This is a genomic window from Streptomyces sp. NPDC006339 (assembly GCF_040612775.1).
Lineage (GTDB): Bacteria > Actinomycetota > Actinomycetes > Streptomycetales > Streptomycetaceae > Streptomyces.
Genome location: NZ_JBEXQW010000013.1, coordinates 1 through 56396 on the forward strand (window position 1 = coordinate 1; position 56396 = coordinate 56396).

The window sequence follows — 56396 nt, forward strand, 5'->3', positions numbered from 1 at the left end:
GCCGACAGCAGGGTCATGTCGACGACCCAGTCCACACCGAACGGGAGCCGGTCCAGCTCAGCGAAGAACTCGGCCCCGGCCGCGGTGAAGTGCCGGGGCATCTCGGCGAGCGCAAGGTGGGCCTGGTAGGAGGTGCCGGCCTCTGACTCGACCTCGAGCCACCGGCGGCCCTGCTGCTGTGGCACCTGGTCCAGTGAGCGTGCGGGTCGACCTCCGCCATTGACGTCGACCCAGCAGTCGGCCTGTCGTGAGCGTCCAGTCGGCGCCGAGCCGGGTGGACACGTCGACGGCCTTCGCCCGCGGACGGGCGAGGGACGCGGTAAGGCGGTGCTGCGCGGTGTCCCCCGCGGCCTCGACGCGCGTGACGCACGCGGGGCAGCAGAGCCGGTCCTAGGACTTGTCCGGCCGATCATGGTCCCGGTTGCTGAATCATGGAGGGTCTGCAGCTCGGCAGCCCGCCGAGGGCATAGTCGACACACGAGGTCGTTTGCCAGGGTGGCGGTATGGATTGGCAGTCTGAGAGCCCGGAACTCTGGGCGTTACTGGAGTCCCTACACCGCGGCGACATCCTGTCCGGCACTGTCGCGGCGATCGAGCGGTTCGGGGTCTTCGTGGCCCTGGACGACGGACCTGCCCATCCCACCCTGCCCGGTGTCGGGTTCATCGCATCCCCGAACTGTCCTGGCGGCACGCCTGAAGCAGCACCGGTCCGTCGCCACGCGTTACGACAAGCGCGGCTATGTCTTCCTCGGCACCGCCACCGCAGCAGCCCTGACCATCTGGCTACGAACTTGATCGGCCGGACAAGTCCTAGCCGATCATGCCGTGGGGACCATTGTTGATCCGCCGGTCGCCTGCCGATACCGACCACCCCCGCAGCGGTCAGGCGCTGCCGCAGCTCGTCTCCCAGGAACCGCTCCGCGACAAGCAGCTCCCGGCCGTCGTCATCGAGAACGGCCGCCCGGCACGAGCCGCACTGCGGAACGACGACGGGGGCGCGCGACTACCTGTACATGAGGGTCAGTCGACCTCGACGTAGACGACCAGGATGATCGTGCTAATCACCGTGGGGATGTACACCACCCGCACCCGGTCGTCGTGGTACTCCCACTCCAGGTTGCCCTCGACGCGTGTCCCGATCCGGTGGTCGAGGGATAGCCGGACGATCGCCGCGTCCAGGACTTCCCGCTCGGCGTCGCTCATCGTGTCGATCTGCCGCTCCGCGACGTCGTGCAGGACGACGTGCGCCCGCCAAGGGCCGTGCTTCGGCGACATCAGGCGGCGCCGGGCGTACGGGCGGCGTCCTGCCCGCCGAGCCCGTGCCGGGCCTGGATGTCCTCGTACGGTGTGACCTTCGACAGGTCGATGCCCTCGGCGGCGAGCTGCTCGAGCGTGTAGGCGAGCAGACCCTCGCCGGCCGCGGCGTGTTCGCGGGCGGACGCGCGCAGCTGCTGCTGCTCGTCCTCGTCGAAGATCAGGTGTGCCATCGGGGCCTCCCCGCTCGGGTACGCGTCGAGGCTAGCGCAGGCGGCCCAGGCCAGTCAGCCGGTCGCCAGGTCACCGCTGGTGGCGCTCGCGTCGGTAGCCAGCGCGTGACGTCAGAACAGCCGCTGGTTTTGCGCCCTCGGCCTTCTCGAAGGGCAGGAACATCACCCCGCCCAGCTCCACCTCGCGTTCGGACCCATGGCACAAAACCAAGTCCAAGGAGCGATCGCGGGGCCGCGGGTGCTTGTGATCGGCGATATGTCTGGTGCCCGGGTTCACGGCGACGGAGCGGCGGCAGACAGGACAGGTGATACGCGGCCATGCGGGCATCCCGAGAACCGGGGTGTGTATGGAGCGTAGGGGTGCTGGCTGATGGCGGTGAGGACACGATCCAGAAACTGCCAGGAGTGGCTTCTCTGCAGGTGAAACGTCGTGAAACGTCGTGAAAGCCCAACCAGCAGCGGACGAGGACAGACTCCTGCTAGGGCCTGTTGTGAAAGTCCTGGTCGCGTGGGGTCTGGCATCGATGGGGGCGTCGTTGTCAGTGGTGCTGTGCATGATCGGCGCGTCAGCTTTTCGCGGAGGTAGGGACACACCACCATGCCGATCACAAACCAGCAGGTAGCGGGGCACGCGTTCCTGCGGCGGATGTTTGATGACTCGTACTTCCCTGATCGTGTGGTCGATCAGGGGAAGGCGATCCTGCTGCGGCTGTGCGAACGTGTTGAGGCCGAGCAGCCGTCGGATCTGGAGAGCCTGTACGCACTCACCCAGGCTGCGACGGAGGAGTTCAACCTGCTGGACAGGGAGTTCGTGGCGGCCGGAAGCGGGATCGAGACGGTTGCGCGTGAGTGGATCTGTGACGAGTTTAGCTTCGTCGCGTCGGCATACGGGTTCGTGGACGCGGATGCGGAGGAGCTGACCTCCGGCCGGGACTGGTGAACGAGGACGGGAAGGCCGCCTCCGATCAAAGCCATTCGTTGAGAGCTGCGATCAGCACGGTCGCCTCGTAGCGGACGGCGAGCTTGTCGTATCGCCTGGCGACGGCGCGATGTCTCGTGAGGCGGTTCATCCCGCACTCGACCGCATGGCGCTCGCGGTAGTCGGTCCCGGTCGAAATGCGGCGGCCGGCCGCCGCGGGAACCGAGCTTTCGGCGGTTGCGCGCCTGGTCGGCCCTGTCCGGGATGGTGCAGCGGATCCCGCGGCGGCGCAGGTAGGCGCGGTTCCTGCGGGAGGCGTACGCAGCGTCAGCACGCACCCGATTGGGACGGACGCGTGGCCGGCCCGGCCCAATGCGAGGCACGCGGACCTTCTCCAGCACCGGTTCGAACTGCGGCGAGTCCCCACGCTGCCCTGCCGTCACCACGAGCGACATGGGTTTCTGCCCCTGCTCGACGGTCAGGTGCAGCTTGGTGGTGAACCCGTTGTGTAACCTTCCCAGCCCATGATCACGGGGTTCGGTGATGACGCCACCTGGTGGTTCCTTCTGCAGGTCGCCCCGCTTGCGGGCCCCGGCCGCATCCTGATGGGCGCGGCACACCGTGGAGTCGACACTCAGATCCCACGTGATCGCACCCTTCGCGTCGGCCAGGGACTGGAGCCGGGTGAGAATCCGCTGCCAGGTGCCGTTCCGCTGCCACCGGCGGAACAAGTCGTAGACCCGGCTCCACGGTCCGTACTCGACGGGGACGTCCCGCCATGGAACACCGGTCCGAACCCGGAACCGTATGCCGTCGATCAACAGCCGCCGAGGCCAGACGGGCGGCCGCCCCGCCCTGGCACCCTTCGGCAACAACGGCCCCAGCACCGCCCACTGCTCGTCCGTGAGATCTCCCCGACCCATAAACCGTGATCATTCACAGCCCAAGATCCACTTTCGACACCCGGCCTAGGTCGTTCGTCGCCAAGTTGGCCGGATCGCCGCAGTCACATGTGGGGTGGCCCTTCAAGCGAAGCAGGAGGACCGGGAGGAGGAGTGCTGACAGAATGAGCGGCCCTGGCAACTCTCCGCCGAGGGGGATACATGGCTGATGATCCACAAGCGACCGAGTCGCCGGCGGGGCCGCCGGAAGACGGCGCCGAGAGGAAGCTGCTGCTGAAGCGTGCGGCCGACGCTTGGAAGCGGCGCAGCCCCGCCTGGAAGGGAGGCGCGATCGGCTTGGCGGCATTGGCAGTCACGGCCGCAGCGCTCGCCTACGCCCGTACGAAGACAGCCGACGACACCGACGAGCGCGAGACCGCGAAGCCCAGCGGCATCCTTGACGAGGTCGCCCAGATCCTTGAGGAGGCGGCTGCTGCCGCGCTGGACGAGGCGGCAGCCACCTCCAACCGTTCGGACGCTTCCCCGGAGCCGCCCTTTACCGAGGAGGCGCCGGAACAACCAGACGGGTCTGACGGCGCCGGCAGCCCACCCCAGCCACGTCGCGGCGGCCCGGTCAGCGGCCACGATCGGGACCAGTGCTGCAACTCTCGCGGCCACGCCACCGGGAACTGCACACACAAGCAGGTGAAGATCGACGACTACGTCAGGAGGGGCCGGAAGGAAGAGAAGGAAGAAGAGGACACCGAGGTGTAGCCCCGCCGCCGGCAGCCTCCACGCGATGCCCGAGCTCCAGTCGCTTCAGTCGCTACACCACCCGGCAGCAGGCAACGTGCTCCCGACACCAGTCCGACCCCGGTAGGCGTGGGCCCAGGCAGATCCGTGCGTCCCCGGGGCCAGTACAGCGGCCAAGCTCGGCAGCGTGCTCCGGCTCGTGGCTCGGGCACGGTGCGCCCGGACATCCTGCGCGAACTCACCATCCCGCTCGCCAAGGCATGGGACTCCGTGGCGAGCGCCTGGACGGCCGCGCGCCAGGAGGCATACGCCAACGACCAGGAAGCTGCCACCTCGGGTGTTGGGCGACCGAGGAGGCCGGACAGCTCAGCCGACCAGCCCGAAGCTGCCGCTCCACCAGCACCACGTCCGAGTCCACGATCAGCACCGCCAACTCCACCTGACCTGCGGTAATCAGCCGGAACCTCTTCCGACGGGCCAGCGTGCAGGTTCGGACCACCCGGTCAGCGGCCTCACCCTGCAGCCGACACCACCCCCGCTGCCGTGTCCGTCGGGTGCAGCAGCGATGATGCCCCCGTGGCAACCGACCTTGAACTCTTCGCGGACTACTTCCAGATCCACGTCCTGGATGGCGAGTCCGAGGGCGACCTCAGTGACGTATGGACCGAACAGACAGTTTCCGACGGGCTTGGTGTCACCGAGGACGCCCTGGCCATCGGCACCGCCGTCAACGTCACCGTGGCAGTCAGCGTCGATGTCCTCGCAGAACAGCCCGTCGATGACAGCGACGATTTCGACCACGTTGTCGAGGCAAGCCTCAATCTGACGTCCGGACGACTCGTCGTGCTGGGCTGCACCGACTACTTCCCCGATGCAGCTCAATTCGAGATGCCCGTCGGGTGGACCCGTATCCGGGCGTCTCGGAGGAACCTGGCCGCTGCCGTGCGCAGTGAATCAGACCGGACACCCGAGGCCATCGAGCAGGTGCGGCTGCAAGCCTGGCCGGCGCCGTACTCCGAGCCGCACATCACCAAACGATGGACCCATTCCACCGTGTAATTCGCCCTCGGGTGCTCGTGTTCACGATGTCGTCGCACACGAAGGATTTCCCCGCTCCCAGAGACCGCACCCCAACGTCTCCGCCGCGGGTGTCGTCAAGCCCGTCGTTCCTGTTCATTCAGAACGTCGCTCAACACCCCCTGTAGGCCGTCCTCTCGCCCACCTCCGGCAACATTGGCATCCCCGCGGCCGGGGAGGACTCCAGCCGAGGAACCGGCCGCGACGGCCATGGCGCCTGGACACCGCCAAGGTCCTCGCGGCGACGCAGCGGTGCATGTGGCGTCTGAGGAGATTTTGACGGTGGCCCTCAGCACCGTGGGCCAGAACGAGCGGGCTGGGTACGCCGAGCGCCTGGTCGTGGTTACGTCTAAGTTCGACCCGCGACCGCGACACCTCCCTCGCCTCGCTCACCACAACGTCAGCGAAGGCGCTGGCAGAGGCGGCCCCGAGCGGGTCTTCCCTGGACTGGCAGAAGAACGTCCGGTCCTGACCGCGCTCGGGCGAATGCGGGGGTGGGAGCCGCGCGGGCGGGGTGGCGCCGGGTTGGTACGGTCGCCGGATCCCGCAACGGAGGCTGATGTGCAGGAGAAGCGTATGGAGCGTCCGACACCCCAGGAGTGGGACGACGTCCTGGCCATGCTGACGGAGGTGGAGCGCACCCTGGTCGCTTCCGTCGACTCAGGTGTCGTGGAGGACCACGACCACCACGTGCTGGGGCTGCCCTCGGGTATCGAAGGGGCGGCGCCGGGTGGCGCCCGGATCGAGGCTGCTCTGCACGCCGTGATGTCCGCACGGCACCTGGTGCAGCAGGCCGTAAGGGGCAAGGAGCTGCCTGGTGTGCCGATCCTGGACCGTGCGCAGAAGGACTTGGCCATCGCCGGCGGGTACGTCGCCACCGTCCGGACCACAGAACTGGACCGGCGGGTCAACCGACGCCCCCGGTAGGCCGGCCGCCTGCTGAACACGTCCTCGGGCTCCGGACCGTGAACAGGTTCGGGCCCCAAGGCGTGCGCGGGGTCGGTCAGAAGACGTTCACGGCCCGCACGATCACCTATCAGCCTCACCTATCAGCAGGTCCATTCACCTGGGAAACGGGGGGTGGACCTATCAGGGTCACCGCCGAACTCACCATGGTGAGCCCGTCCGTCTCGCACAGGGCGACCAGTACGAGACGGGCGGAACGGGAAGGAAGAGCGGCCCGGTGGGACTGTTCCCAGAGCGCGCTGGCCACCGGGCCTCGCCCGCGCACGCCATATCGGCGCAGGTTGTGTCCGACCCTGTCCACTCGGTTCGTGACCTGGTGGCCGTGGCCAGCGGGGCGAGGGCGGGACAGTCTCCTCGAGGTGCCCGCGTGTCGAGGAGTGGCCCACGTGATGGCCTGGAAGGTCAGAGGCCCTAGGTAATCACGGTGGTGAGCCTGGTGGTGAGTGCGGTTCGAGAGCGCAAGGCGGACGACGGCCGGCTTCGTGGAGAGGGAAGAGCGGCCGGGTGCTCGGAGTGGCTTTGTCCACGAGAACGGACAGCAGATGTTCACCACTTCGGGAGGTGCTAGAACCCGCCGAGGATTGGAACGGTGACGCTCAGCGTCGTGGCTGTGCTTCGGCCCCACAGCAAATTGAAAACACGTTGGCCGGTCTGCCACGGAGCTGCGACGATGCCCCTGTTTCCCGAGCGGAGGACGTTTGTTCGTTTTCGTGTGTGTGCGGTGTGGCTCCGAGCTGACCGCCCCGTTGTCCCAGGTCGCCCTGCCGCCCCACGCTCGCCAGCAGTACGGGAACGGGCTTCAGCTCCCGGTGCTCATGGAATCGGGGACGTTCGCCGTGGAACTGGAGCCCTGGGGGCCGCCGTGGCGAAGGTGGGAGGAGATCGATCCGGACGAGGCGGCTGCCCGCGGCATCTACGCGCCGGTCCACGCCCTGTCCGACGGCGTGTCCGGCGCGATTGTCATCGCACCGGGAGACACCCGCGGCGCCGTGTTGATCCCGGAGAAGCGCGGCGGCGCCTGCTGCGGCTTCGACGGGGGTGACGGCCCCAACATGGCCTGCGTGGCGTGCGGTCTTCCCGTGGCGAGCAGGATCGACGACTGCTCGCTCTGGCAGGCCGTGTGGCTCGCCCCGAACGCCGTGCGCCGCCTTCCCGTCGAAGGCGGCGACGCCGGACCGCTGTCCTGGGCGGACCTGCTCGCGGAGGGGGATGGCGTGCCCCCGTCCGAGCCGATCGCCCCGTGGGGAGAGCCGTTCCGGGCGAGCGACCGATGGCACTGGAGCCCGCAGTGGGTGGCGGCAGCCGGGCAGGCGCTCGCCCACCTCCTGGTGGCCTCCGACGGCCGGGCGGTAGCCGTGCCGGACGGCCTGACCGCCAAAATGTTCCGACGCGCCCTCGACACCCTGCTGCCGTCCGGCGGGCCGAGGCGGCGCGCCGTCCTGGCCGGACCGGGACAGCCGGCCCACGACGGCGCCGACATCCTCCTCGTGCCGTCCCACCCGCAGACCGGGAAGGCATGGAACCCTGCCACTCCGGCGCCCTTGGTCCCGTTGCCGTTCGGGGTGTGGCTCCGGCTGGTCTTCCCCGAGCCGCAACTGCCCGCCCCCTCATCGGGTCAAATACCCGACGGCGTCCTTCGCGACGACCCGCCCCCACCAAACGTCCATGACGTGTTCCGGATCGACTGGGGAGTCTTCCAGCGAACCCTGGCCCGGCTGCCGGCCGTCCGCACCCCGTGGCTACGCGAGATCCACGACAACCTCACGCAGCACATACGCACCGGCCTCCTCTAGCGGAGTGACAGGTGCCAGTACCGATCGAACAGCGCCGGACAGCGGTGCCTCCCGAAGTGGTGAACACCTGCTGTCCGTTCTCACGAACTTCCTCACGCAGCGCCGAGATGCGTATGCCCTTCGGCTCCAGCAGCCGCTTCGCCTCGCCGTGTCCGCGGTTGGTCAGCACCACACCTGCCGCTGGCCCCCGGACCGTCTCGATCCGCACCAGGTAGTGGTCCTCCAGGTCCAGAAGGGTGTCCCGTACGAGCTTGTCGTGCTGGTTGTCCGGACGGGTCAACTTCCACAACTGGTCAGGCGTAGCCCTCTGGAAGACCCCCAGCGCCTGCAGCAGCTCCCGGCGCCGAGGCCCGGTTCTTCCGGTTCCTGAGACGCCTTGCTATCTCTGCATGAGGGATGTGGCACCTGCGACGCCCCCCTTTTCGTCGTTCCTGACCTGCGGAAACGCCCGGCTGCTGAGTGCGGGGCGCGGAGGGCGTGATGGAGGGGGCCATGGAGGGCGTGTCCGGGCTGGTCAAGGTGCTGCTCAGGCTCGTCTGCGGTGCTCGCCACAGGGTGCTCCAGAAGGTGGGGCGGGCCTGTCCCACCATTCACCTTCTACAGGTGCGGAATCCGGGCTCCGTGTGACGTCGGCCTCGGAGAACCCCTCCGTCGTGACCGCATCGTGATCCACTCTGTCCTCAGACATCGCACCTCGACCGTCTGCCATCGAAGTTGGACGACTGAACCGTTCGTGAGATCGGAGTGGGATCGTTGATGGCGCTCCCTGAGACCCCGTCTCTCGCTCAAGAGGTTCCCTGCGTTCCGTGGGTTCCCTATCGCCTTGCTGAGTGGCTCAACGGGAGCGAAGATGCCCAGGTTGTCGAAATCAGGGGGAGACGCGGTGAGTCTGGGAACGGTGGCAGTAACGGGAGCGGCGGGCACCGTCGGTTCCGTGGCGCGGAAGGCGCTGCGGGGCGAGACGGAGCGGTTGATCCTGCTCGACCGCGTGCCGCTTCGCCCAGAGGCCGAGAACGAGGACGTGCACACCGTGGACCTGCGGGACGTCGCCGCTGTGGAGTCGGCCCTTGCGGGAGCCGACCGGGTGCTGCACCTGGGCGGCGTGCCCGACGAGGCGCCCCTCCCGGATCTGCTCGAGACCAATGTGCTCGGCACGCATCACGTCCTGGAGGCTGCGCGGCGCACAGGAATCGAGCGGGTGGTGCTGGCCAGCAGCAATCGTGTCACCGGCTTCTACCCCGCCGGGCACCTCACGAGTCCCCTGGAGCCGGTACGGCCCGACGGCCTCTACGGGGTGAGCAAAGCCGCCGTCGAAGCGCTGGGACGGCTGTATGCTGACAAGTTCGGCCTGTCCGTCGTCTGCCTGCGTATCGGCAGTTTCGAGTATCTGCCCACGGAGCCCCGGCATCTGGCGACCTGGCTGAGTCCGCGCGACGCTGTCGGCTACCTGCGGGCCGCTCTGGTCGCACCGCCCTCCCTCCGCTTCACCACGGCATACGCGGTTTCCGACAACACCCGCCGTTTCTGGGCACTCCCCGACCCGGCGGAACTGGCCTACGATCCCGTCGACGACGCCGAACTCCATGTCACAGGCATTCCTGCGGCGGACTCCCCGGCCGACCCGGCCGCACCCCAGGCCGGCCCTTACGCCCTACCGCAGTTCACCCTCAAGCACCTGCGGCCCTGACGCCCATCCACTCGGAATGCGTGCCTGCAGCAGTTCCGCTGTCGGTAGGCAGCGGTCCGACTTCGGTGGCAAGCGGTCCAGTTTCAGTGTCACAGGACAGGAGGGAGAGTTCTCCCCCGTGTGCGGGCGGACTCTGTCCACAGGGCCGTAGATCGAGGGTGGCTTCGAGGTCGCCGCGATCAGCGGCGCGGCCCGACCGTTGAGGAGCTGTGATGCCCGAGAACACCATCACCGTGCCGCTCGCCGCGATAGAGCCGCAGGATGTCGCCGACGCCTTCGCCTACACCCCGGCGATACAGGCCGACGACATCGACACAGGTGGCGCGATCGCCGACAACACGAACCGGGGCTTCACCGGCTGCTCCTGGCCGTCGCCGAACGCGTCTTCATCCTGATCACGCAGTCGACACCCACGACGAGGAGCCCTGCGCATATTCCTTCCTGGCGGCGGCGCTCGACGGCTCCTGCTGGAGCGCCAAGTCACCGCGAACGACCGGGGTCCACCGGGGCCGGTGTGGCGCAGGGTTCATGCGACTCCTGCGGGAAGCGGTCTCGTGGGCTGCTCGAGCGGGGTGAGGAAGTCCAGGTCGTCGAGGGGCTGGTCGGTGAACCAGCGCAGGAGGAGTTCGCCGACCTCGTGGCGTCGTTCGAGTGCCGGCAGATGGTCGGTGTCGCGGATGAGGGTGAAGATGCTGCCGTCGATGGTGGCAGCGGCTTCACGACCGAGGTCGGGGCGAGTGAGGGTGTCGTGCTCGCCGGTGAAACAGAGTGTCGGGACGCCGCTGACGCCGCCGCCGGGCAGCCCCGGCCAGTCGATCACACGACGGGTGGACGCCAGGTGACGCTCGAAGTCGTGCCCCGTGATGGCCGCCATGTCACGGGCCAGGACGCGGGTGACGGCGGCGCGGTTGCGTACCGTGCGGTCAGCCGGGGCCATGAGCGCCTCCACGCTGCGGCGGGCATAACCGTCGGCGTCTGCCGACGTGAGCGCGTCCACCATGGCCCGCAGCCCCGCCAGTCCCTCCGGCGGGTACACGGAGGCGGCTCCCAGGAGGGCGAGGCGGGCCAAGCGGCCGGGGTCGCGCTGGGCGAGGCGGTAGGCGACCGGCACTCCGTAGGAGACGGCGAAGAGGTTGACCCGGTCGAGGCCCAAGCGGTCGAGGAGGTCGGTCAGGGCGTCGGTGAGAAAGTCGAACCCGTACGTCGCCGGCAGCGGGTCGGCGTTCCCGGAACCGGGCAGCTCCACGCTGATGACGGGAGCGGTCTGCGCCCAGGGCCCTTCCAACCGCCGGTAGGAGTACATGTTCTGGAAGGCGCCGCCGATCACGACGATCGGCTCCGTGCTGGGGGCGGGGCACTGCACGAGACGGCACTGGTAGCCGAAGCCGGAGAAGAAGAAACGGTGCACCTGATCGACAGCCACGAGAAGGAACTCCAGACACGGGGACGCGTACCGTGGATCAACGACGTGCCCCTGACATGGTTCTCGCCCCCGGCCCCCGCCCCACACCAACGTGTGGAACCCTCACCCCCGGTCCGGAAACGACACGCGTGATGACCAGGTCGCGACGGAATCCGGCCGCATCGCTCGCGGGGACCGGGTCGTTGTCCTCGTGCATGGCCTGCCGATCCGCGGGCTGTGCACGACGCACACCGACCCGCCGGAGCAGACATGGCACAAGACGAACGGAAAACGACGACCGGCCGCGGCTTCATCGGTCATGCCGAGGATCTCCTGCGGGTTCTGGCACGGCACCCCCACCGGCCGGCCGTCCTCACCGCCGACCGCAGCCCCGTCTCCGCGGGCGAACTGTCCGCCCTCATCTGCCGTCTGGCCCGCGCCCTGCGAGCACGCGGGATCGGGCCGGGCCGGACAGTGTCCCTGCTCACCGGCAACACACCGCTCGCCCTGGCCGCCCGCTACGCGGTACCCCTGGCCGGCGCCCGCCTCGTCTACCTCTACGACGTCATGCCGCCCAAGGCCCTCGCCCACATCGTCGCCGACGTCGACACGCGCCTGCTGCTCGTCGATGCGAGCCGGCACGCCGACCTGGGCCCCCTGCTGTCCCTGGTCGGCGTCCCCGCGGTGGCGTCACTCGGTCCCGTCCCCGGCTGCGACGATCTCCTCGCCACGGCCGCCCTCCACGCCCCCGGCCCCCCGGGCGGACACACCGACCCCCACGCCGACTGGTGCATCCGTCACACCAGCGGCACCACCGGAGTCCCCAAAGCCCTCCAGGTCACCCACGGCCAGTACAAGCGCTGCCTGGACAGCCTGCACGTCGACGCGGGCGATCCTCCGCGCTTCCTCGCCAACACCCCGCTGTCCCACGTCGCCGGCCTGTGCGCCGACCTGACGCTCCTCCAGGGCGGCAGCGTCATCCTGCAGCCCGACTTCGACGCCGGCGCGACCCTGGCCGCGATCGAACGCGACAGCGTCACCCACCTGTGGCTGCTCCCTCCGCTGCTGCACCAGCTTCTCGATCACCCGTCCCTGCCCACCACCGACGTCTCCAGCATCAAGCGCATCACCTACGGCGGCAGCCCTGCTTCAGCCGCCCGGCTCGGCCGCGCCGCACAGGTCTTCGGCCCCGTGCTGCATAGCTGGTACGGACAGAGCGAAACGCTCGGCCTCACCGAAGTACGGCCCGAGGAACACTCCCGCGTCGGCCGCCACGGTCAGATCACCGTGGGCCGCCCCATGCCCGGAGTCGAACTCGTCATCCGTGACACGAACGGCCTGCCTCTTCCCGCCGGCGGCCAGGGCGAAATCTACGCCCGCTCCCCCGGAATGATGCGCGGTTACTGGAAGCAGCCGGAACTCACCGCACAGACCGTGCGAGACGGCTGGATCCGGACCGGGGACGTCGGATACCTCGACGACGACGGCTACCTCTTCCTCGTCGGCCGCTGCAACGACCTCATCAAGATCCCGAGCGGTGGCGTCTACCCGAGCGAAGTCGAAGCCGTGCTGCTGACCCACCCGGCCATCGCACAGTGCGCCGTCTTCGGCGTCTGCGACGAAGACGCGGCGGAACACATCCACGCCGCCGTCGTACCGGCCGCGGACCACCGGATCACCCCCGAAGAACTACGCGCCCACGTCACCACCCACCTCACCCGCCGATACGCACCCAGCACCGTCCACTTCGTCGCAGACATCCCCCGGACCCCCATCGGCAAACCGGACCAGAACCGGCTCCGAAGCCAGCTCACCTGACACCCGCCCACCCGCCCACCCACCAGGAGCACGTCGCCCGCCTCTCCCCGCTCAAGGCCCGGCACATCAACCTCCCCGGGGCCGCTACCTGCGCACCATCGCCGCTAGCGGTCCCGGCCCATCTCACTCACCCCCTTGACCGCAGCCCGATCGGCGGCCGGAAGGCGCTGCGGCAAGGAGAAACGGGGCCGGGCAGCAGAGGCGGACAAGGGGTCACGCGCGCACTGGGCCGCATCTGGAGGAGGAGGTGCCGGTGCGCGCACCAATCCCGGTGCGCCCACCGGGTGCGCACCATCGGGTCCACTCAGTGGCCGGCCTCCCGGCCGGTCGGTGGGCCCGGGTTGCTGTGGGCGGTGCGCCTACTGGTCGTCCGGGCGCTCCGAGCGCACCGCGCCGGCATCGTCCTGGCCGGTGTCGCGGCCCGCGCGGACGCGAGAGTCGTCGCCCACCTTGGTGAACGCGTCCAGGAGACGGCGCAGCCGGTCGGCCGTGAGGTCGAGGGCTTCCACATCTGTGCGGGACCTCGACAACGCCCGCAGCGCCGTCATGTCGATCGCCTCCCCGCGACCGGCCCTGCACCTGGTCGTCGTGCTCGAGATCGGCCGGCTCGGCCGCGAGCATCTGCTCGGGCATCGCTGCCTGCTGCTGCGCGACGACGTCGTACGCCCGGCCCCGCACGTCGGGGGCGGGCGTGGTGGTGCGACGCATCTGCTCGCGCACCACCGCGCCGGCGAGGACGGCGCGCCGCGCGCCGTACGGGAGCGGGATGCGGCGGGATCTCCCACTCCCCCACATCCTGGCCCGGGGCCCGGGGCGCGGCCGGCTCGCCGAGCTCGGCCGGGGGTTGCCGGTCCAGGTCGGGCGCGGGGGCAGGAGGTCGGCGGCGGGCGGGGAGGTCGGCCAGGTCCCCCAGGGCGGTGCAGAGGCGGTGGCCGGCCTCCCGGCCGCGCGCGGTCTTCGGCTCACTGATGTAGTGGGTGGAGGTGGCGGCAGCCACGTCCGGCCGTCACGTGGGTCGCCACGTGAGGCGTCCCACGGACCTGGAGCCAGATCGCTAGCCCAGGGCGCTCGCGCTCAGTTCGGGCGTCGGGCGTCGGAACCCACGGGTGAGCCACAGCAGGTAGCCGAACCCGGCGGCGAGCCAGCAGCCGCCGATCGTCAGGGCGACCGAGCTGAGCTGCGTCATGAGAGAGAGCGTGACGCACACGCCGAGCGAGGGGGCGACGACGTAGCCGAATACCTTCACGCCGTCCACGCCGCGGTTGCGGACGAAGAACACGACGACGCACACATTGACGACGGTGAAGCCGAGGAACGCGCCGAAGTTGATGAACGACGTCGCGGTCTCCAGGGAGATGTCGAGGCCGATCAGACTGACCGCGCCGGTCAGGACGAGGCACAGCACCGGGGTCCCGGTGCGGGCGTTCAGCGCGCCGAAGAATCGCTTCGGCAGCACTCCGTCGCGACCCATGATGTACAGCAGCCGGCTGGAGCTGAGCTGGACCGCGAGCCCGGAGGCGAAGCCGCCGACGATCGTGGCGATGTTGGTCCAGTCCGCGAACGTCTGGCCGCCGACCTCGACGGACATCGTGTACGCGACGATCTCCGGGTCGTCGAAGACGCCGCCGGGGTGGACCAGTTGCATCACGTACGCCACGGCCGCGAACAGCAGGCCGCCGATCGCGATCACGAGGACGACGGCGCGCGGGATGGTCCGCCTCGCGTCCTTCGCCTCCTCGGAGAGCGTGGTCACCGCGTCGAAGCCGAGGTAGGAGTACGCGGCGACGGCGGCTGCGGCCGAGACGCCGACGAGACCGCTCTCCGCGTTCCAGAACGGCGCGGTGTACGACTGCGGCGGCCGGTCGGCGAGGTGGACGAGGCAGTACGCGACGAACAGCAGGACCAGGAACACGGCAAGGCCGGTCAGGACCTTGTTGACGCGGTCGGTCAGGGTGAGGCCGATGATGTTGACCAGCGTCGTCAGTCCGGCATTGATCAGCATCCAGGCCCAGACCGGGACGCCCGGGAACTGCGCGTTGAGGTAGAGCGACTGGACGAGCCAGGCGACCATCGGCAGGAAGAGGTAGTCCAGGAGCACCGCCCAGCCGACGAGGAAGCCCACCCGGGAGCCGATCAGCTTCCGCGCGTACGAGTACGCCGAGCCGGACACGGGGAAGTGGCGGGCCATCTTCGCGTAGCTCAGCGCGGTCAGGAGCATTGCGCCGGTGGCGAGGAGGAAGGCGGTGGGCGCGGTGCCGGCGCTCGCCTCGGCGATCACACCGAAGATCACCATCACGAGGCTGGGCGCCATGTACGCGAGACCGAAGGTCACCACCGAGGCGAGCGAGAGGCGGCCGGCGAGGCGGCCGGGTCCGGCGAGGGCGGCGGCGGGCCGGATGTCCTGCGTCCTGCTCATCGGGCCACGTCCTCTCCGGCGGGAGCGACCACGGCCGGGGCCGCGGGCCGCAGGCTCTCCGGGGTCCACGGGGGCACCACGGGCCGCCAGGTCGCCGGGTCGATGCGGCCGTTGTAGAGGGGCAGCTCCAGCGGCGTGTCGTCGGCCGTGAAGTGGTCCCACGGCCAGGAGTCGCCGCCCGTTCCGTGCTTCCGCGTGGCCGCGACCCGGTCGAGGTCGACGACGGCGAGCAGGGTGGTGTCCTCGGTGCCGACGGCGGCGACCTGGACGTGTCCCTCAGGGTCGACGAGCAGGCTCCGGCCCTGCGCGGTCGGGACCGCGCCGTTCACGCTTGCCACCCAGACCTGGTTGACGATGGCGTTCGCCGTGTTGACCGGGATCTCCTGGGCGCGGCCGGACGTCGCGGTCTGCACCACGTTGACGATCAGCTCCGCGCCCATCCAGGCGAGGTGCCGGGTGACCTCGGGGTACCAGGAGTCGTAGCAGATCGACAGGCCGATCCGGCCGGTGCCGGGCATGTCGAAGACGACGAACTCGCGGCCGACGCACATGGGCTCGTACGGACGCCAGGTGAAGATCTTCCGGTAGCGGGCGACCAACTCCCCGTCCGGGTTGTAGACGACGGCGGTGTTGTACACCTTCCCGTCCGCGCCGCGCTCCAGGACGGTCCCGGGGATCAGCCAGATCCCCAGCTCGCGGACGAGCGCGCCGAGCGCCGAGCCGCGCGGGCCGTCGAGGGGCTCCGCGTACGTCTCGTAGTACGCGTCGAGGGTCATCTTCTCCGCGCCCTCGGAGCACAGGTGCAGCTCGGGGTAGACGACGAGATCGGCCCGGTTGGGCGACTTCATGCGCAGCCGGAGCCCTTCGGCGAACTGCTCGAAGGACTCGGCCGGGGCCTGGACGAGGGCGAGGCGTATATGCCGGCTCATGGGGTTCCTGACGACGTACGGGGTGGGGGTGGGGTGCCAAAGCAAACCGGGTCGCAACACTGTTGTCAACGGTGTTGACACTTTCTTGAGTGATCCGTTGATAGGGTCGCCGGAGCGGCCGAGCGAGGAGAGTCATGGCGAAGAAGACGGCGGCGGAGGCGAAGGCGACGGCCGCGGCCGGCCGGCGGTCGGGCGACGTTACCGACGAGCGGCCGAACCGCCGGGAGCGCAGGGAACTGCGCCAGGAGGCCGCGGTGAACGCGGCCTTCCGGCTCGCCGAGCGGGAGGGCATCGCCGGTCTTTCGATGCGCCGGCTCGGCCAGGAGCTGGATGTCGACGCGACCGTCCTCTACCGGCTCTTCCGGGACAAGGACGAGCTGCTGCTCGCCGTGGCCGAACGGACCATCCGGATGATCCTCGACGAGATCGGGGAGGGCCCGGAGGACGAGTCCTGGCAGGACACGCTGCGCCGGATCGCCGAAGGCACCTGGCTGATCCAGACCCGCTACCCCGCGATCACGGCGCTGACCTTCGCGCGCACCACCGGAGGCCCGGCCGAACAACTGCTGGTCGAGCGCATCCTCGCCGCGTTCGCGCGCTCGGGACTGGCTCCCGGCCCGGCCGTCCTCCACTACCGGACCTACGTGGACACCACGCTCGGCCTGTGCGCGCACGCCGCCGCGCTCGGTTCACTCGACCCCGAGGTGCGCGAGAAGGACGAGACGACCTGGACCCGGGTCTACGCCCGCCTGCCCGAGGCGGCCCACCCGGTCACCCGGACGTTCATCGACGAGCTGAGCAGCGTCACGCCGAAGGCGATCTACGACAACGCGGTGGAGGCGGTGCTCGCCGCAGCCGAGCGGGCGACGGCCGCCGGCTAGGGACGACCCGTTCCCTTCAGATGCCGGCGGCGGGCCAAGGTGGTGAGACCGAAATGCCATGCGCCTCGAATGGCATGCTTGCAGAACCCCAGGTCATCGAGGTCACCCTGCTGGTGCCGCACGCCAATGACGGGGCGCTCGCCACCGCCTTGGTCGACGTCGCCGGCCGCGACGAGGAAACCGCCGCGCTGCTCACCGCCCGGATCCGGACCGACCACCGCCTACGCCTGCATCGGTGACTCCGTGTGGCGGCCGCCGGAAAGGCTCCCCCGGGTACATCGTCGGCGCGTCACCTCACCAACCGCGCTCTCAGGCGGACGTTCCTGGTGACAAGGCCGGGGTGTAGTGGACGACAGTGGTCTCGCATGCCTCGGCGTGCACGGTGAGGGCGTCGACCTCGACCCGGTCCGCGGACAGGCCCCAGCGGAGCTTCATGGCGATCCACTCGCCGACGTACCGGCAATGCGCGTCCGGGAGCGGCGGCACCAGCGCGAGGGACACCTTCAGGTCCCGACGCGGGGCCCGGCATCGGCGCCACAGCCAGAGGTTGGAGTACCGCACGTGGGACAGGGCGCGGCCATCGCGGCGCGCTGCCGCGTTCCTGATCCGGCTCTGCCGGGCGAGGCCGGCGCGACTGCCCGGCGGCGAGAAGGTGAGGCGACGCTCGGCTTCCTTCCTGGAGTCGCGGGTGACACGTAACCCCTCCTGTAGTTCGGCCCGGTGTGGGCTAGGTGCCGGGCTGCTGTGTGTGCGGCGGCGGGGCAGCCGCAGGCTGCGGTCGGGAGCCGCGGGCGAGGAGGGGCGCCGCTCCCGGGCGCCTTCCAGCACTCTGGCGAGGGCGGCTGCAGCGAGCATCCGACGAGTCTGATCCACCGTGTCGACGTCGGTCGCCTGCTCCGGGACGCGGCCGGGGCCGGCCGGTCGGTCCGTGCGGCCCACGGTCTGGACCCGTGCCCTGAGCGCGTCGGCGGCGAGGCGGGCCCGCTCGTACGGTACCGCGGTACGGCTGCGGGTCAGCGGGCGCAGCACGGCTTGGTCCTCGGTGTCCCGCGGGTAGAGCGCGCGTAGGTCGGCGGTCATCCTCCGGCCGCGCCCGACGGGGCGGGTGTAGTCGTCGACGACCGTCCGTACGATCTGTTCGTCCAGTCCCGGCTCGTGGGGTCGGCCGCGCAGGACGGAGCAGAGGTGGCGGCGGGCTCCGGCGAGCAGGTGGTGACGCGCGCAGGCGCCGCACATCACGTACACCACGGCAACGACGTCAACAGCCGCCAGCGCGATGTCGACCACCGGCCGCAGCCGCCGCCCGCGCCCCGCTCGGCGAGCCGGTAGACGCTGCAGGCCCCGAACGCGGCGATCGCAGAAGTGCTCCATCTCCTCCGCAGCTCGGTCAACGACCACAGCTCCGTGCGCTTCGGCGGGCGGGTCTGGTCGGCGGCCTGGCACGCCAGCGCATAGCCGGCCCGCTCCCCCGGCGCGTACCCCTGCCGCTCCTCGTACCAGGCAGTCAAGACGGGCAGCGCATCCTCGACCTGCTGACGGCTGGTCGACTGCCAGCCGACCAGCCACCTATCGATCACCCAGCAAGCCAGGCGCGCCGCGCGAACTCGACGGCCGCGGGGGTCCGGCCCGTTGCCGGCAACGCCCGTGATGCATCCGTCAGTTCAAGTCTCGCCCCACGAACGGAGTACGAGCCATCGGCTTTACGGACCCGGCCTCAGCGCTACCGGAGGGCGGGCAGTACCCGGTCCGGGGTGAGCGGCAGTTCGCGGAAGCGGACGCCGGTGGCGTGGTGCACGGCGTTGCCGATGGCGGCCGGGGTGCCGACGATGCCGATCTCCCCGATGCCCTTGCTCCCCATGGGGTTGAGGTGGGGGTCGTCCTCGTCGACCCAGTGCGCGTCGACCTCCGGCACGTCGGCGTTGCTCGGTACGTGGTAGGAGGCGAGGTCCCGTTCGGCGAAGCCGCCGAAGGCCGGGTCCGCGGTGCTGTGCTCGGTGAGGGCCATGCCCAGTCCCATGACCATGCCGCCGATGAACTGGGAGCGGGCGGTACGCGGGTTGAGGATCCGCCCGGCGGCGTAGACCCCGAGGAGCCGCCGCACCCGCACCTCCCCGGTGCCGGTGTCGACCTGCACCTCCGCGAAGTGGGCGCCGAACGCGTGACGGGCGAACGGCGGGGTCCGCCCGGCCTCCTCGGTGGTGTCGGCGGAGGCGGTGACCCCCTCGGCGGGCAGGGGGCCGGTGTGCCGGGCCAGCTTCTCGGCCAACTGGGTGCATGCCTGGTGCACGGCCCAGCCCCAGGAGGCGGTGCCGGAGGAGCCGCCGGCGAGCGGGGCGCGGGGCAGGCGGGTGCTGCCGATGCCGATCCTCACCGAGCCGACGGTGACGCCGAGGGCGTCGGCGGCGATCTGGGCGAGGACCGTCCGGGCGCCGGTGCCGATGTCGGTGGCGTTGACGCGGATGTCGTAGCCGCCGTCGTGGAGGGCCGTGGCTGTCGCGGTGGACGGGGACACGAGCACCGGGTAGGTGGCCGCGGCGACGCCCGTACCCGTAAGCCACCTGCCCTCGCGGCGGGCGGCGGGGCGCGGGTCGGCCCAGCCGAACCGGCGGGCGCCCTCGCGCAGGCAGGCGACGAGGTTGCGGCTGCTGAAGGGCAGGCCGCTGTCGGGTTCGGTGGCGGGCTCGTTGCGCACCCGCAGCTCGACCGGGTCGATGCCCAGGGCCTCGGCCAGCTCGTCCATCGCCGACTCCAGCGCGTACATGCCGGGCGCCTCGCCCGGGGCGCGCATCCAGGAGGGGGTGGGGACGTCGAGGGGCACGACGTGATGGTCGGTGAGGCCGTGCGGCGAGGCGTACATCATCCGGGCGGGCACGCCGGCCTGCTCGACGAACTCCTTGACGCGGGAGGTGTGGGTGGTGACCTCGTGACCGACGCCGAGGAGGGTGCCGTCGCGTTCGGCGGCGAGCCGGACCCGCTGGATCGTCGGCGCGCGGTGGCCGACGACGGCCGCCAGATGGCCCCGGGGCAGGGCCAGCTTCACGGGCCGGCCGGTGTGGCGGGCGGCCATCGCGGCGAGCACCACGTGCGGGCGGGGCGTGCCCTTGGAGCCGAATCCCCCGCCGACGTGCTCGGAGACCACCGTGACCCGGTCCTCGGGCAGGCGGAAGAGGGCGGCGAGGGTCTTGCGGACCGGGTCGGCGCCCTGGCTGGAGTCGTACACCGTCAGGTGGGCCCCGTCGCCCTCGCCGTCCCAGCGGGCGAACGCCGCGTGCGGCTCCATCGGGTGGTTGTGCAGCGGCGGGATCCGGTAGGTGACGTCCACGCGGACGGGCGCGGCGGCGAAGGCGGCGTCGAGGTCGCCGCGCTCGCGCAGGGCCGGCTGGCCGCCGTTGGCCAGGTCGGGCCGGTAGGCGTCCGGGTGGCGCTCGGTGAGGGTGACGTCGTGCGGTTCCGTGGCGTACGTGACGCGGACGGCCCGGGCGGCGGCGCGGGCGTCCGGGAGGGTCTCGGCCACGGCGAGGGCGACGTACCAGCCGCGGTGCGGCACGGCGTCGTCCTGGAGGACGGCGAGGGTCGGATCATCGGCCTCGCCGAGGCGGGGGGCGGTGCCGGGGGTGAGGACGGCGAGGGTGCCGGGCAGGGCGAGGGCGGCGGAGGTGTCGATGTCCGTCACCCGGCCGCGGGCCACGGTGGCGGGCACGGGCCAGGCGTAGGCGCAGTCGGGCGGCGTCCGGGCGTGTTCGCCTGCGTAGCGGGCGGCGCCGGTGACCTTGTCGCGGCCCTCGACCCGCTCGGTGGCGGTGCCGAGGGCGGAGGCGGGGGCGGGCGCGGCGGGCACCCGGGGGCGGGTGGAATGCATCGCTGGTCTCCCGGTTCAGGAGCGGTCGGCGGCGAGTTCGGACAGGACCCGGCAGGCGAGGTTGCGGGCGAGCGGCACCTTGAAGGCGTTGTCCCGCAGCGGCTGGGCGAGGCCGAGTTCGGTCTCCACGGCGTGGGTGATGGTCCGGTCGGTGGGCGTGGTGCCCAGGAGCGCGGCCTCGGCGCGCCGGGCCCGCCACGGCCGGTGGGCGAGGCCACCGAAGGCGAGGCCGACCCCGCGCACGGTGCCGTCGTCGGCCAGGTCGAGGACGGCGGCGACGGAGGCGAGCGCAAAGGCGTAGGAGGCGCGGTCGCGGGCCTTGTGGTACGCGGACGGCAGGCCGGCCGTGGCGGCCGGCAGGGTCACCGCTGTGATCAGCTCGCCGGGCCGGATGACGGTGTCCCGCTCCGGGTGGTCGCCGGGCGAGCGGTGGAAGTCGGTCACCGGCACGGTCCGTTCGCCGTCGGGACCGTGCAGGTGGACGGTGGCGTCCAGGGCGGCGAGGGCGACGGCCATGTCGGAGGGGTGCGTGGCGATGCAGTACGGCGAGTGCCCGAGGACGGCGTGGTCACGGTGGACCCCCTCGCGGGCGCCGCAGCCGGTGCCGGGCTCGCGCTTGTTGCAGGGCATGGCGGTGTCCTGGAAGTAGGGGCACCGGGTGCGCTGGAGGAGGTTTCCGCCGGTGGTGGCGATGTTCCGCAGTTGTCCCGAGGCCCCGGCGAGCAGCGCCTGCGACAGGACGGGGTACCGCTCGCGGACGAGGGGGTGGGCGGCGAGGTCGCTGTTGCGTACCGTGGCGCCGACGCGCAGACCCCCGTCGGGCAGTTCCTCGACGGTGTCGAGCGGCAGCCTGCTGACGTCGACGAGGGTCTCGGGCTCTTCCACGCCGTGCTTCATCAGGTCGACGAGGTTGGTTCCGCCGGCGAGGTAGCGGGCGCCCGGGCGGGCCGCGTGCGCGGCGGTGGCCTCCTCGACGCTGGTGGCGCGTACGTATCCGTAGGGCTTCACCGGGTCACGTCCTCGACGGCGGCGACGATGTTGGGGTAAGCGCCGCAGCGGCAGAGGTTACCGCTCAGCCGCTCGCGGATCTCCTCCCGGGTGAGCTCCACCGGGCCCTGCCCGGCCGGCCGGGCAGGGTCGGTGACGTGGGAGGGGTGGCCCGCCGCGGCCTCGGCGAACACGCCGACGGCGGAGCAGAGCTGCCCGGGGGTGCAGTACCCGCACTGGAAGGCGTCACGGTCGAGGAACGCCTGCTGGAGCGGGTGCAGCTCGCCGCCCGTGGCCAGCCCCTCGACCGTGATGACCTCGGCACCGTCCTGGGCGACGGCGAGGAGCAGGCAGCCATTGGCGCGCCGCCCGTCGACGAGCACCGTGCACGCCCCGCACTGCCCGTGGTCGCAGCCCTTCTTCGCCCCGGTCAGCCCGAGGTCCTCGCGCAGGACGTCGAGCAGGGTGGCCCGGTGGTCGACGGTGAGGTCCCTCGGCGCGCCGTTCACCTGGAGGGTGATGCGGGATCGGGTGTCGTCGCGGTCGGCGGCGGGGTCGTGGGACGGGGTGGCGGCTCCGTCCGTGGGCGCGGGGTCGTGGGGCGGGTGCGGGGCGCTCATCGGTAGGTCTCGTCGGCGTCGTCGGGGACGGTGTGCACGGCCGCCTCCTCGGCGGACGCGGCGGCGCCCGCGATACCGACGTCCCGGGCGACGACGTCCTTCTCGTCGTCCTCCCGCACCCCTTCGTCCGGTGCTACGAGACGGCCGGAACGCTCGCGGCCCACCTGGTCGTCGATGGGCTCACCGTCGCCGCCAGGAAGGTCGCCGACGCCGTTGGAGTCGTCGGGCTCCGCCAGCGCCGGGTCGGGCACCTCCTCCGCGAGCCGCTGGTCGAGGGTCTCGCCCTCGCGCTGCTCGCGGGCGGTCGTGCCGACGTGGTCGACGGCGAGGGGTCGCTCGGGCGGGGACCAGCCCTCGTCGTACGGGTCGGCCTCCCGGTCCGACAGGGTGTCCTCGGGGTCGAGGATGCCGTCGTCCTCACGGCCCTCGGCGTCGTCCGGCTGGTAGACGTTGTCGCCCATCGCGTTCTCGGTGTCCATGACGTCACTCCCGTGTGCGGCTGCTGATCACGCCTGCTGATCGCGTATCCAGCCTGGATCAGGTCACACATCCCGGCATTCCGGGCGGCGCGGAACGGGAGCCCCGCCGGTGGGCGGCCGTCCCTCGGGGCAGTCCGGGTGATCGGCCCTGGAAGCGGACAGCTCGCAGGTGAGGAGCCGCTCGGCCTCCCGGCGCGAAGGGCCGCCGGGGCTCGTCCGGGCGAACCGCCTGAGGCGGCGCGCAGGCCGTGCAGTCGGCGGATGGGGCGCAGGCCGACGAGCGCGTGGAGGCACCGGTCGAAAGCCGGCGCGGAGGGTTCTCCGTGCGGCTCGGGCGCCCGTACGGCGCGCGTCGCCACGGGGGCCACGGGAGGCTCACGGCCCTGCATTCTCCATGCCGTCCCGTTCCAGGACGGACGCCGTCGACTGGCCCCGGGAGGTGAATGAGCGCTTAACGCGTACGCGATCGCCTGGAACGCGTCGCCTCCGTCCACGACTTGACCGGAGAATCGCACAAGGGCCACTCACCGCGACGCCGAACGCGACGCCATTACCGCAGCGATCCAGCGGCTGCTCGACGGGCGCCCGACCCGGTCCACTGGGGCTCTCGCTACGTTGCAACTCGACGCCGAGGCAGGCGTCAAGCGCTGGGTTCTCACGCACAAGCACGTTGACCTGAAAGAAGAATGCGTCCGCCGAAATTCCGAGGCGAACGGCATCCCGTCCGCGTTCCAGCCCCTGCGCGCCCGCAGTCGACGCCGAAGCCGCAGCCCAGGCCCTGCGGGAGGACAACGACCGGCTTCGCGAGCGCGTCGCCGTCTATGCCCAGGTCATCCACGAACTCCGGACCGTGCTGGACAGGCGCACCGACAGCACCACCTACCGCAGCCCCGTCCGGGGCCTGCCCACCAGGGCCTGAAGGGCGAGGCGACATGACTGTTGAGCGCATCCTGCGACCGCGTCTTGTAATCGCCCCGTCCTGCCAACTCCATGCTCAGCTTCAGTCTGCTCCGCCGTCACTCAGGCAGTTTCAGCTCAGGAGGGGATTGCCCCTGAGGTTCGCTTCCCCGCACGGCCAGGGGCCCTCGGCCAGGGACCCCAGCGGTGTACGGAAGACCAGAACCTCGTTGCCCAGGGAGACGACGACACTGCCTTCGCTCAGCAGTAGCGCACGACCGATAACCGCTCGGCTGTCATCCATGGCGAACAGCTCGTGTCCGGCGAGATCCGTGTCCACAGCGAGCAGCTTGCCGTCTCGCCAGAACACCGCGGTTCCCTCGCAGTCCATCGCGGGGTAGGACGTGTAGTAACCCGTCAGCGCCGGCCCGTCCACAAGGCTGTTGTCCGGTGCGAGCCGCCGGAAGCGTGATCGCGAAGGCAGGCTGTTTTCGAGCTCCGGGCCGCGGACGCCGCCGTTCTTGTCGACGAGCATTGCCCCATGGCTGGCCCAGCGCGCGGTTTCGACGCCGTCCCGGCCGAAGCGGCCGGTCGTGAAGGCACCGTACCCCTGGGATCCGAGCAGGAACTGGCCAGGGCCGGCTATCGCCTTGCGACCTGTGGGAGCGGGAGCGGTGACCGAGATGGTCTCGCCACTGTCCAGGTCGAGGAAGAACGTCCTTCCGATGCCACCCCGTGTGTCGGTGAAACTGGCTGCGATCCGGTCGGCCGATACGAGCAGTGGCTCCCAGTGATCAACGCCGATCTCCTCCGGGACCCACGGTTTAGGCGGCCGGATCTCCCATCCGGTCCGGTCTCCCATCTCCACCACGCCCGGGAACGACACCGCACCGAACGCAATCGGCGTGGACCAGAGGCACTCCCCCTCTCCCGTGTACCGGGCCACGCGAGGCTCCGGTACAGAGGCGGGTCGGCTTCGTTGCCTACGGACCATGCGGGAGCCGCTGACCCAGGAAATGAGGAACCCGTCGTCGAGGAGGACGAATGCGCCGATCTCCTCATCGGCGCGGCACTCCGGGCGGGCGGTGTGCCCACTGGAACCGTCCGGCAGAACACCTTCCAGGAGCTGACCTTCGTGGTCTGAGTAGGCGAGCCACAGCGCGCCGTCCGTGGCCAGACGGGATTGCGGCTTGCCGGTCCCGGGGTAGGTCCGCTGCCACGCCACCTTGCCTGAAAGGTCGACCCTCGTGATGACGGTCGCCAGCGGATTCGGGCCGTAGCCGGTCACGGTCAGTGGCCCGGAGGGGTCGGATGCGGCCACAGCCCAGATCTGGCCCGGCATGGTGAAACGCGATGAGAGGGTCATGCGTCCGCATCTTGCCGCATGCCTCCGCCCGCAGCGGTTGGCCCTCTGCAGCGCTCGTCTCGAACGCTCACGGGCCAACTGCAGTACTCAGTCACACGTCCCTGAACCGGCTTGGTGTGGGGAGCTACAGACGAGCCGTTCGGCAAAAGCTCGGAATAGGCGAGAGAAAGGACGGCCGGCACCGAGCCGTTGACCGGACTACAGGAGGACACGCCAAGTCGGAGCGTATCCACTGGTTGCGTAGTCGGTAGACGTTGCGCACCCGATCGAAGAAGGAGCGCAACGTACGTGACCGAGCAGTTCCGTGATCCCCGGACCATCCAGCTACCTCGGTGGGGGCGGGCTGCCCCCGATGCCGGCGTCCCTGGCTGGTCTGGACGCGGATGGGCAGGTTGTGCAGCCAGTCCGCAGCCCGGCTCCTGCTCCATGTGTTGCAGTCTGCCGAAGGACCACGACCTGCGGTCGTTCGCCACGATGCAGGTACAGCGCATCACCACCGTCGCCGCCGGTAAGAACCCGGACGCTTAGGGCCTGTTACGAAGGTGCAGGGCAGGCTGGCGCGAGGGTGCCCTGGTCCCCAGGTTGCTGCATCCGCCCAGGGTGAGGGAGGCGAGGGCGCAGGTCGCGGCGAGGGCGGTGGTCGTCGTGTGGCGGCCGGCTGTCCGGTGGTACCGGGCGGGGGCCTACGGTCCTTACGCGGGCGAACAGGGACGCGGGGAGGAAAGCTGCAGGGAGACGGTCGCGGGGGTCTTCCGGGCCCAGGGCTTGTCTCCCTGATCCGCGCACATTCTGTTCGCGTGGTTCGACTGCTCGGTGGCAGGGTGCAGTTATGGATCAAGCAGAGGTATTGCTCATCGGAGGGCGCGCCGGCGTCGGCAAGACGACCGTGGGGTGGGAGGTCTCGGCACGTTTGCGTGCTGCGGCGGTTGCCCACTGTGTGATCGAAGGCGATTTCATGGGGCAGGTCCACCCGGCCCCGGAGGGGGACCCTCGCCGTAAGAAGATCGCCGAGCGCAATCTGACGGCGCTCTGGTCGAACTATGCCGAGCTCGGGTACCGCCGCCTGATCTACACGAACACAGTGAGCGTTCTGACCGAGAACGAGGGCATGTTCCTACGCGCCATGGGTGCGAATGTCAGGATCGTGCGGGTGGTGCTCACCGCGTCCGACGCCACCGCACGTGAACGGCTGACCGGCCGGGAGCTGGGCTCGGAGCTGGAGCAGGAACTGGAGGGCAGCGCCCGCAAAGCGCGGATTCTGGATGAGCAGATGCCCCCGGACACGGTGCGAGTGGCGACCGACGGACGGACCGTGGTCGACATAGCGCGCGAGGTCGTGAGCGCCACCGGATGGCTGGCGAGTTCCTCCGGGTAGGTTCCTCGCCTCTCAAGACCGGGTCCAGATGAGGATGGCGGCGACCGTTTCCCGAGCAGCACCCTGCCTCACGCGGCGCGCGAGCTACGGCACGACCACGTCGTTGCACTTCGGGTCGGAGCGTGGCGCGTTCTGGTGAGCGATGGCGTCTTTCCAGTGGGCGCGGACCTTGTCGAGTTCGGCGCCGTCGGCCGAGGAGGACAGCCATACGTCCGGTGTCGGGTCGGGGTGCTGGTAGATGCCGATCACGTACCGGTGGCCGGGGAGGAGGGGCTGCTTGTGGTCGGTAGCGGCGACTAGCGCGCCGGTGCTGGTGCGGTCGACGGTCTGTGTCACGTCCAGGGCGGTGGGCAGCTCGCCCTTCAGGTTCTCGACGACGCGGACGCGGGAGAGAGCCTCGTGGTAGCCGTCGTGCGCGGTGACCTTGAGGGTCTTGTCGACGGTGACGACCGCGAGGTGCGCGGCGAGGCCGGCGCGGTCGCGGTCGTTCTCCTGGACCGGTACGCAGACGGCGGAGACGGTCACGGTGTCGTCCTTCAGGGACGTGTAGGCGGCGGTCGCGGACGCGGTGAGCACAACGGCTCCGGCGAGCACGAGGAGCATGGTGCGGTTCATCATCCCCACAGCTTCGAGTAGTTGGCCTGGTCGACGGCCGTGGGGACGTGCTTGGTGCTGACGTCCTTGCGCAGGGCGCTGTTGACGGTGTCGGCTTTGTGGCACAGGCCCAGGGCGTGTCCGAGTTCGTGGACGACGATGTTTTGCCGCATCCGCGGCTCGTTCTTGTAGTGGCCGTCGAGCAGGTGCTTGTTCAGGTAGATGTAGTCGGTGGCGGCCGGGCCGCCGTGGCGCTCGTAGTAGCCGCCGCGCCCGTCGTCGGCGCTGTAGTCGCGGAACTCCAGGCCGTTGACCGTGGTCGCGGTGTCGGCCGCGATCTTGATCGTGCGGAACCGGTTCCACTCGGTGATGGCGTGCTTGCGCAGGTCGTCGTACTTCGTGGCCTCGGTCCAGCGGATCTCGCCCTCGTCGACCGACGACTTCCCCCGCGTCTCGCTCTCGCCCCGTACGCACGGCGCGGCCGCGGCCGCCGGCGCCGCGTACGGGGCGTTCGCCACCGCGAGTGCGAGCACCGCGGAGGCGCATAAGGCGGCTGCTCCCTGCGAAAACGACATGGTGCTCCTGCACTGGGGAATGGGCGAGCCGACGATAGCGGCCGGCCGACGCGCCGCGCCCGGCACTGGGGTGCGATCACCCGTACGAGCGGGCGTGCCCGCGCACAGGAGGCGGGCTCCGCCAAACTCCTGCAGGGCCGGCGAACGGCGCGGCCGCGGCTAGGCGGTCGGCGCCGACATCGACGGCCTGCGCGCCATCGCCCGAGCCTGCCCAGACGCTCTGACCGGCGACCGGGACAAGGCCCTGGCCATGACCGGCTTCCCACACGCCAGCCGCTCCCAGGACCCTGGCCGGACCGCTCACCGGCGACGTCACCCTGCACCCGCGCGGCCTGGTCGTCGCAGTCCTCACCGGCAAGACCAAGCACATCGTGCGCAACGCCAGGATCAGCTATGCCGACGCTGCCGAGATCTGCTCGGTGCGGGCCTGGACCGCGTACTGCTTGGCTGGTCGCCGAGCACGGCGAGCGGTGGGCCGACCCTGCTCCGGCGTTCGTCGGCATCGACCGGTGGGGCCACGTCACTGGCGGCATGGTTCCCGACTCCGTAACCCGCGCCATCAAGCGGACCTCGACGAGGGCCGGATGTCGATGGCCTGGACCGGGCACTCCCTGCGCATCGGCCTGGCCTCCGCCGTCCGCCGCGCCGGCCGCGACGCCATCGCCATCGCCATCGCCGACCAGGGCGGCTGGGCCCGCCGCTCCCGCTCGATGCTCGGCTACGTACAGCGCGACGACGGCTGGGACGACAACGCCTCCGCCGGTCGAGCCCGTACCGGAACAGCTCAGCCCAGGTCAGACCTGTCGGTTCCAATGGGTCTGACCCGGGCTGATACGCACGTTGCGAAGTCAGCGGGGAGGCGTGAAACCTCGGAGCGGATACGGCAGAGCAGGGATGGGTGAGCGGGGTTGCTCCGCCTGCACCGCCCCGCGTTGCCGCCGCCCTCGACCGGCGTGAGAGTCCGGGGTGAGGAACATCTTCGTTCTCACCAGGAGGTATGTATGCGTATGCGGATGATCAGCACTGCTGCTCTGGCCCTCGGTCTGGCGCTCGGCGGCGCCGGAACCGCCGCCGCCGCCCCCGAGCCCAACGACGACGGCGCCACCGCCGTGGGCGTCGCGGTGAGCTCTCCCGGAGTCCTCAGCGGCAACGTGATCCAGGTGCCCCTCGACCTGGACGCCAACGTCTGCGGCAACAGCATCAACGTCATCGGAATCTTGAACCCCGCGTTCGCGGTCGTCTGCGTGAACGACGGCACTCCGTAGTCGGGGTACTTCGCCTTCGTGCCGTACACCGGGCTCCTCGGCTGGTCGTCGGCTGAGGGGCCCGGCGTGTGCCGGCGGCAGGTGGAGGAGCCGACCCGCGACTCCTGGTCGTGGGGACCGAGCTGTTGTTCCGGGTGTGGCGACTGCTGAGTCGGCGACCGGCGACTGCCCGGGTGAAGGCCGCCTGCCGGTGCCGGCCGCGACCGGGGCGCGGGAGGCAGTCGGCTGCCCGCCGTGTCGCTGCCGCGCCCGAGCCTGTCCCGGTCGTTGTCGCCCTCGAGCTCCCCGAACTCCCCGAGCTCCCCGAGCTCCCCGAGCCGGAACGTCGCGGCCGTCACCTGTGGGCCGTCCTCAGCACTCCGCTTCCTCAGTCAGGAGCGACCTGATATGAGTTGATCATGAATGCTGCAACTCTTGAGCCGATGGAGCGCCTGCTCGCAGAGCGGGCTTGTGAGCGGCTGGTCGTCGAGTTCGTACACCGGCTCGACCTCGGGGACCCGGGCTCGGTGGCGGATCTCTTCACGCAGGATGGCACCTGGGAATGGCCCGCCGGCGACCGCCGCATTGCGGGGCGCGACGCCCTGCGCATCTACTTCGGCAACCGGCCCGCAGACCGACTGTCACGCCGTATATGCACCAACATCCTGGTTAACGTGACCTCTGCGGACACCGCCGCCGCCACCACCTACTTCACCACGTACCGTGTCGACGGCTACAGCGAGGGCCTCGTACCGCCGCGGCCCCCGGTTCAGGTAGGCCACTACGAAGACACCTTCCGCAAGGTGCACGACACCTGGCTGCTCACCACGCGAACTCTCTTCCTCTCCTTCGCCGGCCCCACCGAACGCCTCGACGGACCCGGCCAGTCATGAGAACGGCTCCCAGGCGACCGGCCGTCAGGGGACCTGCGCTACGGGGAGCGAGACTCTACAGCACTTGAGTCAGAGCCGTTTCCTGTCAACAAGCCTGACGGGGGTGTCGGGGACGACAGCGGGCCAGCCGGACGAGTTGCGGCTGCGACAGCTCGATGGCGGACAGCTCCGCGACGAGAGAAGCACCCGCGACGTTCGTGGGCACACTGTTGCCGCGAAGGCGGCGTTGCCGGGCCGCGACGCATGCGGCGAGGAGGCGGCCGCCTTGCACGACCTTCCGGCACGGGCGGCGGCGCCCGGACTGAACGCTGCGGCGCGCCAGGCACTGCTCCCCCACAGGTAGGTGGCACGTCGGGCATGCCGCGGAGAACGCGCCCCGAGCCTGTACAGTCGCGCCGTCTCGTACGCACCGTCGAGCACGGTGTGGGCGATCCCCCCCTCCCTCCCCGATCACGTGCTCACCTTCAAGTCGGGCTCCACGCCGACCTGGGCGAGCCCGATCGCCTCGCTCGGGGCGACCGCGCTTCACCTACGCCTGATCCACCCGACAGGGCGGCCCCCCTTCCTGCGGGGAAGGAGGCAGCCAGGGCCCGCGCGGGCCGTCCGGCGTGAACTGGACCTCGGTCACGCACGGCAGGATCAGAAGAAGAGGGCTACGCCTGGGGCCTCCGGGCCGCGTCCGTCTGGGCTGTACGCGACATGTCCGCCGGCACCCCCACGTGGCCGGCCTCTGCCGGCGGTGAAGCGCTGAACTCGCCGGCCACGCCGAGGTCACGACGCATGACGTCTCCCATGGCGTGGATCAGCGGCCAGAGCGCCTGCTGCGCCTCCGCCGCTGTTTGCAGCGTCTCGCCCGGTCGTGGGTTCCCCTGCTCCTGACGCTTCACTTGGCCGTACACGCGGGTCAGTGCGTCATTCACTTCCTGGGCGGCCTCCAGCACCGGGCCGGGCGCGATCATGATCGCCTCCGACCAGCGATTCCGCTGAGCGTCCTTGGCTTCTTCAAGCACCCGCACGTCATCGTCCCCGACCTCGCGATCGCGCATGACGTAGAGGTGCCGACTGAGAGCCGTGGCGAACTGCCGGGCATCTCGGTGCAGATCGGTGTAACTCTTGCGGCGCAACTCGCGATCCTCACGCGCCTCCTGGATAGACCGACTCAATGCGAGCTCGCGCTGCTTGGTCCGATCCGCGCCGCGCTGCGTGAGCAGCGCAGCCCCGAGAGTTCCTGCAACGCCGACTACTGCAACCAGTGCCGCCCCCATGTCCATGAGCAGCACTTTAGGCTCCGTAGGGCGAGCAACGCACGGCTGGGGCCTGACTTGTCCGGTTGATCAGTGCGGAGCCAGGTGGCCACTGCTCTGGATTGCTTCAGGCGGGAGGTGCCCGTCGGTAGGCCCGGCGGTCGGAGTGTTCTCGGCGCCGTCGCTGGGGTTGTCGTACACGGTGGTGCTCCTCGGTGAACGCGCGGACCCCTTCGGGACCGGAGTCCGCTCTCACCTGCTGCGGGTGTCGATCCCAGCGACCGTGTGACACTCACCGTGGTCTTTTCGGCACGTCGTTCAGAAGCGGGCGCTGCCCGCACCCGAGGAGCACGCGGACCAGGCCACCGAGAGCGCCTGCCTGCTCGCGGACGCGATGAGCGCCAGCGGATGTACAGGTCCTCAGCCTTTTCCGCTGCACGTGTGCGCGGGAGGTGTCGCGGCCGTAGAGGACGGTTCCGGGGTCCTTCAGGGCCGCTTGCCTATCCGGTTCGGTGGACGCCCCTTTCGACACGTGCCCGGTCTACGAGGCCGGGGGTCGGGTCCTGGACTATCCCGCCATGACCGATGAGTTTTGTGCGGATCCGTGGTCGATACGGCTGGATACACCGACAGCGGTGGGCCTGCGCTGGGGACGTTCCGGCGCGGGAGGACGTAGATGGAGGCTGTGATGAGCGTCGACGATTCCGGCCAGGGCCCTACGGTGCGGAGGGGCGGGCCGGGGGCGGGGGTGAGCGGTCCCAGGGTGTTGGTGGCGGGGGCGAGTATCGCGGGACCCGCACTGGCCTACTGGCTGCGCCGGCGAGGGGCTGAGGTGACCGTGGTGGAGCGGGCTCCCGAGCTGCGTCCCGGCGGGCAGGCGGTGGACGCGCGCGGGGTCGCCAAGGAGGTCATCCGGCGCATGGGGTTGGACGCGGCGGTGCGCGCGGCGTGCACCGACACCGCCGGCGCGCACATCGTGGGCCCGGACGGGCAGGTGCTGGAGACCTTCCGTGCCGACGACGACGGTGGGGACGGGTTCATCGCGGATATCGAGATCCTGCGCGGGGACCTGTCCCAGGTGCTCTACGACGCTACCCGCGACGGCGTCGAGTACGTCTTCGGCGACCGAATTGCCGGGCTCGCCCAGGACGCGGACGGGGTCGAGGTGGTCCTCGCGGGCGGCGACCGGCGGCGCTTCGACTTGGTGGTCGGGGCAGACGGGCTGCACTCGGAGCTGCGAGCGATGGTCTTCGGGCCGCATGAGCGGTTCCTGCGCCACCTCGGGCACGTGCTGGCCTTCTGCAGTGTGCCCAACGAGTTCGGGCTGGACCGCTGGCTCCTGGAGTACCGGGATCAGGAGTCCGGGCGTTCCGCCCTCCTACGGCCCATCCAGGACGCCACCCGGGCGATGGCCATGTTCTCCTTCGCCTCGGCTGACTTCGACGTCGACCACCGTGACGTCGCAGCCCAGAAGGTCCTGCTGCGGGAGCGGATGGCGGACATGGGCTGGTTGACCCCGGACATCCTCGCGCACCTGGACGAGACTCCGGACTTCTACCTCGACCAGGTCGCCCAGGTGGTGATGGACCGCTGGTCGAGTGGACGGGTGGGATTGCTCGGGGACGCGGCGTTCAGCTCGTCGCCGATGTCCGGGCAGGGCACCGGGCTGGCACTGGTCGGTGCCTACCTGCTGGCCGGAGAGCTGGCCGCTGCCGAGTGGGACCCCGAGGCCGGGTTCGCCCGCTACGAGGCGCGGATGCGCTCGTTCGTCGAGGCCAACCAGGAGATCGGCCGGCTGAACGCCCGTAGCCGTGACCTCCCCGGGCCGGACGCCGAGCCGCGCCCCGATTTCGGCAGTGAATGGTTCACCAAACTGGTCGGGCGCGCGATCAACGGCGTCGAGCTGCCCGACTACGCGGAGGTACCGGACTCCGCGGCCCCGGTCGGATCGCCGATCACGCCGTCGGTCAAGCCGTAGGTCCTACTCACTGTGCCTCCGGCCTCCCCTGGGCCGGGGCACAGCCGTTTAGCGGGCGGCCAACCTGACCCTTTGCGGCATCGCCCCTGGCCCGCATAGCCGGCGACACCGGCTCCCGGGGGGTGCCCCTATCTCTTTCGTGAGGTGATCGTGATGATGGCGGGCATGACGGATGAGGATCAGGTCTTGGGGCGTGAGAGCCGCCAGGGGTGGACGCAGCTCCACTTCGCGGCGGATGAGCAGGATGCCGCGGCTGTCGGCTCTCTCCTGGCGGCGGGCGTGGAGGTGGATGCACCCGATGGGCAAGGCAATACGCCTTTGTGGCAGGCCGTGTTCACGTATCGAGGCGGAGCATCACGAAGAGAACGTCGGCCCGGCGTCGGGCAAGGCAGAGCAGGGCCTGGGTGTGATGCTTGCTCTGGCTGATCTTCTTGTCGTAGTAGGCCCTCGATGCCGGATCGCCCATGGCAGCGAACGCGGCGAGGAAGAAAGCCCGTGAGCTGCTTGTAAAAGGTAACGGGGGGACGTCGCTCGCCGGACCACCGCATGCCGACCAAGTCGGAGGTCACCCCGCTCCTGAAACGGGTCATGCCCCTAGAGACGTTCTCGCGGCCCTGCGGCACCCTGCTCGTGCTGCCAGGTAGTCGCTCTCGACGTGCTGATCCGCAGTCACTCACCTTCGGGCGCGGTCTTCACGAGCTGCCAATGACGTGCCGGCGGTTGGTCGCGGTCCGCCATCCGAAGCGCTCGTCCCACACCAGGGCCGGGCCCGACGGGTCGGTGTCGAGCGGTACGGCGGCCGTGAAGTGTTCGCCGTCGGGTCGGCGTATCTCAAATGTCGACCTGCTGGGCGAGCCTGCCGCGGCCAGGAAGTCCGCGGTGTGCTGCAGGTACGGCTTGGCGGTGCGGGCGTGCGGCTCCCGCTCGGCAATCGTGATGGCGCCGCAATGGGTGCTGCGGGGGGTAGGCCCGGCTGAGCTAGCAGGTCGCGAGCCAATTCGCGAGGTCCTCGTGCCCTACCGGCTCGGGGGTAGGCGGCGGTCGGGGTGAAGAAGTCAGCGTCGGCCGCCCGCGCTCGCAGTGCGACCTGGCGCCCGTCCAAGTCGGCCGGCTGCGATCCGGCGGCCGGTGGCGGCGTGAACGAGGACGACGGCCTTGTCACCGCCGGTGGCGGATACCCAGGCCGGGCTGAGGTGCTGGACCGGGGCGGTATTCAGGCAGTCCAGCGGGTCGGGGCGCATGGCTGGCCGGTTGTCGGATCGGCCGGGTCAGCGACCGGCCCGGGCGGGGTCACGCCGGTCGCTGTAACTCTTGCGACGAGCCAGGGGGGAGCGTGGGCGATGATCAGCGCAGGTGTGAAAGTCGCAAGAGGGCTTCGTTGCGGACCTCTGGGTCTGTATCCGACGTCAGAGTCCGGAGTTGCGTGATCAGCTCGACTCTGCCCTCTCCGGTCGCGAAGCGTGAGTCGCAGTCGAGTTCCGCAGTGAGCTGATCAGCCGTCCCCTCGTCAGACGCCACTGCACGGGCCGCGAGCACGGCACGTAGGCCGACCAGATCCCTCCGAGCCAACAGGGCCGCAGCGGTAGCGGAGGTCACTCCAGTGTCCTGAGCGTCCAGGAGGAGACGGTGCAGGACACCGGCGACGCTCTCGATCCGAGGCGCCGCCGCCAGCCGCCGCCCTGCTGCTGCCCTGACGTTCCAGGCCGGAGAGTCGGCTTCAGCGATCGAGCGGTGAAGTCCTTGCTCCCTGGAGTCTTCCACGGCACCAGGATCCCAGCCGGATGTCTCGATCGAGCTTCGTTGCGACAACACTGCAGCAGTCGAGACCGACGTGGTCGACGTTGAGATTGAGCCCGCAGAACAGCCCACGGTGTGCGGCCTCGGCGATGGCCGGATACAGACGGCACAGCGTCCAGCCTCGTCCGGCCGCGTCGTCCGGCGCCCCACGATGGCCGCGACCTCAGCGGTCGTACGAAGCAGTGTGTCGCTCGCCGCGCCGGCAGCGGCCCCGCCGTCCATGGCGGCATACGCCGCCGCGAGCTCCGGCGCACGTCCGGCGAGGGCGAGACCGTGCAGCGCGGCAAAGATCAAGATCACAGTGGGGTGCCGTTACGGGCCGGCACCGCCTCAATGGCGCGCATCCCCTCCCCTGACTCACTCAGGGCGACGACAACGTGCTCGTGCAGCGGCGATGTTCCGGCGGCGTCGACCTCAACGAAGCGCCGGTACACCTGCGCCGCCAGCCCGCGCGCCCCACCCACCGATGCAGCGCTTCCCTGAGGCGCGGATGCTCCCGTCCGTCCGGCGATGCCCGATGGCCTGTGCGGCGGTCCGGACGACCTCCTCGACCGACTGCACATCCTGAAGCGGCTGGTGGAGGGGGAGGCTCAGCAGGCGGGCATCGTGCTGGCGCCGGTTGAGTCGGGCTGATCCGTCATGGGCTTCAGCCTGTGATCGAGAAGACCACCCTGATGCCGGTGGTGGTGTTGATGCGTTCGTTGAGGCCCCAGATCCGTTTCGTTTGCGGGGCATAGCCCAGGTTCTGGGTGTAGACCGGAGACGTGGTGTAGACGCTCGGCGCGTTGTTGGGCAAGGCGCGGTGGATGCAGGAGTACGAGGCGACCGGGTCGCCGGAGCCGCCGCCCACTCCTGTCGGGCAGGTGCCGCTCATGTACCAGGTCGTACCGTTGGTGGTGGCGCCCTGCATGTCCCACACCGGTGAGGTGAAACCGCGCGTGGCGTGGCTGACGCCGCGCCCGGAAGGCTCGGTGGTGGTGGGGAGAGCGGTGAGGTAGTTGAGCGGCCAGCGGATGACGCGTCCGCCCGCCCCGCCCCGTACGTACTCGGCGGAGACGAGACCGTCCTGGCCCGTACGGTCGAGGCTGAGAGAGTTCAGACAGGGCGTCGTGCCGGTGCGTACGACGCATGCCTCGGTGTCGGCGCCGGTCGTCCGGTACTTGCCGATCATGGGCAGGGCGTACGCGCTCCAGCGCGCCGAGGACACTCCGTCGGTGATGCCGACGGCTTCCCTTCCGGTGTCGGCCACCTGCCAGATGTGCTGGAGATCGTAGACCTGCAGCCATCGCCCGCTGGCCACGAACACCTTGTTGCCGTACCACACGACACCGTCGGCGTGGATGCCCTTGACCGCCCGGAAATTGCCGTTCCCGTCTGCGACGGAGCCGGTGGGCTCCACCAGGAGGAGGTTGTCGTAGGTGATCTTGCCGTTGTCGGCGTTGACCAGGCTCACGCGGGCGAATTCGTTCGGCTTCGGCGTGGAGGTGTGCATGTCCCGGCTGAAGTGCCAGGAGGCGAGGAAGGCGGTGTGCCCGTCCACGAGTCCGCCTGGCTGGGCATCGTAGGAGCCGGTGATGCCCTGGGGGGTCCAGCCACCCACCGAGTTGTACGAGCTGGAGAGGTCGTCGCCCTTCTTCCAGCAGAATCCGCTGGGAGACAGGCTCGCGGACAGGCCCGTGTCGTGACACAGGCCAGGCGTTCCGGTGGACCAGCCGCCGGATGCGAGCAGCGCGTTGGAGTCCTTCCTGGTGATCGCGCCGCCGGCCTCGACGGCCTTGATCGCCTCACCGTAGACGTCGAAGGAGTTCTCCGGCTGCCCGTCGAAGGACGACACCGGATCCAAGGTGAACTGCTGGGCCGTCGCCGGGTCGATCTCCGCGAACGGTGTCGCTGCGTGTGCGGGTACGGCGGACACGGTGGAGCCCGCGGTGAGGGTGAGGGCCGCCGCGATTCCGGTGAACAGGCGTTTCCATGATCTTGTCATGGCGCGAACCCTAGCCCGGCACCCTCGAGGCCGATCCGGTCACGCCGTGGCGGACTTCGCCCGCGAGGTGCGACCTGCTCGCGGCCGGGGAGGGAACCCGCGGGTGCCGGTGTTGGCTGTCCTCCAGACGTCCCCGCAGGTCTGCCCCATGGAGAAAAAGCCGTATCGGGCTCGGCGTATGAAGCCGATGGCGCGGCCGAACAGCGCGCCATGGGCCAGCTCGCCCAGGCGCTGCGGGCCGGCCGCCAGGCCAAGGACTTGCCCCAGGAGCAGGCCGGGGGGTGATGGGCATCTCCTCCTCCACCGTGCAGTGGGCGGAGACCGGCAGGCGCGCATCGGAGACGTACGTGGTCGACATACGCACCTGCCTGGGCCTGAAGTCCGACCAGGCGGGGCATTCGTGGGTAGAGGCGTCGCGGCCGCCGGGGCGGCAGCGGCGTACGCTCACTCCCGCGCCGGCGGTGCGCCTGGGCGGTACCGGCACGACTTCGGCGACGCACTGCGGCGGGCACACGAGAAGAGCGACCAGCCTCCGTCCATGGCGGCCGTGGAGAAACGGGCCGAGGCCGCCTACCAGCGGAACAGGGACCGTTTCGCGCTCCTTTCCCGCAGCACGGCGAACCGGATCTACAACCGGCGCCAGCTCTCCAGCAGCATCCCGGCAGCTCTGCTGTTACCTGTACGCCTGTCATGTGCCCGAGCGTCAGTTCCGGGAGTGGATCGCGGTCTACAACCGGGTCGAGGCCAAGGAGTGCGAGGAGGTGGCGGCCAGCAGAGGGCGGAGGGGAAGGCCCGGGAAAAGTGGGCAGGTGGGCGGGCCGCAACCGGGCCGAAGCCGTTCTGCGGGCGGCCGGTCTCAACCCGGTCGAACGGCCGCCCCCATCCCCCGGCGCCCCCTGGTCGGCGCGCTGCTTCCGCTGCGGTCAGGTCAGCCGGATCCGGCTGACCCGCGTCGTGCAGGAACTCGCCGGCTGCCCTCTGTGCGGTCTGGACGTCGGTCTTGTCCGTGAGGGACGCAACCATCTCGGTGGCCCGGGAGCGGCCCGGCCGCTTCGACTGCAGCGGCTGTTAGAGGCGGGCGACCGCCGTCAGCCCCATGTCGGTCCCCTCCTGGAGGGATCTGCACGGAGCTGTCTGCAATCGAGCAGGCCCCCGCCAGCCGCGGCCTGCGTCGGCCCGGCTGTGATGGCCGCCAGCGGCCTCCGGTAGTGCTGCCGCGCACCGCCTGAAGGATGGGCCGACGCGCTGAGCACCGGGACTCGATGCCGTGTCCGCGCCTGCCGCCGTGGGCTGGGGCGCCTGGTGCCGTTCAGCCGACGCGGATGTGGTTCACCGCCGTGCGCAGGAGCCGCTCCACCGCCGCCGTGCGGGCGGCGTCGTGGTGCGCACTGATGAGGGTCACCTCAACGAGCACGTTGGCCTTGCGGGCTCTCAGGTCCTGGAAAGAGGCGGATACGGCGCGACGCGCCTCGTCCCCGATGCCGGGCAGAGCGGTGGGGGTGCCCACCGTAAGGTCGTTCGCGAAGGCGTCGCGTGCCGTGTCCGTCGCCGTACCTCCCAAGGAACCCGGCCAGCGCACCAGTTGGTAGGAGAGCCGCAGCGACGACGTCCGTTCCGGGTCCTGCCAGGTGCAGTCCCGGGTCGGCCCGTAGGCTCCGTCGTCGTCCGTCTCGGCTGTGGCGGTGCCGGCAGGCACCAGCGTGGCGGCGGCGGAGAGACCGACCGCGCAGGGATCGGGCAGCGAGGTGCTCTCGTGGCGGCCGGGCCACCACGGGGCGTTCCACGGCCGGTCGGCGGGCAGGACGACCGCCAGGGCGAGGAACAGGAAGACCAGGACCAGGCAGCCGGTGTTCTTCGCGTCCAGGGGCGCGGTCCGCTGCGGGGCCTCGCCCTTGATGCGGTTCCTGATGGCCGTGGCCAGACCGAGCAGCAGGATGGTCAGGACGGTGGACGTACCGAGCGCCGGGTACTGGATCGCCTTCGTCAGAAGGACGGTGGTGACGGCGGCGAGCGGCACGGTCAGCGACAGGAAGAGCAATCGGCCTCTACTGGTCATGGACACCTCCCAGGGGGCAACGGTTCGATGGCCGGCCGGGTTCCGCCACGCCAACGGCCCCGCGGCACGCGGCCGGCCTCCACCAAGAGCCCGGCCGATCGTCATCCGAGGTCGTTCAGGGGCCGCGGACCAAGATCCCGATAACACCCCCGCCGGTGTGGGGCGTAGCCGATCATCGCCGAAGGGACGGCCGCCCAGTGGTCCGGCCCTTCCCCGCGGCTGCGGGGGAAGCCGCAAGCTCGGGCGGCCCAATGCCGGCAGCGCTCGTCACCGCTGCGTCCGCCGGGTAGTTGCCCCTGCCGATGCACCTCGAGAGGGCAGGGCTCACTCGGGCCCTGAAGGACCGAAGGGCCCGAGTGAGCCGATCGTTGCCGGGGACGTCGTACTCGTACACCTCGGTCTACTCCGGCCGCCATCCCGGTCGGTCGAGCTCTCGCTCGGCGTCTGCCAGGACGAGTACAGCCCTGGCCCACTGCACGGCGGCCGCCCTCCCGGTGCACACCGCTGGTGATTTGGCTCATGCCTGGCCGGACAGCCGTGTCTCACGGGCGACATACGTCGTTGCCGTGCGAGCAACGGCGGGATGCCGGAGTGGCGTGCCCTTAGGCCCGCAGGATCGGGCCAGCGACTTCGGGGTGAGCTCGACCTCGACGGCGTTCGCGGTCGTCCCCTGCGGACCAAGCCGAGGTCAGTCCGGGGAGCGAGCGAGCCGGAACCCCGAGTGTGGGTTCTGGCTCGACTTCTGAGTAACGGTGACCACCCGTCGCGGCAACGGGACGAGAGCGGCGCGGGTGATCGTGAGTCCCCTAGTCTGACGGAGCTTCGAGCAGTTCTAGCCAGGGTGGGGATCCGTATGGCAGCGCGCACGACCGACGACACGAAACCGGGACGGGAGCGGTGGCCGCGGCACCGTGGGGGGACCGGGCGGCTTGGCCCCCTGCTCGCGGCCGTCGCCGCGCTGCTCGTTTTCGGCTCCGCCTCGGGCTGCTCCGCTCTGGAAGTCTCGCTGCGCGTCGTCTGGGAGGCACCGGTCGACGACAACGCCCGGGACTACGGCAACGGTGCCTGGCTGGTCGGCGACACGCTCGTCCGCAGTCGCTACGACGCCGTCACCGCCTTCGACGCCGGGTCGGGAGAGCGGCGTTGGCAGTACGCACCGCCGGGGCAGGACCATGTGTGTGCCGTCGGCCGCCGTGTGGCCGGTTCCGTCCTTCTGCTCGCGCGGGGGAACCGGGGCCCGGGCGGTCAGGGCTGCGCGACCGTCGCCGCGCTGGACCTGACGACCGGCCGGGAGCTGTGGCACGTCCGGCGGACCCCAGCCGACCTGACGGAGTCGTTCACCGACATGGTCGCCGCCGGCGGCGGGCTCGCCGTGCTGCGGGACGCCGACGACTTCTGGAACTTCGAGAGCATCCGGCCGGCCGTACCGGCAACGGAGGCCCTGCGCGCCTTCGACCTGCGGACCGGCACCCCGCGCTGGAAGGCCGCCGTCCCGGCCGGTTGTGCGCCCGAGCGGGTCGCCGCCGGCGAGCGACAGGTCCTCGCCGTGCTCACGTGCAGCCGCACCGAACTGCGGCTCGCCGCCTTCGACCGCACCGACGGGAAGGAACGGTGGTCCACGCCGCTCGGCGGCCGCCCGACACCGGGCACGGACGCGCAGGCGACACTGCTGTCGGCCGATCCGGTGCTCGTCCAGGTCGGCGGAACCCAACAGGGCGGCCTGCCGGGGGCCTACCTCACCTTCGGCGAGGACGGCACGCTTTTGGGCCGGATCGAATCCACCGGCCGCCACGGCACCCTCCTGACGCACCGGCCCGAGCTCGTGGCCGTCGCCGACGGGCGGCTCTACGCTGTTGCCGAGGCCAAGCGCGGCAAGCAGTACGTGACCCGGGTGGTCGCCTTCGACCTCACGCAGGGCACCGAGGTGTGGCGGCACGACCTGGACTCCGGCCGCGGCGCCCTCGCGCTCGAAGCGTCCGACGGCCACGTGACCGTCCTCGCCCGTAGCCTCGGCCGCAGGCATGACGGCACGGACGAACTACTGGTCCTCGACGCCGTCACCGGCGACGAGCGGGACAACCGCGACACCGGCGTCGACATCGATCACAAGACGGGCGAGCTCGCGGACCTGCTCACCTACAAGGACCTGGTCGTCGCCGTGCGGTGGGGCTGGGGTGTCCGGCCCTTCTCGGCATACCAGATCGAATGACGTCTTGGACATCAGGGCATCAGGGCGTGAGGACGCGTTGTCGGAAGAGTTCGAATCCGGCACATCCAAACGTCCCGCACCTGAGCATCTTGATCCTGTGACGTGACCTTCGACGACGCCAGAGTTCCAGGGCAGAGCGAGGCCGGCGATGACGGCGTTGAGGTCGCGGTCGATGCCGGCGGCGAGGGTACGGAGACTGGGGGGGTCTCCGCCAGACGGCGTCGAGCCACTCCGGCAGGCGTTCGCCCTGGCCTTGGGTGAGGCTTGGGTGAGGACGGTCTTGGGCTGGAACTGTTCGGGCTCGGCAAAGGGCTTCCGGACGCCGTCCGGGCGGCGGATCCCTCCGGTGACCGTGCGAGCGAGGATGGCCGGGCGGTCGCCGACCGTGGAGAGGTGCGCTTGTCGTGAGGTGGATACGGAAGCGCTGGTAGCTGACCTTGCAGCGGAGCGGCACGCTCTCCTCCCCCAACGCACTCCGGCCCTCTCCTCGCCCTCCGCATCATCACCCGTTCGGCCAGGTCCTGGACGCCGCTCTGACGAACACACGACACCTCGACAAGGTCAGACGTGGGCAGGGCGAACGGCCCTCACGCAGGTACACACAGCCCGACCACGGGCCTCGAGAGCACTGCCAGGGCGCTGATCGTAGAAGGTGACCTCTCGCTTGCCGAGTCGTTGCCTCGATCATGAGAACAAAGATCGTCGCAACCGTACTGGGCGGTGCCTTCGCCGCCATCCTGTCCGGCACGGCATCGGCCGATCCCGCGCCCACGACCCGCCTGGAACTGACCATCGAGCACCCGGGCCCAGAGGACGCCCCTCCGGGGGAGTCCGCCGCACCGGCGAACCGCAGGACGGTCGTCCTGTCGTGCTCCCCCGCGGCAGGCAGCCACCCCAGGCCCGACCGAGCCTGTGCCGATCTGGATGCCAGCGAAGGCAGGATCGAGACCCCGCCCGGCGACGTCGCATGCATTCTGCTGTACGACCCCGTCATCGCCACCGCTCACGGCACCTGGCAAGGACGCCCGGTGGAATTCAAGAGGCAGTACGGCAACGACTGCGAGATGCACGCGAAGACGCGGAACATCTTCAAGTTCTAGGACACCCCCGCAGCGCAGCGAGGCCCGCCGGTGCCGGGGACACGGCGCGCGGTCCCGGCCAGCGCCTGCCCCGGTCTAGGGGCCGACTATGAGGAACGGGGCGGGGGGCGGGGTGGGACAGGCTCCGGCGGGTCGTTACGGCGGTCATCGTACGGCGTGGACGGCGGCGGCCTCCCCACGCCCCGCGACCACGCCCCGGCTCGACGTCGGCGGCCGGGCTCAGGCCCGAGCCGGTCGCCCATCGCCAAGCTGCCACCGACACCTGACCTCTTCCTCTACATCGGCCACCCGATCCCGTAGCGCCGGTAACGTGATGATGTGCCTAGTGTCACCTCGACTGGTTTCACGTCTCAGCGGGCCTGCGGTGTCTTGGGGGGCATGACGGAACATAGCTCACCCAACAACAAGGGTGTCGTGGTCGGCGGTGGCTACGCCGGAACGCTCGCGGCCGCGGCTGCACCAGTTTGTCGCCGGCACCGGCGAGGCCGAGGTGGACTACGGCACGCTGCTCGGCGCCGAGGTCCGGTTGGTCGTCGACAGCGCCACGCGCATCGACGCCTCCACCCGCACGGTGGAACTGGCGTGGGGGCGCACGCTGGACTACGACTACGTCATCTACGCGGTCGGCAACACCGTGGCGACTCCGTCAGTGCGGGGCCCGACCGGTTTCTCCTTCTCCCTGAGTGAGTTCGAGCCCGCCCAGCACCTGCGCACCAGGCTGGGAGAGGTGCCGCTCGACGCTCAGGTCAGCGTCGTCGGCGGCGGCTTGGCCGGCATCGAGACCGCCGCCGAACTGGCCGAGCAAGGACGTGCGGTCACCCCGATCTGCGGCACGAACCCGGCGCCGCCGTTCAGCTCGCCCGGTCGCCGGTCCATCGCCAAGTGGCTGTCCCGGCACGGTGTCGCCGTGCTCGAGCATGACCCGGTAGCCGAGCTCCGGCCGAACGCGGTCGTCCTCGCAAGCGGTATGGTGCGGTCGAGTGCGCTCACCATCTGGGCGGCCGGTTTCGGCGTGCCCGAACTGGGCCGAGCCAGTGGGGTGCACACCGACATGCTCGGCCGGCTGCTCACCGACGAGACCCTGACCAGGCTCGACGACGACCGTGTCGTCGCGGCACGCGACGCAGCGGCGCCGTCGGATCGGCCGCTGCGGTGGAGCTCCTACGCGACGGACCCCTGAACGGAGCCCTCTCCGGTCTCCTGGGCGCCGACTCGGCTACATGCAAGGAGGGAAGAGAATTCGAGGAGCGGTTTCATCCCTGCCGTCGACAGACACAGACGAGCGGGTGCGACCGTCCGCCTCGTGGGCACCGAGAAGAGCCGGTCCTCCGCTGCCGGCGTCGAAGATGCGTGGCGCCCCCATCGCCCGCAACATGGACTACGTCCAACGAGAGGGGGTACTTCGTGACCACTTCTCTCTAGCAATGTTGCTCGCAAAGGACTTCAAGGTGCTCCACAAGCCCTTGGGCGCCGTTTCTGATAACGGCCTGCGGCGGCAAGGGACTGTGGTCGGTTCGTCATGCGCTGTTGCTTCCGCCAACAAGGCATGCGCCGTCCGAGTTCCCGTTCCTCTCGCACAGGCCGCAGCCTAAGCTTCCCCGTCCGCCGGGGCGGTCACCCCTGTGATGGTGGAAACCTGCACGTCTTCGAACGAGGCTTCCGGGGTAGAGCCTGTCCGATGGGTCCGTAGGTGACCTTGGTCGGCTCCTAAACTGTGGCGCTATGGAGAACCAGCTCACCCATGAGGCAAGTGCCTTCGTCAATTTTCGGAGCTACAAGTTCCAAGATCCGAGGGCACACGGCTACAGGTGAGTCGACATCAAGCGCCTGCGGATCCCAGCTGAGTCCTGCGACGCCCGGGAACTGCTCGCGGCGCTCATCGGGCATGAACAGTTCCGGGACGACTACGCGGGCGGCGGAGTCCTCCCGGAGGGATCCAGGCACGGCCCGTATTGGCTGAGGCTGGTCACCCCCGACGTCTACGAAGCCGTCAGCCGGGAGAAGAGTGCGCACCTCCTGTGGGGGTGGGTGAAGCAGTTTGGGGACGTGCCTTACGAACTGGAGGCGGATCTGCAGCAGGAGGTGTTCGACCGCTTGGCGGCGGCCCACCAGATCTACTATCTGAGCGGGCTCGGGGATGAGGCCATTCATGACTGGGGGCGTGTGCACGAGGACTTCCACGAGTTCGTGCTCGTCGACCGCTCGGATGGACGGATCACTCTCCTCGTAGCGGCCGACGACTGAGTCGCCGGGCATGGCTACTGTGGAAGGGCATCTGAGGAATCAGGGGCGGAGTCACAGGCGAAGCGCGGCCAAAGTCACCGTGCCGTGGGAATACGTAGGCTCTTTTGTCGTCGGTCTTCCAGCACTTAGAAGCCATCTCAATTGGCTAGGCTGGCAGGTGTCCGACGTCGCCGCTTGATCGCGGGCCTTCTTACGGACAGACTGCCCACCATGGTGTCAATAGGCATGGCCACCGAGGTGCAGATCGGGAAGCGGCGATGAGCGCCAGCCTGCCCTCCTTCCGCTATCACCCAGACCCCCTCGCAAGCGGGTCGATCCGTGCTGCCGCCGAGGCGTGCGCCTGCTGCAGCCGCAGCACCGGCTGGATCTACACGGCGACCTTCTACTCTGCCCACGAGGTCAGCGGACGTTTCTGTCCATGGTGCATCGCTGACGGGAGCGCGGCTGAACGCTTCGCTGGTGAATTCATCGACTCCTACGAGCTGGACGGTGTCAGCGAGGACGTCTTGCATGCGGTGACCCGTCGCACCCCTGGATTTCACGCCTGGCAGGATCCGCACTGGCTCGTTCACTGCCACGACGCGGCCGCCTTCGTGGGCGAAGTCGGGTACACCGAGTTGGTGGCGCATCCTGAAGCCCTTGAGCATCTGCGGGCCGACATGCGTCTCGACGGCTGGCACGAGGAAAATCAGCTTGAGCACTTCTTGACCCACCTGGGCGAGGGGGCGACCGCCATGCTCTTCCGCTGCACCGTCTGCGGCGTCCACCTCGCCTACGCCGACGCGTCCTGAAGACGGTCCGTCTTGTTGAGTCTGCGGTAGCAGATGAGGGTGCAGGCGATGCTGGTGAAGGCCAGGAAGTGGTCGGCTTTGCGTTCGTAGCGGCGGTGTAGGCGGCGGCAGCCTGCGAGCCAGGACATGGTGCGTTCGATGGTCCAGCGGTGGCGGCCCAGCCGCTGCGAGGACTCGATTCCCTTGCGGGCGATGCGGTGGGTGATCCCGCGCTGCCGTAACCATCGCCGCAGGTGGTCGTAGTCGTATCCCTTGTCGGCGTGGAGCTTGCACGGCTTGCGCCGTCGTCGGCCGCGGCGAGAGCGGATCGGCGGTATACCTTGCACCAGCGGGATCAGGGCCTGGCTGTCGTTCAGGTTCGCCCCCGAGATCCCGACGGGCAAGGGCAGACCGGTCGTCTCGGTGATCAAGTGGATCTTCGAGCCGTACTTGCCCCGGTCGACAGGATTCGGGCCCGTCAGGTCCCCCTTTTCAAGGCCCGCATGTTCACCGAGTCGATCGCGCAGCGGGACCAGTCGAGCTCGCCTCGGGAGCCGAGTTCGTCCAGGACCAGGCGATGGAGCTTGGCCCACACCCTGGCCTTCGTCCACTCGGCGAAGCGGCAGGTGAGACCGCATTGCCCGAGTGAATGCCTCGCCCTGAACGGCAGTTCGGCGCGCACGGTCCGGTGGACCAGGAACAGGGCCGCGCCGTCGGCATCCGCTGAGGCACGGCTCCCGGTCGCCGGGAGCCGGGCCGGCCCGGGCCGGGGTCCGCCTCACGACGTGTCGTCGGGCGTTGATAGGCGGCGCTGCGTGTCGTCAAGGATGTCGTTGTTGAGGGCGACGAGGGCAAACCGCCACAGCGTCATCGCCGGCGCCGTCCATCGAGGTCTGCGGGCGCCAGTGACGTGACGGTCGGTTTCCAGCCGTCTTCAGACAGGTCCGTATCCAGCCCATATGACAACTGTTGCCATGTGACACGGATACCGGAAGACCATCCGCTTCGGATCTTCGTCTGGTTATCGCCCGCATGTACGAGGAGTTCGAGGGCAGAGCGGGGTTCGCCGCAGCCGGGCTGTGGCAGCGTGTGCGGCTCCGGTGGCCGATGGGGCCGCTGTGACAACTCTTCTCGTGGGGGGAAGTGCATGACTTCGCGTGCTTCCGGCACGCCTTCTCGGCGTGCCCGTATGGCGGCAAGACACTCCCTGACGGCAGCGACTGCGGTCCTCGCGCTGGGCGCGTCCTCGCTGCCGGCGCTCGCCGCCTCGCCGGCGGCGGATCCGGGGGCCGGCTCGGTGTGGGGCAAGAAGGCGGCGCCGCTGGAAGTCCCGCCCGTGAGAGTGGGATCGACCCGACCGGTGGCCTCGCGGGCCGAGGCTCCCCCCTCGAAGGAGGAGGCCGCCTGGCGTTCGGCGCAGAGGGAGCGCGTACGCACCTCGGCGAAGGCGTCCTCCAAGGAGCAGCGTTTCTCAGCGGCCCCTTCGGCGGATGCGGGCGTGCTCACATGGGTGCCGGAGGGGCAGGGGTCGGTGCCCTGGCATCAGATCTCGGAGTTCCGTATCACCGACTCCCTCGTGGCGCGGATCAACCTGTCCAACGGCAACCTGATGCTGGCGGCGACCGACTTCGAGGTCGCCGGGGTGGGCCAGAAGCTGCGCCTGGCGCGTACGTACAACTCGCTGCAAGGGCCTTACGGCAAGGTGTCGGACCGCTGGTGGCAGGAGTACGAGCGCTACCTGCACGTCTTCACGAACGAGGTCGTGGTCTACGACGCGACGGGTGACGCGGTCCGCTTCACGAAGAACGCCGACGGCACGCTCACCACGCCCAAGGGATATTCGAAGGATCTGAAGAAGAACGCGGATGGCACCTACACGCTGACCAACCGGAAGTCCGGCGCCAAGGACACCTACGACGCGAACGGGACGCTGACGAAGGTTACCGATCGCAACAAGGGCACCATCACCGTCGAGCAGCACGACGACGGCACCGAGCACAAGGGCTTCAAGCTGACCGAGACCCGCTCGGGCCGCTGGATCGACCTGCTCAAGACGTACCCCGGCCAGTGGCAGGCCAAGGACCACACCGGCCGTACCGCTGTCTTCGATCTGGACGGCGGGGGGAACCTGGCGCGCACCACGGACACCGAAGGCAAGACCACCACCTATGCCTTCGACGCCGACGGGAGGATTTCGAAGGTCACCACTCCCGAGGGCCGGGTGACGGTCTTCACCTACGACGCCGAGAACCGCGTCACCTCCATGCTGCGGGCGACCCAGACCGGCGGCTCCGGACACACCGGCCCCACGTACACCTACTCCTACACCGGCGTCTATCCCTGGGACGCGGGGACCACGACGGTCACCGACCCCGAGCAGCACGCCACGAAGTACGAGCACGACGGCGACGGCAAGGTCACCAAGGTGACCGACGCGCTCGGCCGTTCCCGCTCCAGGACCTTCGACGCGAACAACAACGTCCAGACCGCGACGGACGCGATGGGCGTCGGCGGCGTCGGCGGGAACGTGACCACCTACGGCTGGGACACACGCAACAATCTCACCTCGGCGAAGCTGCCCACCGGTGCCACGTCGGCCCTGAGTGGCTATCAGACCCTGTCGGGGGCGGACCTTCCCGGCAGCATGACCACGGCCGACGGGGAGAAGACGGACTACACGTACGACACGGCCGGCAACACCAAGTCGGTCGCTGTGACCGGTACCGGCGGCGGCACGCAGTCCTTCGACTACAACCCCGCCACACCGACGTGCGGTGGGTTCGAGGGCCAGCGCTGCAAGGTCACGACGAAGATGTCGTCGACCAAGTCGGTCTCCACATCCTTCACGTACGACGCGAAGGGCGATCTGACGAGGGTCACTCCGCCCGCGCCGCTCGGTGTGACGACGTACACCTACGACGGCCTGGGCCGTCCCGTCACCGTCAAGGACGGTCGCGGTGTCACGACTCTCTACACCTACGACCATCGCGACCGGATCACCAAGGTCGACACCTCCGGCTACGCCACCGTCACCTACGCCTACGACGGCGACGGCAACCTCACCCAGCGCTCCGACGGCACCGGGGTCATCACGTACGAGTTCGACCCGCTGTCGCGCGAGACCGTGCGCACCTTGCAGAACGGCTCGCAGACACGCCTGACCTACACGCCGGCGGGCAACGTGGACACCTATGAGGACCCGGCGGGTCTCACGGACTACACCTGGAACGAGGTCAACAGCCTCAAGCAGTTCAAGGATCCGACCGGCAGGGTCACCACGTACACGTACAACAACAACGACATCCGCACGAAGACGACGTACCCCGGTGGCACCGCCCAGGAGGTCACGCTCGACAAGTCGAACCGACCGGAGAAGATCCGGGCGACGTCCCCGAAGGGCACGCTGGTCGATCTCGCCTACACCTACGGCTACGACCACGACGCCAACGCCACCACCCCGCTCAAGGACGGTGACAAGATCCGGACCCGCACGGACGCGGTCGCGGGGATGAAGACGACCTACACCTACGACGGTGCCGGCCGGTTCTCCTACGCCAAGGAGGAGAAGGGCACCACCCTCAACTCGTCCTGGCAGTACTGCTACGACCTGGCCGGCAACCTCACCTCCCAGGGCGTCGACCCGGGCTGCCCTCGCGGCACCACCTACACGATCAACGACGCCCAGCAGATCACCGGGAAGAACGGCGTCGCCACGAACTGGTCCTACGACAAGGTCGGCAACGAGACCGCCGGTGCCTCCACCCCCGAAGGCACCCGCACGGCCGCAACGTGGTCCGACCACTCCCAGATGACGTCGGTCACCGTGGGTGGCAAGACCTACGCCGGTCAGTACGGCTCGACGGACCAGAGCGAGCGGATCAAGCTGGGCGACACGTTCTTCCACAACGGGCCCCTCGGCCTGTCGGCGAAGAGCGTGGGCGGCGTGGACATGGGATTCAACCGTGAGCCCGGGGGCACCCTGAACTCCATGACCACCGGGGGCAAGTCCTACTACTACCTCACCGACGCGCTCGGTTCGGTCGTGGCACTGGCCGACGAGGCCGGGACCAAGGTCAACACGTACTCCTACAGCCCCCGAGGCGTCCAGCGTGCCGGAACCTCGGAACAGGTCCCGCAGCCGTACCAGTTCGCCGGCGGCTACCACGACGCCACCGGCCTCTACCACTTCGCCGCCCGCTACTACGATCCCCACATCGGCCGATTCACCAGCCCCGATCCTTCCGGCCAGGAGAAGAATCCCTACCTCTACGCCGAGGGCGACCCCGTCAACCGCATCGACCCCACCGGCCTGTTCAGCCTCGGAGACGGGTTGGGGCTGGCCGGCACCGCCCTGGGGCTCGCCTCCGTCTTCATCCCCGGCGGCGCGCTGGTGGCAGGCGGCCTCGCGGTTGCCTCCGCGGGACTGGAGATGGCGGGAGCAGCGGCCAACGGGGAGAGCGGATCGAAGATCGCGATGACCGGAGTGGTCGGTTTCGTGGGCGGGAAGGTCGGCGTCGCCAGCAAATTGCTCGGTGCCGGAAAGACGCTCGACCGATCCATCGGACTGGGGTACTGGGGCATGGGCGCGGCAGCCGGCGTGGTCGCGTAGACGGTAGTCGGTAGGCGGTAGACAAGGGAGGGTACGAAACATGGAGCTCGCTCGCTCGGGATTCGCAAGCCTGCCCACAGGGCTTGCCCTCGGGGTACTGGTCGTAGGTCTCGTGGTCGGACTTCTGATCATCATGCGAGGCAGACGCAAGTAGCCCACCCACCTCAGGCGGCCCGTCGAAGCGTTCGACGACGGGCCGCCCCCACGTTTTTGTCCCGCCCGCCTGGGTGCCCGGGTGCCCCGGTGGACGCGTGCCCCGGTGCACGGGATACGGCCGGGCCCGGAGTCGGACCGTCCATCGTTGCCCGGCGCTCAGGCGCCGAGCCACCGTTGGAGCCAGTCCGCGGCGGTGCGCCGGAAGAGGCGGCGGCTCTCCGCGCGGCGGAAGTCGTGGCCCTCCTCGTGGAGGAGGAGCAGTTCGGCTTCGAGGCCGCGTTCCCGGGCCGCCTGGACGATCTGTTCGGATTCGCGCGGCGGGACGTTGGTGTCGTGTTCGCCGTGGACCGCGAGCAGCGGGACCCGGAGGGCGTCGACGCGGCTCATCGGGGACAGGGCGTGCAGCAGCGCCCGGTCCCGGTCGGGGTGCCCGTACTTGTGGGCCGCCGACTTCGCCAGCCACGGCTCGGTGCCGGCGAAGAAGGTGCCGAAGTCCGACATGCCGCAGACGGTGACGCCGGTACGGAACAGTTCGGGGTGCCACACGAGGGAGGCGAGGGTGAGGTAGCCGCCGTACGAGTGGCCCATGACGGCGAGGCGGCGGGGGTCGGCGAGACCGGCCTCGATCACGTGCGCCGCGCAGTCGGCCACGTCCGCGATCGCCGCGAACCGCCCCTCGCCGAGGTCGGCGTCGCGGAAGGAGCGGCCCCAGCCCGAGGAGCCCCGGACGTCCGGGGCGAAGACGTCGAGGCCCCGGCCGAGCAGCTCGTGGTAGAGCGGTGCGAAGACCGGGCGTTCCTGGTCCTCGGGGCCGCCGTGCAGGTGCAGCACGCACGGCGCCGGTTCCCCGGGCCCGCGGCCGGGCGCCCGGTGGTACCAGCCGCCCAGGAGGAGACCGTCCCGGGCCCTTGGGCGCAGGGGGGCCGGCCGTACGGGGGGAGGCCCCGGCGGGACGGTCTCGGCGTCCGGGGCCGTCCACGGGGTGCGTACGGCGGCGGCCGTGCCCGGCACGTGCCACACCCCGGGCCGCCGCTGGGATCCCGACAGGGCGAGCAGCATCCCGTACGGCCCGGCGGGCGTGACACGGGTGACCACTTCGTGCGCCGGCTCCACGGCCCGGGGCGGGTACGGCGCCGTGCCCTCCCCGGTCAGCGGCACGGTCTCCAGTTCGCTGGTGGCCCGGACGTTCCACGCCAACGCGGCCCGTCGGCCGTCCTCGACGAAGGCGAGCAGTTCCAGATCACAGTCGTGTCGTTCGGCGACCACGCGGAGGCCGGTGCGCGCTCCCGTCTCGTCGAGGTCCAGGGCGAGCAGCGCCGCGAACTCGCGCTCGTGGTCGCTGCGCAGCCACACCGTACGGCCGTCCGCCGAGAAGCGGCCGATCCACGGGTCGCCGTCCGCCACGGGCAGCGTGCAGACCTGTGTCCGGTCGGACAGGCGCACCACCACCGCCTCGCGGCCTCCGCGCGGCCCGCGGCGCAGCAGGGCGAGGCGCCCGTCGGGGCTGATGTCGCACACCCGCAGCGTCGCCGCCTCGGTCTCGTCGGCCAGGAGCACGGGCGCGGTGGTCCCCGACGGATCGAGCAGGTAGGCGGTGAGGCGGTCGTGGACCGGCGGGCCGCCGTCCTCGGCGCCGTAGCCTCCGGGATCCAGGAGGGTGGCGTGGCCGTCCCGCTCGGTCCAGCCCACGGGGCGTTCGGCCAGGGAGAGCAGGTCGGGCCGGTCGGCGACGGGTTCCGCGATCGTGACCGCGAGCGCCGAGCCGTCCCGGGTCCAGCAGCCCAGGTACGCCGAGGAGCCCGGCTCGGCGCCGGACATGATCCGGCGGTCCGAGCCGTCCGGGCGGACGCACAGCACCCGGGTGTGGCCGCTGCCGCCGGGGGCCACGGTGTAGGCGATCCACTGGCCGTCCGGCGACCAGGACACCTCGGTGACATGGTCAGGACCGGCGTCCAGGAGGCGTGCCTCCTCCTCCCCGCCCACGGGGCCCGCCCACAGTTGCGGTACTCCCCCGCGGTCGCAGATGAAGGTCGCACGCTCGCCGCCGGGGTCCGCGGACGGGTACCAGCAGGCGTGCGCCGCCAGTCCTCTGGGGGCGTCCGGGGGGCCGGCGGCCGCGGCCAGCGGCTGTGTCGCGGGGGCGGCCGCCGGGCTCTCGGAGGTCAGTCGATGCCGTGCGTCTGCAGCCATATCTCCAGCAACGCTACCTGCCACAGGGCGTTGGCCCCTCGGTTCGTACGGTGGTCGTCGGGCGCTTCGAGGAGTGCGGCGACGTAGTCGTCCCGGAAGAGACCGCGCCGGCGCGCGGCGGGCGCGGACAGGGCGTCCCGCACCCGTTGCAGGACCGGCGGGGCCATCCGGCGGATGGCCGGTACGGGGAAGTAGCCCTTCTGCCGGTCGACGATGTCCACCGGCAGCACCGTGCGCCCCACGTCCTTCAGCACGCCCTTGCCGCCCTGGGCCAGCTTGAGTTCGGGCGGGCAGGCCGCGGCGAGCTCGACGAGTTCGTGGTCGAGGAACGGCACCCGGGCCTCCAGACCCCAGTCCATGGTCATGTTGTCGACCCGCTTGACCGGGTCGTCGACGAGCATGACGTGTGCCTCCGTGCGCAGGGCGGCGTCGAGGGCGGTCTGCGCGCCCGGAGCGGCCATGTGCGTACGGATGTACTCCCGGGACGGGTCGCCGTCGGCCAGCATGCCGGGCTGCAGGATCTTCGCCAGCTCGGCGTGCGGCCGGTCGGAGTATGCCTGGACGTAGCGCTCGGCCGCCTCCTCGCGGGAGACCTCGGCCATGGCCGGGTGCCAGTGGTATCCGGCGAAGACCTCGTCGGCGCCCTGGCCGCTCTGGACGACGCTGACCTCCTTGGCGACGAGCTCCGACAGGAGGTGGAAGGCGACGACGTCATGGCTCGTCATCGGCTCGCTCATGGCGGCCACCGCGCCGTCGAGGGCGGTGGACACGCGGTCGGAGGGCACCATCAGTTGGTGGTGGTCGGTCTCGAAGCGCCGCGCCACCTGGTCGGAGTAGAAGAACTCGTCGCCCTCCTCGTCGGCCTCCGACTCGAAGCCGACGCTGAAGGTGGCCAGGTCCTTCTGCCCCTCCTCGGCGAGCAGGGCGACGATCAGACTGGAGTCGAGGCCGCCGGAGAGCAGGACCCCGACCGGTACGTCGGCGACCATCCGGCGGCGGACGGCGGTGCGCAGCGCCGCGAGGACGGCGTCGCGCCAGTCCTGCGCGTCCATTCCGGCGTACTCGCTCCGGCGGGTGTAGGAGGGCTGCCAGTAGCGGTGGTCCCGTCGCGAGCCGTCCGGCTCGACCACCCGCACGGTGGCGGGCGGGAGCTTGCGCACGCCGGCGAGGACGGTACGCGGGGCGGGGACGGTGGACTGCCAGCTCATGTAGTGGTGCACGGCGACCGGATCGAGCGACGTGTCCACGTCGCCGGCCGCGAGGAGGGCGGGGAGCGTGGAGGCGAACCGCAGCCGTCCCGGCCGCTCCGCCAGATAGAGGGGCTTGATGCCCAGCCGGTCACGGGCGAGCACCAGCCTGCCGGTGGCGTGCTCCGCGATCGCCACCGCGAACATGCCGACGAGGTGCTGGACGAAGTCGGTGCCCCATTCGCGGTACGCCCTGAGCACGACCTCGGTGTCCGAGGTGGTTCGGAAGCGGTGTCCCAGGTGCCGCAGTCTCTCCCGCAGCTCCTCGTAGTTGTAGACGCAGCCGTTGAAGACGCAGGTGAGGCCCGCTTCCTCGTCCGTCATCGGCTGGGCCGCGCGGTCCGACAGGTCGATGATCTTCAGCCGCCGGTGTCCGAGGGCGATGGCGCCCCGGGACCACAGGCCCTGACCGTCGGGCCCTCGGGCCTCGAGCCGGTCGGTCATCCGCTCCACGGCGGCCAGGTCGGGCCGCTCGCCGTCGAAGCGTATCTCTCCGCTCAGGCCGCACACGCCGGACCTCCCAGGGCGAAGGTGACGTGCGCGGGGCACGGGGAAGGGGCGTGAGGTTTTCGCATGATCTTGCTCCTTGCTCGGATGGCGATGCGGTTCGGGTACGCAGGGGGTCTCGACGCGGGCGGCGGTGGGGCGGGCTCGCGGAGTGCTAGGCGCTCGCCGCCGTCCAGCCGTCCCGCCGGGGGTGCAGGCTTCGGACGCGTCCGCGGTCCCGACGGCCGCGAGCGGGGCGGAGCGTCTCCCCCCGCGTCTGGGCGAGGACGTCGTCCACGGCCGCGAGCAGGTCTTCCTCGGCGGCCTTCCGCCGCAGGCGGTGGGCCGCGCTGCCGCGCGCCAGGGCCTCCTCGGTCAGGGCCTCGACGACCTCCCGGTCCCCGTACTCCTCCAGCCTCGGGCGCAGCCGCCGGAGCATGCCGCGTACGACCTCCGGCGCGGGGGCCGCGAGCCGGGTGACGGGGTCGACCAGGTCCCCTTCGAGACCGGAGCGAGCGGCCCGCCAGGTGGCGGCGCGCAGCCATTCGTGCCGGCCGTCGCACCCCGCGCTGCCGGTGGTCCGGACCTTCTCGCATGCCTCGGTGACCAGCGCCCGGAAGAGCGCGGCGATCAGCACCACCGTCTCGACGCGGGGGCAGGCGTCGCAGATGCGCAGTTCGAGGGTCTGCAGGTGGGCCGACGGGCGGAGGTCGTAGTAGATCATCCCGGGGTCGCTGATGACGCCCGAGCGCACCAGCTCGTCCAGGGTCCGGTCGTAGTCCTCCGCACCGGCGAAGCATGCGGGCGGGCCGGAGGTGGGCCAGCGCTGCCAGACCATGGTGCGCCAGCTCGCGTATCCGGTATCGGCGCCGAGCCAGAAGGGAGAGCTGGCGGACAGGGCCAGGAGCGGCGGCAGCCACGGGGTGATGGCACACATGGCCCGGACGGCGGTGTCCCGGTCCGGGACGTCGATGTGCACCTGCGCACCGCAGATGAGCTGCTCGTCCGCGAGGCGCCGGTACTCGTCCGCCATGTGCAGATAGCGCTCGTCGGAGGTGGTGGGCACGGTGCCGAGCCGGGTCAGCGGGGCGGTGCCCGCGGCCGCGATCGCCAGGCCCTGGGAGGAGGCGGCCCTGTCGAGCCGGGCCCGTGACGCGGCCAGGTCCGCGCGCAGGTCCTCCAGGTTCTGGTGCACCCCGCTGTTCGCCTCCACCACGGACTGGGCGAACTCGCGCGTGCAGCCTTCCGCCCGCCGGCCTAGTCTGCCGAGGACGGCATCGGCTTGTGGGGCCAGTTCCCCGCTCTCGACATCGATCACGTGGAACTCTTCCTCGACCCCGATCCGGACCGTCACGGCGCCTCCTTCTGGACGACTCGGCGTACTCTCCGACCGGCCTGTCACGATCGATTCCGCCGGTGTGGCCGTACGAGTGCCCGGCCCGGCCGCGTCCACACCTCAACGCTCACATGTGTTGCAATGTGCTCAGGCGAGCGGAGACTCACCTCGGAACGGGACGGCCAGCCACGCGCTTCCGAGGCCGAACCGTCAGGTGAGTCGTTTCCAGGTCTGACAGCCGGAAGTCTGGAATGCCTTGTCGGTGGCGAGGATGGTGACGGTGGCCGGGCCTTTGCCGGCGTGGTTGGCGACGATGTCGCCGAGCTCACCCGTGGTGCCTTTGAGACGGGCCCAGTAGCAGTCGGCCAGTCCGTCGGCGGGTCCGGCGCTGCGGTAAGTGCCGGGCTGGACCTCGGAGCCGACGAGAAACGTGCCGTCACCAGGAATCTCCTGTGCGGTGGCCTTCGTCGTCCCGCGCTGCTCGGCGGGTGTGCGGGCCGGAGCCGTCTGGGAGGGAGTGGAGGCGGGCGGCGGGGTCTGAGGACCTGCCGTCGTGCTGTCAGGGGCCGCAGGCGGCTGAGAGCCACCGGTTTCGGTGCCGCCGCTTGAGCCCACGAGGGCGATGAGCACCCCCACGAGGAGCCCGCCGAGAGCCGCCAGGGAGTGCGTCAGCACGGATCGGCGGCCACGGCCAGCCCTCGGCGAGGAAGGCGGCGAGGACGGCTGCCCCCATTGTGGTCCCCGTGGCGGTCCCGTCGGACTGGCGCTATCCGGCATGGCTCCAGAGTGCGGCCCACGACGACCGCCCGCATCACGGATCTTCCGCGCGCGGGGACCCCGGGGGCCTGAACGCTTCCTGGTCACCGGCGCTCAGGGCGGGCATCGGTGCTCCGGTAGCCTGCACGCGCGGGCGTGGCGGTGGCTGGGAGCGTCGCGAAGGGGGCTGCCGTCGGGCGGTGCGCTCCGACCGCGGATCGTGTCCCCCGACGTGCGAGAACGGACGATGAGCGACAGCACCCTGTGGAACGTCCTGAGCGAGGCCGCCGGCGAAGCCCCCGAGCAGGTGACCGTGCACATAGGCGCCGACGGCGG

The 56396-nt window shown here is 70.3% G+C and carries 48 protein-coding genes and 5 pseudogenes (1 of these 53 running past the window's edge); 26 read left to right on the forward strand and 27 right to left on the reverse strand.

Annotation, left to right across the window (positions count from 1 at the left end; translation table 11 throughout):
- Positions 1 to 185, reverse strand: a 185-nt coding sequence (locus ABZ135_RS12755) for a hypothetical protein (RefSeq protein WP_356694784.1), incomplete at its 3' end; no start/stop codon positions are given.
- Between the two features lie 318 nt (positions 186 to 503).
- Here ABZ135_RS12755 and ABZ135_RS12760 point away from each other — a divergent pair.
- Together ABZ135_RS12760 and ABZ135_RS12765 are read left to right on the forward strand one after the other, a co-directional pair.
- Positions 504 to 691: pseudogene (locus ABZ135_RS12760) on the forward strand (S1 RNA-binding domain-containing protein); the annotation flags it as partial.
- Positions 691 to 795, forward strand: a pseudogene (locus tag ABZ135_RS12765) (IS5/IS1182 family transposase); the annotation flags it as partial. The pseudogenes ABZ135_RS12760 and ABZ135_RS12765, both read left to right, overlap by 1 nt.
- 225 nt (positions 796 to 1020) lie before the next feature.
- Here the strand turns inward: ABZ135_RS12765 and ABZ135_RS12770 are convergent.
- Both ABZ135_RS12770 and ABZ135_RS12775 read right to left on the reverse strand, forming a co-directional pair.
- A complete protein-coding gene (locus ABZ135_RS12770; protein ID WP_356694786.1) occupies positions 1021 to 1275 on the reverse strand; it encodes a hypothetical protein in 255 nt (84 codons plus the stop codon).
- Positions 1275 to 1487: a hypothetical protein gene (locus tag ABZ135_RS12775; RefSeq protein WP_356694788.1), complete on the reverse strand. Its 213-nt coding sequence runs from the start codon at positions 1485 to 1487 to the stop codon at positions 1275 to 1277. Before ABZ135_RS12775 ends, ABZ135_RS12770 begins: the two co-directional genes overlap by 1 nt.
- A gap of 598 nt (positions 1488 to 2085) precedes the next feature.
- On the opposite strand from ABZ135_RS12775, the gene ABZ135_RS12780 reads away from it, so the two are divergent.
- Complete coding sequence (locus ABZ135_RS12780; protein WP_356694790.1) at positions 2086 to 2427, forward strand: DUF5713 family protein; 342 nt, start codon at positions 2086 to 2088, stop codon at positions 2425 to 2427.
- A 25-nt stretch (positions 2428 to 2452) separates the two neighbouring features.
- Here ABZ135_RS12780 and ABZ135_RS12785 read toward each other — a convergent pair.
- A protein-coding gene (locus ABZ135_RS12785) for an IS5 family transposase (protein ID WP_356694792.1) occupies positions 2453 to 3329 on the reverse strand; the annotation gives its coding sequence in 2 pieces (ribosomal slippage) (positions 2453 to 2587 and positions 2589 to 3329; 876 coding nt in all).
- 180 nt (positions 3330 to 3509) lie between these two features.
- On the opposite strand from ABZ135_RS12785, the gene ABZ135_RS12790 reads away from it, so the two are divergent.
- From ABZ135_RS12790 to ABZ135_RS12820, 7 genes and pseudogenes are all read left to right on the forward strand, one after another.
- Positions 3510 to 4061 (forward strand): hypothetical protein, encoded by a 552-nt coding sequence (locus ABZ135_RS12790; protein ID WP_356694794.1) that lies wholly within the window; start codon positions 3510 to 3512, stop codon positions 4059 to 4061.
- 222 nt (positions 4062 to 4283) lie between these two features.
- Positions 4284 to 4367 (forward strand): annotated as a pseudogene (locus ABZ135_RS12795) (HNH endonuclease); the annotation flags it as partial.
- A 249-nt stretch (positions 4368 to 4616) separates the two neighbouring features.
- Positions 4617 to 5099 (forward strand): hypothetical protein, encoded by a 483-nt coding sequence (locus ABZ135_RS12800; RefSeq protein WP_356694796.1) that lies wholly within the window; start codon positions 4617 to 4619, stop codon positions 5097 to 5099.
- A 594-nt stretch (positions 5100 to 5693) separates the two neighbouring features.
- Positions 5694 to 6044, forward strand: coding sequence for a hypothetical protein (locus tag ABZ135_RS12805; protein ID WP_356694798.1), 351 nt, complete (start codon positions 5694 to 5696; stop codon positions 6042 to 6044).
- 737 nt (positions 6045 to 6781) lie between these two features.
- Entirely contained in the window at positions 6782 to 7876 is a 1095-nt protein-coding gene (locus ABZ135_RS12810) for a hypothetical protein (protein ID WP_356694800.1), read from the forward strand.
- An 850-nt stretch (positions 7877 to 8726) separates the two neighbouring features.
- Positions 8727 to 9563 (forward strand): NAD(P)-dependent oxidoreductase, encoded by an 837-nt coding sequence (locus tag ABZ135_RS12815; RefSeq protein ID WP_356694802.1) that lies wholly within the window; start codon positions 8727 to 8729, stop codon positions 9561 to 9563.
- Between the two features lie 212 nt (positions 9564 to 9775).
- Positions 9776 to 9958 carry a hypothetical protein gene (locus ABZ135_RS12820; protein WP_356694804.1) on the forward strand — a complete coding sequence of 61 codons (183 nt, stop codon included), beginning with the start codon at positions 9776 to 9778 and terminating at the stop codon, positions 9956 to 9958.
- A gap of 131 nt (positions 9959 to 10089) precedes the next feature.
- Here the strand turns inward: ABZ135_RS12820 and ABZ135_RS12825 are convergent, their stop codons facing one another.
- Positions 10090 to 10986: an alpha/beta hydrolase gene (locus ABZ135_RS12825; RefSeq protein ID WP_356694806.1), complete on the reverse strand. Its 897-nt coding sequence runs from the start codon at positions 10984 to 10986 to the stop codon at positions 10090 to 10092.
- A 249-nt stretch (positions 10987 to 11235) separates the two neighbouring features.
- Between ABZ135_RS12825 and ABZ135_RS12830 the strand changes: the two genes are divergently transcribed.
- Positions 11236 to 12783, forward strand: a complete 1548-nt coding sequence (locus ABZ135_RS12830; RefSeq protein ID WP_356694808.1) for an AMP-binding protein — start codon at positions 11236 to 11238, stop codon at positions 12781 to 12783.
- Positions 12784 to 13142: 359 nt separating this feature from the next.
- Here the strand turns inward: ABZ135_RS12830 and ABZ135_RS12835 are convergent, their stop codons facing one another.
- The 3 genes from ABZ135_RS12835 to ABZ135_RS12845 all read right to left on the reverse strand — a co-directional run bounded on the left by ABZ135_RS12835 (position 13143) and on the right by ABZ135_RS12845 (position 16128).
- Complete coding sequence (locus ABZ135_RS12835) at positions 13143 to 13331, reverse strand: hypothetical protein (RefSeq protein WP_356694810.1); 189 nt, start codon at positions 13329 to 13331, stop codon at positions 13143 to 13145.
- Between the two features lie 506 nt (positions 13332 to 13837).
- Positions 13838 to 15199: an APC family permease gene (locus tag ABZ135_RS12840; RefSeq protein WP_356694812.1), complete on the reverse strand. Its 1362-nt coding sequence runs from the start codon at positions 15197 to 15199 to the stop codon at positions 13838 to 13840.
- Entirely contained in the window at positions 15196 to 16128 is a 933-nt protein-coding gene (locus tag ABZ135_RS12845) for a carbon-nitrogen hydrolase family protein (protein ID WP_356694814.1), read from the reverse strand. The genes ABZ135_RS12840 and ABZ135_RS12845 overlap by 4 nt, the downstream gene beginning before the upstream one ends.
- Before the next feature lie 134 nt (positions 16129 to 16262).
- On the opposite strand from ABZ135_RS12845, the gene ABZ135_RS12850 reads away from it, so the two are divergent.
- Both ABZ135_RS12850 and ABZ135_RS12855 read left to right on the forward strand, forming a co-directional pair.
- Positions 16263 to 17009, forward strand: a complete 747-nt coding sequence (locus ABZ135_RS12850) for a helix-turn-helix domain-containing protein (RefSeq protein ID WP_356694816.1) — start codon at positions 16263 to 16265, stop codon at positions 17007 to 17009.
- 74 nt (positions 17010 to 17083) lie between these two features.
- Positions 17084 to 17248 carry a hypothetical protein gene (locus ABZ135_RS12855; protein WP_356694818.1) on the forward strand — a complete coding sequence of 55 codons (165 nt, stop codon included), beginning with the start codon at positions 17084 to 17086 and terminating at the stop codon, positions 17246 to 17248.
- Positions 17249 to 17318: 70 nt separating this feature from the next.
- Here the strand turns inward: ABZ135_RS12855 and ABZ135_RS12860 are convergent, their stop codons facing one another.
- The 7 genes from ABZ135_RS12860 to ABZ135_RS12890 all read right to left on the reverse strand — a co-directional run bounded on the left by ABZ135_RS12860 (position 17319) and on the right by ABZ135_RS12890 (position 25217).
- Positions 17319 to 18257: a hypothetical protein gene (locus ABZ135_RS12860; protein ID WP_356694820.1), complete on the reverse strand. Its 939-nt coding sequence runs from the start codon at positions 18255 to 18257 to the stop codon at positions 17319 to 17321.
- Positions 18245 to 18586 carry a hypothetical protein gene (locus ABZ135_RS12865; protein WP_356694822.1) on the reverse strand — a complete coding sequence of 114 codons (342 nt, stop codon included), beginning with the start codon at positions 18584 to 18586 and terminating at the stop codon, positions 18245 to 18247. The genes ABZ135_RS12860 and ABZ135_RS12865 overlap by 13 nt, the downstream gene beginning before the upstream one ends.
- A 143-nt stretch (positions 18587 to 18729) precedes the next feature.
- The gene (locus tag ABZ135_RS12870) at positions 18730 to 20868 is read right to left on the reverse strand and encodes a xanthine dehydrogenase family protein molybdopterin-binding subunit (protein ID WP_356694824.1); all 2139 of its coding nucleotides are present in this window, start codon (positions 20866 to 20868) and stop codon (positions 18730 to 18732) included.
- A gap of 15 nt (positions 20869 to 20883) precedes the next feature.
- Positions 20884 to 21876, reverse strand: coding sequence for a xanthine dehydrogenase family protein subunit M (locus ABZ135_RS12875; protein WP_356694826.1), 993 nt, complete (start codon positions 21874 to 21876; stop codon positions 20884 to 20886).
- Positions 21873 to 22475: a 2Fe-2S iron-sulfur cluster-binding protein gene (locus tag ABZ135_RS12880; protein ID WP_356694828.1), complete on the reverse strand. Its 603-nt coding sequence runs from the start codon at positions 22473 to 22475 to the stop codon at positions 21873 to 21875. The genes ABZ135_RS12875 and ABZ135_RS12880 overlap by 4 nt, the downstream gene beginning before the upstream one ends.
- Positions 22472 to 22954, reverse strand: a complete 483-nt coding sequence (locus tag ABZ135_RS12885; RefSeq protein WP_356694830.1) for a DUF5709 domain-containing protein — start codon at positions 22952 to 22954, stop codon at positions 22472 to 22474. The genes ABZ135_RS12880 and ABZ135_RS12885 overlap by 4 nt, the downstream gene beginning before the upstream one ends.
- A 1030-nt stretch (positions 22955 to 23984) precedes the next feature.
- Positions 23985 to 25217 (reverse strand): hypothetical protein, encoded by a 1233-nt coding sequence (locus tag ABZ135_RS12890; RefSeq protein ID WP_356694832.1) that lies wholly within the window; start codon positions 25215 to 25217, stop codon positions 23985 to 23987.
- Between the two features lie 829 nt (positions 25218 to 26046).
- On the opposite strand from ABZ135_RS12890, the gene ABZ135_RS12895 reads away from it, so the two are divergent.
- A complete protein-coding gene (locus ABZ135_RS12895; protein WP_356694834.1) occupies positions 26047 to 26592 on the forward strand; it encodes an AAA family ATPase in 546 nt (181 codons plus the stop codon).
- 84 nt (positions 26593 to 26676) lie between these two features.
- On the opposite strand, the gene ABZ135_RS12900 is transcribed toward ABZ135_RS12895, so the two are convergent.
- Both ABZ135_RS12900 and ABZ135_RS12905 read right to left on the reverse strand, forming a co-directional pair.
- Entirely contained in the window at positions 26677 to 27210 is a 534-nt protein-coding gene (locus ABZ135_RS12900; protein WP_356694836.1) for a hypothetical protein, read from the reverse strand.
- The gene (locus tag ABZ135_RS12905; protein WP_356694838.1) at positions 27207 to 27761 is read right to left on the reverse strand and encodes a hypothetical protein; all 555 of its coding nucleotides are present in this window, start codon (positions 27759 to 27761) and stop codon (positions 27207 to 27209) included. The genes ABZ135_RS12900 and ABZ135_RS12905 overlap by 4 nt, the downstream gene beginning before the upstream one ends.
- Positions 27762 to 28345: 584 nt before the next feature.
- On the opposite strand from ABZ135_RS12905, the gene ABZ135_RS12910 reads away from it, so the two are divergent.
- The 3 genes from ABZ135_RS12910 to ABZ135_RS12920 all read left to right on the forward strand — a co-directional run bounded on the left by ABZ135_RS12910 (position 28346) and on the right by ABZ135_RS12920 (position 29898).
- Entirely contained in the window at positions 28346 to 28663 is a 318-nt protein-coding gene (locus tag ABZ135_RS12910) for a hypothetical protein (protein ID WP_356694840.1), read from the forward strand.
- A 99-nt stretch (positions 28664 to 28762) separates the two neighbouring features.
- A complete protein-coding gene (locus tag ABZ135_RS12915) occupies positions 28763 to 29026 on the forward strand; it encodes a chaplin (protein ID WP_356694842.1) in 264 nt (87 codons plus the stop codon).
- A gap of 398 nt (positions 29027 to 29424) precedes the next feature.
- Positions 29425 to 29898, forward strand: a complete 474-nt coding sequence (locus ABZ135_RS12920; protein ID WP_356694844.1) for a nuclear transport factor 2 family protein — start codon at positions 29425 to 29427, stop codon at positions 29896 to 29898.
- Positions 29899 to 30551: 653 nt separating this feature from the next.
- On the opposite strand, the gene ABZ135_RS12925 is transcribed toward ABZ135_RS12920, so the two are convergent.
- Positions 30552 to 31169, reverse strand: coding sequence for a hypothetical protein (locus tag ABZ135_RS12925; protein ID WP_356695038.1), 618 nt, complete (start codon positions 31167 to 31169; stop codon positions 30552 to 30554).
- 661 nt (positions 31170 to 31830) lie between these two features.
- Between ABZ135_RS12925 and ABZ135_RS12930 the strand changes: the two genes are divergently transcribed.
- Positions 31831 to 33120, forward strand: a complete 1290-nt coding sequence (locus ABZ135_RS12930) for an FAD-dependent monooxygenase (RefSeq protein ID WP_356694846.1) — start codon at positions 31831 to 31833, stop codon at positions 33118 to 33120.
- Positions 33121 to 33454: 334 nt separating this feature from the next.
- Here ABZ135_RS12930 and ABZ135_RS12935 read toward each other — a convergent pair.
- Positions 33455 to 33616 (reverse strand): annotated as a pseudogene (locus ABZ135_RS12935) (IS110 family transposase); the annotation flags it as partial.
- A gap of 848 nt (positions 33617 to 34464) precedes the next feature.
- Positions 34465 to 35217: a DUF2332 family protein gene (locus ABZ135_RS12940; RefSeq protein ID WP_356694848.1), complete on the reverse strand. Its 753-nt coding sequence runs from the start codon at positions 35215 to 35217 to the stop codon at positions 34465 to 34467.
- 210 nt (positions 35218 to 35427) lie between these two features.
- Here ABZ135_RS12940 and ABZ135_RS12945 point away from each other — a divergent pair, with 210 nt between their 5' ends.
- On the forward strand, positions 35428 to 35550 hold the full coding sequence (locus ABZ135_RS12945; RefSeq protein WP_356694850.1) for a hypothetical protein: 123 nt from the start codon (positions 35428 to 35430) through the stop codon (positions 35548 to 35550).
- Between the two features lie 13 nt (positions 35551 to 35563).
- Here ABZ135_RS12945 and ABZ135_RS12950 read toward each other — a convergent pair whose 3' ends face one another.
- Positions 35564 to 36901 carry a hypothetical protein gene (locus tag ABZ135_RS12950; protein ID WP_356694852.1) on the reverse strand — a complete coding sequence of 446 codons (1338 nt, stop codon included), beginning with the start codon at positions 36899 to 36901 and terminating at the stop codon, positions 35564 to 35566.
- Positions 36902 to 38210: 1309 nt separating this feature from the next.
- Positions 38211 to 38957 (reverse strand): hypothetical protein, encoded by a 747-nt coding sequence (locus ABZ135_RS12955; protein ID WP_356694854.1) that lies wholly within the window; start codon positions 38955 to 38957, stop codon positions 38211 to 38213.
- An 853-nt stretch (positions 38958 to 39810) separates the two neighbouring features.
- Here ABZ135_RS12955 and ABZ135_RS12960 point away from each other — a divergent pair.
- The 5 genes from ABZ135_RS12960 to ABZ135_RS12980 all read left to right on the forward strand — a co-directional run bounded on the left by ABZ135_RS12960 (position 39811) and on the right by ABZ135_RS12980 (position 45301).
- Positions 39811 to 41166: a PQQ-binding-like beta-propeller repeat protein gene (locus tag ABZ135_RS12960; RefSeq protein WP_356694856.1), complete on the forward strand. Its 1356-nt coding sequence runs from the start codon at positions 39811 to 39813 to the stop codon at positions 41164 to 41166.
- A gap of 686 nt (positions 41167 to 41852) precedes the next feature.
- Complete coding sequence (locus tag ABZ135_RS12965) at positions 41853 to 42266, forward strand: SSI family serine proteinase inhibitor (RefSeq protein ID WP_356694858.1); 414 nt, start codon at positions 41853 to 41855, stop codon at positions 42264 to 42266.
- Between the two features lie 424 nt (positions 42267 to 42690).
- A complete protein-coding gene (locus tag ABZ135_RS12970; protein WP_356694860.1) occupies positions 42691 to 43446 on the forward strand; it encodes an FAD-dependent oxidoreductase in 756 nt (251 codons plus the stop codon).
- A gap of 866 nt (positions 43447 to 44312) precedes the next feature.
- On the forward strand, positions 44313 to 44510 hold the full coding sequence (locus ABZ135_RS12975; protein WP_356694862.1) for a hypothetical protein: 198 nt from the start codon (positions 44313 to 44315) through the stop codon (positions 44508 to 44510).
- A gap of 257 nt (positions 44511 to 44767) precedes the next feature.
- A complete protein-coding gene (locus ABZ135_RS12980) occupies positions 44768 to 45301 on the forward strand; it encodes a CbrC family protein (protein ID WP_356694864.1) in 534 nt (177 codons plus the stop codon).
- Here ABZ135_RS12980 and ABZ135_RS12985 read toward each other — a convergent pair.
- Positions 45283 to 45914 (reverse strand): annotated as a pseudogene (locus ABZ135_RS12985) (IS5 family transposase); the annotation flags it as partial. The gene ABZ135_RS12980 and the pseudogene ABZ135_RS12985 sit on opposite strands and share 19 nt — an antisense overlap.
- A gap of 555 nt (positions 45915 to 46469) precedes the next feature.
- Here ABZ135_RS12985 and ABZ135_RS12990 point away from each other — a divergent pair.
- Positions 46470 to 49889: an RHS repeat-associated core domain-containing protein gene (locus tag ABZ135_RS12990; protein WP_356694866.1), complete on the forward strand. Its 3420-nt coding sequence runs from the start codon at positions 46470 to 46472 to the stop codon at positions 49887 to 49889.
- Between the two features lie 312 nt (positions 49890 to 50201).
- Here the strand turns inward: ABZ135_RS12990 and ABZ135_RS12995 are convergent, their stop codons facing one another.
- From ABZ135_RS12995 to ABZ135_RS13010, 4 genes are all read right to left on the reverse strand, one after another.
- Positions 50202 to 52235: an alpha/beta fold hydrolase gene (locus ABZ135_RS12995; RefSeq protein WP_356694868.1), complete on the reverse strand. Its 2034-nt coding sequence runs from the start codon at positions 52233 to 52235 to the stop codon at positions 50202 to 50204.
- Positions 52208 to 53992, reverse strand: a complete 1785-nt coding sequence (locus tag ABZ135_RS13000; RefSeq protein ID WP_356694870.1) for an N-acetylglutaminylglutamine amidotransferase — start codon at positions 53990 to 53992, stop codon at positions 52208 to 52210. The genes ABZ135_RS12995 and ABZ135_RS13000 overlap by 28 nt, the downstream gene beginning before the upstream one ends.
- A gap of 151 nt (positions 53993 to 54143) precedes the next feature.
- Positions 54144 to 55322 (reverse strand): glutamate--cysteine ligase, encoded by a 1179-nt coding sequence (locus ABZ135_RS13005; protein ID WP_356694872.1) that lies wholly within the window; start codon positions 55320 to 55322, stop codon positions 54144 to 54146.
- 192 nt (positions 55323 to 55514) lie between these two features.
- Positions 55515 to 55979 carry a hypothetical protein gene (locus ABZ135_RS13010; RefSeq protein ID WP_356694874.1) on the reverse strand — a complete coding sequence of 155 codons (465 nt, stop codon included), beginning with the start codon at positions 55977 to 55979 and terminating at the stop codon, positions 55515 to 55517.
- A gap of 328 nt (positions 55980 to 56307) precedes the next feature.
- On the opposite strand from ABZ135_RS13010, the gene ABZ135_RS13015 reads away from it, so the two are divergent.
- A protein-coding gene (locus ABZ135_RS13015) for an amino acid adenylation domain-containing protein (RefSeq protein ID WP_356694876.1) crosses the window boundary here: on the forward strand, positions 56308 to 56396 show its beginning. Its footprint extends 12583 nt past the window's final position; 89 of the gene's 12672 nt are visible here — the first part of the coding sequence; its start codon is at positions 56308 to 56310; the stop codon falls past the right edge of the window.

Bases quoted from the DNA above. Each gene is read 5' to 3' on its own strand.
- ABZ135_RS12880 (WP_356694828.1), bottom strand. From the start codon at position 22,475: ATGAGCGCCCCGCACCCGCCCCACGACCCCGCGCCCACGGACGGAGCC.
- ABZ135_RS12980 (WP_356694864.1), top strand. From the start codon at position 44,768: ATGAGCGCCAGCCTGCCCTCCTTCCGCTATCACCCAGACCCCCTCGCA.
- ABZ135_RS12950 (WP_356694852.1), bottom strand. From the start codon at position 36,901: ATGACAAGATCATGGAAACGCCTGTTCACCGGAATCGCGGCGGCCCTC.
- ABZ135_RS12805 (WP_356694798.1), top strand. From the start codon at position 5,694: ATGGAGCGTCCGACACCCCAGGAGTGGGACGACGTCCTGGCCATGCTG.
- ABZ135_RS12890 (WP_356694832.1), bottom strand. From the start codon at position 25,217: ATGACCCTCTCATCGCGTTTCACCATGCCGGGCCAGATCTGGGCTGTG.
- ABZ135_RS12855 (WP_356694818.1), top strand. From the start codon at position 17,084: ATGCTTGCAGAACCCCAGGTCATCGAGGTCACCCTGCTGGTGCCGCAC.
- ABZ135_RS12815 (WP_356694802.1), top strand. From the start codon at position 8,727: ATGCCCAGGTTGTCGAAATCAGGGGGAGACGCGGTGAGTCTGGGAACG.
- ABZ135_RS12960 (WP_356694856.1), top strand. From the start codon at position 39,811: ATGGCAGCGCGCACGACCGACGACACGAAACCGGGACGGGAGCGGTGG.
- ABZ135_RS12770 (WP_356694786.1), bottom strand. From the start codon at position 1,275: ATGTCGCCGAAGCACGGCCCTTGGCGGGCGCACGTCGTCCTGCACGAC.
- ABZ135_RS12920 (WP_356694844.1), top strand. From the start codon at position 29,425: ATGAATGCTGCAACTCTTGAGCCGATGGAGCGCCTGCTCGCAGAGCGG.
- ABZ135_RS12910 (WP_356694840.1), top strand. From the start codon at position 28,346: ATGTCGATGGCCTGGACCGGGCACTCCCTGCGCATCGGCCTGGCCTCC.
- ABZ135_RS12965 (WP_356694858.1), top strand. From the start codon at position 41,853: ATGAGAACAAAGATCGTCGCAACCGTACTGGGCGGTGCCTTCGCCGCC.
- ABZ135_RS12885 (WP_356694830.1), bottom strand. From the start codon at position 22,954: ATGGACACCGAGAACGCGATGGGCGACAACGTCTACCAGCCGGACGAC.
- ABZ135_RS12995 (WP_356694868.1), bottom strand. From the start codon at position 52,235: ATGGCTGCAGACGCACGGCATCGACTGACCTCCGAGAGCCCGGCGGCC.
- ABZ135_RS12915 (WP_356694842.1), top strand. From the start codon at position 28,763: ATGCGTATGCGGATGATCAGCACTGCTGCTCTGGCCCTCGGTCTGGCG.
- ABZ135_RS12820 (WP_356694804.1), top strand. From the start codon at position 9,776: ATGCCCGAGAACACCATCACCGTGCCGCTCGCCGCGATAGAGCCGCAG.
- ABZ135_RS12905 (WP_356694838.1), bottom strand. From the start codon at position 27,761: ATGTCGTTTTCGCAGGGAGCAGCCGCCTTATGCGCCTCCGCGGTGCTC.
- ABZ135_RS12930 (WP_356694846.1), top strand. From the start codon at position 31,831: ATGAGCGTCGACGATTCCGGCCAGGGCCCTACGGTGCGGAGGGGCGGG.
- ABZ135_RS12870 (WP_356694824.1), bottom strand. From the start codon at position 20,868: ATGCATTCCACCCGCCCCCGGGTGCCCGCCGCGCCCGCCCCCGCCTCC.
- ABZ135_RS12945 (WP_356694850.1), top strand. From the start codon at position 35,428: ATGCCCGATGGCCTGTGCGGCGGTCCGGACGACCTCCTCGACCGACTG.
- ABZ135_RS12845 (WP_356694814.1), bottom strand. From the start codon at position 16,128: ATGAGCCGGCATATACGCCTCGCCCTCGTCCAGGCCCCGGCCGAGTCC.
- ABZ135_RS12830 (WP_356694808.1), top strand. From the start codon at position 11,236: ATGGCACAAGACGAACGGAAAACGACGACCGGCCGCGGCTTCATCGGT.
- ABZ135_RS12925 (WP_356695038.1), bottom strand. From the start codon at position 31,169: ATGGACATGGGGGCGGCACTGGTTGCAGTAGTCGGCGTTGCAGGAACT.
- ABZ135_RS12780 (WP_356694790.1), top strand. From the start codon at position 2,086: ATGCCGATCACAAACCAGCAGGTAGCGGGGCACGCGTTCCTGCGGCGG.
- ABZ135_RS12790 (WP_356694794.1), top strand. From the start codon at position 3,510: ATGGCTGATGATCCACAAGCGACCGAGTCGCCGGCGGGGCCGCCGGAA.
- ABZ135_RS12895 (WP_356694834.1), top strand. From the start codon at position 26,047: ATGGATCAAGCAGAGGTATTGCTCATCGGAGGGCGCGCCGGCGTCGGC.
- ABZ135_RS12850 (WP_356694816.1), top strand. From the start codon at position 16,263: ATGGCGAAGAAGACGGCGGCGGAGGCGAAGGCGACGGCCGCGGCCGGC.
- ABZ135_RS12900 (WP_356694836.1), bottom strand. From the start codon at position 27,210: ATGATGAACCGCACCATGCTCCTCGTGCTCGCCGGAGCCGTTGTGCTC.
- ABZ135_RS12990 (WP_356694866.1), top strand. From the start codon at position 46,470: ATGGCGGCAAGACACTCCCTGACGGCAGCGACTGCGGTCCTCGCGCTG.
- ABZ135_RS12955 (WP_356694854.1), bottom strand. From the start codon at position 38,957: ATGACCAGTAGAGGCCGATTGCTCTTCCTGTCGCTGACCGTGCCGCTC.
- ABZ135_RS12835 (WP_356694810.1), bottom strand. From the start codon at position 13,331: ATGACGGCGCTGCGGGCGTTGTCGAGGTCCCGCACAGATGTGGAAGCC.
- ABZ135_RS12840 (WP_356694812.1), bottom strand. From the start codon at position 15,199: ATGAGCAGGACGCAGGACATCCGGCCCGCCGCCGCCCTCGCCGGACCC.
- ABZ135_RS12775 (WP_356694788.1), bottom strand. From the start codon at position 1,487: ATGGCACACCTGATCTTCGACGAGGACGAGCAGCAGCAGCTGCGCGCG.